General features: G+C 74.1%; 56 protein-coding genes (2 of these 56 cut by a window edge). 14 read left to right on the top strand and 42 right to left on the bottom strand.

The window, feature by feature from the left end:
* The 8 genes from hisI to DQ244_RS14425 all read right to left on the bottom strand — a co-directional run.
* Positions 1-47 carry the 5' end (the start) of a phosphoribosyl-AMP cyclohydrolase gene (gene hisI, locus DQ244_RS14460; protein WP_113812192.1) on the bottom strand. 331 nt of this gene lie to the left of the window's left edge, so only the first 47 of its 378 coding nucleotides appear in the window; the start codon lies at positions 45-47; its stop codon lies beyond the left edge, outside the window.
* Positions 48-73: 26 nt separating this feature from the next.
* Entirely contained in the window at positions 74-580 is a 507-nt protein-coding gene (locus tag DQ244_RS14455) for a hypothetical protein (protein ID WP_199580410.1), read from the bottom strand.
* 274 nt (positions 581-854) lie between these two features.
* Positions 855-2,522, bottom strand: a complete 1,668-nt coding sequence (locus DQ244_RS14450; protein ID WP_113812190.1) for an FAD-binding dehydrogenase — start codon at positions 2,520-2,522, stop codon at positions 855-857.
* Positions 2,523-2,532: 10 nt separating this feature from the next.
* Positions 2,533-3,015 carry a hypothetical protein gene (locus DQ244_RS14445; RefSeq protein ID WP_113812189.1) on the bottom strand — a complete coding sequence of 161 codons (483 nt, stop codon included), beginning with the start codon at positions 3,013-3,015 and terminating at the stop codon, positions 2,533-2,535.
* A gap of 9 nt (positions 3,016-3,024) precedes the next feature.
* A complete protein-coding gene (locus tag DQ244_RS14440) occupies positions 3,025-3,447 on the bottom strand; it encodes a hypothetical protein (RefSeq protein ID WP_147251534.1) in 423 nt (140 codons plus the stop codon).
* Positions 3,440-3,940, bottom strand: coding sequence for a hypothetical protein (locus DQ244_RS14435; protein WP_113812187.1), 501 nt, complete (start codon positions 3,938-3,940; stop codon positions 3,440-3,442). The genes DQ244_RS14440 and DQ244_RS14435 overlap by 8 nt, the downstream gene beginning before the upstream one ends.
* Positions 3,941-4,003: 63 nt before the next feature.
* Complete coding sequence (locus DQ244_RS14430; protein WP_233491460.1) at positions 4,004-5,827, bottom strand: ABC transporter ATP-binding protein; 1,824 nt, start codon at positions 5,825-5,827, stop codon at positions 4,004-4,006.
* Between the two features lie 8 nt (positions 5,828-5,835).
* Positions 5,836-7,611, bottom strand: coding sequence for an ABC transporter ATP-binding protein (locus DQ244_RS14425; RefSeq protein ID WP_233491458.1), 1,776 nt, complete (start codon positions 7,609-7,611; stop codon positions 5,836-5,838).
* Positions 7,612-7,765: 154 nt separating this feature from the next.
* Here DQ244_RS14425 and DQ244_RS14420 point away from each other — a divergent pair, with 154 nt between their 5' ends.
* From DQ244_RS14420 to DQ244_RS14410, 3 genes are all read left to right on the top strand, one after another.
* Positions 7,766-10,402 (top strand): LPXTG cell wall anchor domain-containing protein, encoded by a 2,637-nt coding sequence (locus tag DQ244_RS14420; RefSeq protein ID WP_113812185.1) that lies wholly within the window; start codon positions 7,766-7,768, stop codon positions 10,400-10,402.
* A 63-nt stretch (positions 10,403-10,465) separates the two neighbouring features.
* Positions 10,466-11,077 carry a TIGR03085 family metal-binding protein gene (locus tag DQ244_RS14415; RefSeq protein WP_113812408.1) on the top strand — a complete coding sequence of 204 codons (612 nt, stop codon included), beginning with the start codon at positions 10,466-10,468 and terminating at the stop codon, positions 11,075-11,077.
* 65 nt (positions 11,078-11,142) lie between these two features.
* Positions 11,143-11,625, top strand: a complete 483-nt coding sequence (locus DQ244_RS14410) for a hypothetical protein (RefSeq protein ID WP_147251533.1) — start codon at positions 11,143-11,145, stop codon at positions 11,623-11,625.
* Here the strand turns inward: DQ244_RS14410 and hisF are convergent.
* The 3 genes from hisF to priA are packed head-to-tail and all read right to left on the bottom strand — an operon-like array spanning position 11,618 to position 13,529.
* Positions 11,618-12,412, bottom strand: coding sequence for an imidazole glycerol phosphate synthase subunit HisF (hisF, locus tag DQ244_RS14405; RefSeq protein ID WP_113812183.1), 795 nt, complete (start codon positions 12,410-12,412; stop codon positions 11,618-11,620). The two genes, DQ244_RS14410 and hisF, sit on opposite strands and share 8 nt — an antisense overlap.
* Positions 12,409-12,801, bottom strand: a complete 393-nt coding sequence (locus DQ244_RS14400; RefSeq protein ID WP_113812182.1) for a RidA family protein — start codon at positions 12,799-12,801, stop codon at positions 12,409-12,411. The genes hisF and DQ244_RS14400 overlap by 4 nt, the downstream gene beginning before the upstream one ends.
* Positions 12,798-13,529 carry a bifunctional 1-(5-phosphoribosyl)-5-((5-phosphoribosylamino)methylideneamino)imidazole-4-carboxamide isomerase/phosphoribosylanthranilate isomerase PriA gene (gene priA / locus DQ244_RS14395; protein WP_113812407.1) on the bottom strand — a complete coding sequence of 244 codons (732 nt, stop codon included), beginning with the start codon at positions 13,527-13,529 and terminating at the stop codon, positions 12,798-12,800. Before priA ends, DQ244_RS14400 begins: the two co-directional genes overlap by 4 nt.
* 30 nt (positions 13,530-13,559) lie before the next feature.
* On the opposite strand from priA, the gene DQ244_RS14390 reads away from it, so the two are divergent.
* Positions 13,560-14,375, top strand: a complete 816-nt coding sequence (locus DQ244_RS14390; protein WP_233491455.1) for an alpha/beta hydrolase — start codon at positions 13,560-13,562, stop codon at positions 14,373-14,375.
* Positions 14,376-14,453: 78 nt separating this feature from the next.
* Positions 14,454-15,482 (top strand): lipase, encoded by a 1,029-nt coding sequence (locus DQ244_RS14385; protein WP_113812181.1) that lies wholly within the window; start codon positions 14,454-14,456, stop codon positions 15,480-15,482.
* Here DQ244_RS14385 and DQ244_RS14380 read toward each other — a convergent pair.
* Positions 15,464-16,303 (bottom strand): AraC family transcriptional regulator, encoded by an 840-nt coding sequence (locus DQ244_RS14380; RefSeq protein WP_113812180.1) that lies wholly within the window; start codon positions 16,301-16,303, stop codon positions 15,464-15,466. The genes DQ244_RS14385 and DQ244_RS14380 overlap by 19 nt on opposite strands.
* A 38-nt stretch (positions 16,304-16,341) precedes the next feature.
* Here DQ244_RS14380 and DQ244_RS14375 point away from each other — a divergent pair, with 38 nt between their 5' ends.
* The 4 genes from DQ244_RS14375 to DQ244_RS14360 all read left to right on the top strand — a co-directional run bounded on the left by DQ244_RS14375 (position 16,342) and on the right by DQ244_RS14360 (position 19,245).
* Complete coding sequence (locus DQ244_RS14375; protein ID WP_113812179.1) at positions 16,342-16,890, top strand: TIGR03086 family metal-binding protein; 549 nt, start codon at positions 16,342-16,344, stop codon at positions 16,888-16,890.
* A gap of 29 nt (positions 16,891-16,919) precedes the next feature.
* Entirely contained in the window at positions 16,920-17,519 is a 600-nt protein-coding gene (locus tag DQ244_RS14370) for a nitroreductase family protein (RefSeq protein ID WP_113812178.1), read from the top strand.
* 56 nt (positions 17,520-17,575) lie between these two features.
* On the top strand, positions 17,576-18,808 hold the full coding sequence (locus tag DQ244_RS14365) for an aminoglycoside phosphotransferase family protein (protein ID WP_147251532.1): 1,233 nt from the start codon (positions 17,576-17,578) through the stop codon (positions 18,806-18,808).
* Positions 18,809-18,900: 92 nt separating this feature from the next.
* Entirely contained in the window at positions 18,901-19,245 is a 345-nt protein-coding gene (locus DQ244_RS14360; protein ID WP_113812176.1) for a hypothetical protein, read from the top strand.
* Positions 19,246-19,299: 54 nt separating this feature from the next.
* Here DQ244_RS14360 and DQ244_RS14355 read toward each other — a convergent pair whose 3' ends face one another.
* From DQ244_RS14355 to hisH, 5 genes are all read right to left on the bottom strand, one after another.
* A complete protein-coding gene (locus tag DQ244_RS14355; protein ID WP_113812175.1) occupies positions 19,300-19,962 on the bottom strand; it encodes a response regulator transcription factor in 663 nt (220 codons plus the stop codon).
* Positions 19,959-21,431, bottom strand: coding sequence for a cell wall metabolism sensor histidine kinase WalK (locus tag DQ244_RS14350; RefSeq protein WP_233491452.1), 1,473 nt, complete (start codon positions 21,429-21,431; stop codon positions 19,959-19,961). Before DQ244_RS14350 ends, DQ244_RS14355 begins: the two co-directional genes overlap by 4 nt.
* Before the next feature lie 97 nt (positions 21,432-21,528).
* Positions 21,529-21,819 (bottom strand): hypothetical protein, encoded by a 291-nt coding sequence (locus DQ244_RS19450; protein ID WP_158544569.1) that lies wholly within the window; start codon positions 21,817-21,819, stop codon positions 21,529-21,531.
* 73 nt (positions 21,820-21,892) lie between these two features.
* Positions 21,893-24,226, bottom strand: a complete 2,334-nt coding sequence (locus DQ244_RS14340; RefSeq protein ID WP_113812172.1) for a M20/M25/M40 family metallo-hydrolase — start codon at positions 24,224-24,226, stop codon at positions 21,893-21,895.
* Between the two features lie 90 nt (positions 24,227-24,316).
* Complete coding sequence (gene hisH / locus DQ244_RS14335) at positions 24,317-24,955, bottom strand: imidazole glycerol phosphate synthase subunit HisH (RefSeq protein ID WP_113812171.1); 639 nt, start codon at positions 24,953-24,955, stop codon at positions 24,317-24,319.
* Between the two features lie 186 nt (positions 24,956-25,141).
* On the opposite strand from hisH, the gene DQ244_RS14330 reads away from it, so the two are divergent.
* Together DQ244_RS14330 and DQ244_RS20285 are read left to right on the top strand one after the other, a co-directional pair.
* Complete coding sequence (locus DQ244_RS14330; protein WP_369832117.1) at positions 25,142-26,113, top strand: DUF222 domain-containing protein; 972 nt, start codon at positions 25,142-25,144, stop codon at positions 26,111-26,113.
* Positions 26,110-26,385 carry an HNH endonuclease signature motif containing protein gene (locus DQ244_RS20285; RefSeq protein ID WP_369832116.1) on the top strand — a complete coding sequence of 92 codons (276 nt, stop codon included), beginning with the start codon at positions 26,110-26,112 and terminating at the stop codon, positions 26,383-26,385. The genes DQ244_RS14330 and DQ244_RS20285 overlap by 4 nt, the downstream gene beginning before the upstream one ends.
* A 99-nt stretch (positions 26,386-26,484) precedes the next feature.
* Here DQ244_RS20285 and DQ244_RS19690 read toward each other — a convergent pair whose 3' ends face one another.
* From DQ244_RS19690 to hisD, 4 genes are read right to left on the bottom strand one after another with little or no spacing between them, the layout of a single operon-like run.
* Positions 26,485-26,661: a hypothetical protein gene (locus DQ244_RS19690; protein ID WP_199580409.1), complete on the bottom strand. Its 177-nt coding sequence runs from the start codon at positions 26,659-26,661 to the stop codon at positions 26,485-26,487.
* Positions 26,662-26,664: 3 nt separating this feature from the next.
* Complete coding sequence (hisB, locus tag DQ244_RS14325) at positions 26,665-27,261, bottom strand: imidazoleglycerol-phosphate dehydratase HisB (protein ID WP_113812170.1); 597 nt, start codon at positions 27,259-27,261, stop codon at positions 26,665-26,667.
* Between the two features lie 5 nt (positions 27,262-27,266).
* Positions 27,267-28,379, bottom strand: coding sequence for a histidinol-phosphate transaminase (locus tag DQ244_RS14320; protein ID WP_113812169.1), 1,113 nt, complete (start codon positions 28,377-28,379; stop codon positions 27,267-27,269).
* Positions 28,379-29,683 (bottom strand): histidinol dehydrogenase, encoded by a 1,305-nt coding sequence (hisD, locus tag DQ244_RS14315; protein ID WP_113812168.1) that lies wholly within the window; start codon positions 29,681-29,683, stop codon positions 28,379-28,381. The genes DQ244_RS14320 and hisD overlap by 1 nt, the downstream gene beginning before the upstream one ends.
* Positions 29,684-29,811: 128 nt before the next feature.
* On the opposite strand from hisD, the gene DQ244_RS14310 reads away from it, so the two are divergent.
* Together DQ244_RS14310 and DQ244_RS14305 are read left to right on the top strand one after the other, a co-directional pair.
* On the top strand, positions 29,812-30,606 hold the full coding sequence (locus DQ244_RS14310) for an LON peptidase substrate-binding domain-containing protein (protein ID WP_113812167.1): 795 nt from the start codon (positions 29,812-29,814) through the stop codon (positions 30,604-30,606).
* Between the two features lie 36 nt (positions 30,607-30,642).
* A complete protein-coding gene (locus DQ244_RS14305) occupies positions 30,643-31,512 on the top strand; it encodes a hypothetical protein (RefSeq protein WP_147251530.1) in 870 nt (289 codons plus the stop codon).
* On the opposite strand, the gene DQ244_RS14300 is transcribed toward DQ244_RS14305, so the two are convergent.
* The 13 genes from DQ244_RS14300 to DQ244_RS14240 form a co-directional block, all read right to left on the bottom strand.
* Entirely contained in the window at positions 31,509-32,072 is a 564-nt protein-coding gene (locus DQ244_RS14300) for a hypothetical protein (RefSeq protein WP_147251529.1), read from the bottom strand. The two genes, DQ244_RS14305 and DQ244_RS14300, sit on opposite strands and share 4 nt — an antisense overlap.
* 98 nt (positions 32,073-32,170) lie before the next feature.
* Positions 32,171-35,731: a DNA polymerase III subunit alpha gene (gene dnaE, locus DQ244_RS14295; RefSeq protein WP_199580408.1), complete on the bottom strand. Its 3,561-nt coding sequence runs from the start codon at positions 35,729-35,731 to the stop codon at positions 32,171-32,173.
* A 199-nt stretch (positions 35,732-35,930) separates the two neighbouring features.
* Positions 35,931-36,365: a GNAT family N-acetyltransferase gene (locus DQ244_RS14290; protein ID WP_113812164.1), complete on the bottom strand. Its 435-nt coding sequence runs from the start codon at positions 36,363-36,365 to the stop codon at positions 35,931-35,933.
* On the bottom strand, positions 36,362-37,144 hold the full coding sequence (locus DQ244_RS14285) for a CPBP family intramembrane glutamic endopeptidase (protein WP_113812163.1): 783 nt from the start codon (positions 37,142-37,144) through the stop codon (positions 36,362-36,364). The genes DQ244_RS14290 and DQ244_RS14285 overlap by 4 nt, the downstream gene beginning before the upstream one ends.
* A gap of 10 nt (positions 37,145-37,154) precedes the next feature.
* Complete coding sequence (locus tag DQ244_RS14280; protein WP_113812162.1) at positions 37,155-38,102, bottom strand: RluA family pseudouridine synthase; 948 nt, start codon at positions 38,100-38,102, stop codon at positions 37,155-37,157.
* A gap of 38 nt (positions 38,103-38,140) precedes the next feature.
* Entirely contained in the window at positions 38,141-38,695 is a 555-nt protein-coding gene (lspA, locus tag DQ244_RS14275; protein WP_199580407.1) for a signal peptidase II, read from the bottom strand.
* A 104-nt stretch (positions 38,696-38,799) separates the two neighbouring features.
* On the bottom strand, positions 38,800-40,098 hold the full coding sequence (locus tag DQ244_RS14270) for an ABC transporter ATP-binding protein (protein ID WP_113812161.1): 1,299 nt from the start codon (positions 40,096-40,098) through the stop codon (positions 38,800-38,802).
* A gap of 60 nt (positions 40,099-40,158) precedes the next feature.
* Entirely contained in the window at positions 40,159-40,992 is an 834-nt protein-coding gene (locus tag DQ244_RS14265; RefSeq protein WP_113812160.1) for a carbohydrate ABC transporter permease, read from the bottom strand.
* Entirely contained in the window at positions 40,992-41,954 is a 963-nt protein-coding gene (locus DQ244_RS14260) for a carbohydrate ABC transporter permease (protein WP_113812159.1), read from the bottom strand. The genes DQ244_RS14265 and DQ244_RS14260 overlap by 1 nt, the downstream gene beginning before the upstream one ends.
* A gap of 13 nt (positions 41,955-41,967) precedes the next feature.
* The gene (locus DQ244_RS14255) at positions 41,968-43,323 is read right to left on the bottom strand and encodes an extracellular solute-binding protein (RefSeq protein WP_233491450.1); all 1,356 of its coding nucleotides are present in this window, start codon (positions 43,321-43,323) and stop codon (positions 41,968-41,970) included.
* A gap of 138 nt (positions 43,324-43,461) precedes the next feature.
* Positions 43,462-44,691 (bottom strand): DUF4032 domain-containing protein, encoded by a 1,230-nt coding sequence (locus tag DQ244_RS14250; RefSeq protein WP_113812157.1) that lies wholly within the window; start codon positions 44,689-44,691, stop codon positions 43,462-43,464.
* 209 nt (positions 44,692-44,900) lie between these two features.
* Positions 44,901-45,401, bottom strand: a complete 501-nt coding sequence (locus DQ244_RS14245; protein WP_113812156.1) for a hypothetical protein — start codon at positions 45,399-45,401, stop codon at positions 44,901-44,903.
* Between the two features lie 64 nt (positions 45,402-45,465).
* The gene (locus tag DQ244_RS14240) at positions 45,466-46,977 is read right to left on the bottom strand and encodes a potassium/proton antiporter (RefSeq protein ID WP_113812155.1); all 1,512 of its coding nucleotides are present in this window, start codon (positions 46,975-46,977) and stop codon (positions 45,466-45,468) included.
* A 95-nt stretch (positions 46,978-47,072) separates the two neighbouring features.
* On the opposite strand from DQ244_RS14240, the gene ileS reads away from it, so the two are divergent.
* On the top strand, positions 47,073-50,240 hold the full coding sequence (gene ileS, locus DQ244_RS14235; protein WP_113812154.1) for an isoleucine--tRNA ligase: 3,168 nt from the start codon (positions 47,073-47,075) through the stop codon (positions 50,238-50,240).
* Between the two features lie 18 nt (positions 50,241-50,258).
* On the opposite strand, the gene DQ244_RS14230 is transcribed toward ileS, so the two are convergent.
* The 8 genes from DQ244_RS14230 to DQ244_RS14195 form a co-directional block, all read right to left on the bottom strand.
* Positions 50,259-50,780 carry a DUF3784 domain-containing protein gene (locus tag DQ244_RS14230; RefSeq protein WP_113812153.1) on the bottom strand — a complete coding sequence of 174 codons (522 nt, stop codon included), beginning with the start codon at positions 50,778-50,780 and terminating at the stop codon, positions 50,259-50,261.
* A gap of 106 nt (positions 50,781-50,886) precedes the next feature.
* Positions 50,887-51,618, bottom strand: a complete 732-nt coding sequence (locus tag DQ244_RS14225; RefSeq protein WP_113812152.1) for a DivIVA domain-containing protein — start codon at positions 51,616-51,618, stop codon at positions 50,887-50,889.
* A gap of 96 nt (positions 51,619-51,714) precedes the next feature.
* Positions 51,715-52,011, bottom strand: coding sequence for a YggT family protein (locus DQ244_RS14220; RefSeq protein WP_113812151.1), 297 nt, complete (start codon positions 52,009-52,011; stop codon positions 51,715-51,717).
* Positions 52,012-52,074: 63 nt separating this feature from the next.
* On the bottom strand, positions 52,075-52,803 hold the full coding sequence (locus DQ244_RS20175) for a cell division protein SepF (protein ID WP_113812150.1): 729 nt from the start codon (positions 52,801-52,803) through the stop codon (positions 52,075-52,077).
* 25 nt (positions 52,804-52,828) lie between these two features.
* Positions 52,829-53,623, bottom strand: a complete 795-nt coding sequence (locus DQ244_RS14210; protein WP_113812149.1) for a YggS family pyridoxal phosphate-dependent enzyme — start codon at positions 53,621-53,623, stop codon at positions 52,829-52,831.
* A gap of 21 nt (positions 53,624-53,644) precedes the next feature.
* Entirely contained in the window at positions 53,645-54,385 is a 741-nt protein-coding gene (pgeF, locus tag DQ244_RS14205; protein ID WP_199580406.1) for a peptidoglycan editing factor PgeF, read from the bottom strand.
* 27 nt (positions 54,386-54,412) lie between these two features.
* Positions 54,413-55,711, bottom strand: a complete 1,299-nt coding sequence (gene ftsZ, locus DQ244_RS14200) for a cell division protein FtsZ (RefSeq protein ID WP_113812148.1) — start codon at positions 55,709-55,711, stop codon at positions 54,413-54,415.
* A 383-nt stretch (positions 55,712-56,094) separates the two neighbouring features.
* Positions 56,095-56,651, bottom strand: partial view of a cell division protein FtsQ/DivIB gene (locus DQ244_RS14195; protein ID WP_113812147.1) — the 3' portion only. Its footprint extends 238 nt past the window's final position; the window shows 557 of its 795 coding nt (coding positions 239-795); its start codon lies off the right edge, out of view; its stop codon occupies positions 56,095-56,097.

Raw genomic sequence — 56,651 nt, 5'->3', positions numbered from 1 at the left:
GCGACCTGCGGGTCGAGAGCGGGCACGGCGGGCGGGACGGCGGACATGCCCGCCAGTCTGCCGTGCCCGCCGCTCAGCCCTGCGGGGCGGTGAACCACCTGCGGCCCGGGCCGAACAGTGCGAGCCCTAGCGCGACCAGCGGGAAGGCGGCGAAGAACAGCGCGAAGACGGCGAGCACGCCCCCGAGCTCCTCCACGCGGCCGAGGATCTCCTGCAGCCGCACCGCCCAGTAGACGGTGAGCAGCAGCTGCACCGCGTGCGCGCCGACCAGCACCAGCCAGGACAGCCGGACCCGACGGGTGAGGGCGAGGATGCCACCGACGACCAGCAGGACCACGGAGAGGACCTGCACGATCGTGAGCGTGGTCCCCATCTCCGCGAGCTCGTAGGCCTGGGTCGGCGCCCCGGTGGGGTTCTCCTCGATCGCGATGCCGGCGATCGAGGCGAAGAACCACACGTAGAACGACGCGATGAGGACCAGCGCGCCCTGGACGAAGGCCAGCACGGCGGCGCCGACGACCTGCCCGGGGCGGCCGGGCGGGCGCAGCGGGCCGAAGGGCAGCTGTCCGTAGGGCGGCATGCCGTACGGCTGCGCCCCGTACGGAGGCATGCCGTACGGCGGCGCCCCGTACGGCGGTATGCCGTACGGACCGGCGTAGGGCGGCGGCTGCCCGTACCCGGGCGGCGGCCCGTACGGGACCGGAGGCCGCGCCGTGGGCGGCGGCCCGGCGTACCCCGGCTCGGACGAGCTCGAGGGATCGGCCCAGGGATCCGTCACGGTGTCACCAGTTCGCTCCCGCGGTGCGCTCCGCTCCTCGCTCGTCCCTCGCTGCGATGCTCACGCCCCTGTCCGCTCACAGGGCCTCCGCCAGGGCCCGACCCGCCACCCTCCCGCTGAACAGGCACCCACCGAGGAAGGTGCCCTCCAGCGAGCGGTAGCCGTGCACGCCGCCACCGCCGAAGCCGGCCACCTCGCCCGCGGCGTACAGCCCGGGGAACACCTCGCCGCCGGGACGCAGGACGCGGCCGGACAGGTCGGTCTCCAGCCCGCCGAGCGTCTTGCGCGTGATGATGTTCAGCCGGACGGCGATCAGCGGCCCGGCCGCCGGGTCGAGCAGCCGGTGCGGCTGCGCGACCCGGATCAGCTTGTCGCCCAGGTAGTTGCGGGCGCCGCGCATGGCGGTGAGCTGCAGGTCCTTGGTGAACGCGTTGCCGACCTCGCGGTCACGCGCCACGACCTCCCGCTCCACCTGCTCGAGGGTCAGCGCCGGGGAGCCGCCGGTGATCCGGTTCATGCCGGCCACGAGCTCGGGCAGCGTGGGGGCGACGACGAAGTCCTCGCCGCGGTCCAGGAAGGCCTGCACCGGCGCGGCGATCCCGGCCCGCGCGCGGTTGATCAGCAGCCGGACGTCCTTGCCGGTGAGGTCGGGGTTCTGCTCGGAGCCCGAGAGGGCGAACTCCTTCTCCACGATCTTCTTCGTCGCGACGAACCACGTGTGCTCGTGGCCGGTCTGCCCGATGTGGGCAAGCGTGCCGAGGGTGTCGAAGCCGGGGAACAGCGGCACGGGCAGCCGCTGCCCGGTCGCGTCGAGCCACAGGGACGACGGCCCGGGCAGGATCCGGATGCCGTGCTGGGCCCAGACCGGCGAGTGGTTGGTGATCCCCTCGGTGTAGTGCCACATGCGGTCGCTGTTGACCATGCTCGCGCCGGCCGCCACGGTCGCCTGCTGCATCTGCCCGTCCACGTGCGCCGGGACGCCGGAGAGCATCCGCTGCGGCGCGGGCCCGAGCCGGGCCGGCCAGTTCTGGCGGACCAGCTCGTGGTTGCCGCCGATGCCGCCGGAGGTGACGACGACGGCCTGCGCGGCGAACTCGAACTCGCCGACCTCGGTGCGCGAGCTGGCCTCACCACGCGCGACGTCGCTGGGCTCGAGCACGGCGCCGCGCACACCGGTGACCGCGCCGTCGGTGACGACCAGCTCGGAGACGCGGTGCCGGAAGCGCAGCTGCACCAGGCCGCGCTCGGCGGCGTCCCGCACCCGCCGGGCGAAGGGCGCCACGATGCCGGGGCCGGTGCCCCAGACGATGTGGAAGCGCGGCACGGAGTTGCCGTGGCCGGTGGCGGTGTACCCGCCGCGCTCGGCCCAGCCGACGATCGGGAACAGGCCGATGCCCTGCGACCTCAGCCAGGAGCGCTTCTCCCCCGCCGCGAACTGCAGGTAGGCCTCGGCCCACTGCCGCGGCCAGTGGTCGGTGTCGCGGTCGAAGCCCGCGGTGCCGAACCAGTCCTGCCGGGCGAGCTCGAGGGAGTCGCGGACCCGCAGCCGCCGCTGCTCGGGCGAGTCGACGAGGAAGAGACCGCCGAAGGACCACCACGCCTGCCCGCCGAGGGACTGCTCGGGCTCCTGGTCGACGAAGATCACGCGCTTGCCGGCGTCGGCCAGTTCGGCGGTGGCGACCAGTCCGGCCAGCCCCGCACCCACAACGACGACGTCGGCCTCGAAGGCGGTGTTCGCGCTCACACCGCCGACGCTAGCGGGCACGCCGCGCGGCGCGCGTCCCCCCTGCCGGGCGAGTTCCCCGGGACGGGGTGCACCAGGCGCGCACCGGCGCACGCAGCGCCAGGACCAGGCTGTTCAGCGGGGCGACCGCCAGCAGCAGCGCGAGCGCCATGTCCCCGCCGGCGCCCAGCGCGCCGAAGAGGAACGCGACGAACAGGATGCCCAGGAACGGGACCAGCGAGGCGACCGCGAGCAGCGCCCAGCCGCCGCGCACGCCGCGCCAGACCAGCCCGGCCCCCAGCAGCACCGCCAGCGCGACCCCGGCGGGGACGGCGAGCAGCGGGCCCGCCTCCGGGTCACCCCGGAGCAGGAGCCAGCCGAGGTACAGGACCACGCCGGCAGTGAGCACCCCGAAGACGACGGCGTAGGGCACCAGGTCGGGGCGGCCGGCCGGCTCCTCGGCGCGGGCGAGCGGCGCGGCTCGGGGCGACCTGCGGGCGGCGGACGAGGGCACGACCGGAGCCTAGGACGGGACCTGCTCCTCGGTCAGCCACCTGCGCACCGACGGCGCCATCGCGGCCAGCGGTGCCAGCGCGGGACCGGCCAGCACCAGGACCGGCCAGGTCGCCTCCCCGTGGACCAGGCCCCGGTAGGCGAGCCAGCCCACGTAGGCGGTGACCACCGACCCGCCGAGGACCAGCACCCACCGGTCGCGCCGGGACAGCAGCCGCACCGCTCCCAGGCCCAGCAGGCAGGGCAGCACCACGAAGACGACGGCGAACAGCGGGACGTGCAGCACGACCAGCGCCGTGTACCCGAGCGTCAGCGGGACGGAGAGCAGGAAGAGCACGCCCGGCAGGACGCCGATCGACGCCCCCACGCCGGCCAGCAGGGCCATCGCGGGCGGCCACTCGTCCGACCGGGGCGCGACGGCGGGCTCAGCCACGTCGCCCCGCCGGCGGCGCCGTGGCCAGCCAGCGCCCGACGGACGGCATCAGCGCGAAGATCGGGGGCAGGGCGAACGGGGCGAGCAGCACGAGGAGGAACCACGGCCCGGGCTCCGAGCCGGTGACCAGCGGGACGAGGACCAGGGCTCCCCACCCGGCGGTGACGGGGAGGCCGGAGGCGAGCAGCAGGCGGCGCCCTCGCCGCCGCAGCAGCCGGAGCGCGCCCACCAGCTGCAGGACCGGGAGCGCCACGACGAGGGCGGCCACGGCGGCGGCGCACGCCAGGACCAGCGGCATCGGGAGGACCGGGCGCAGCGGGTCCACCACGCTCCCGCCCGCGTACAGCGCCGCGACGGGCGACACGGCCAGCAGCACCGCGGCCACCGCGACGCCGATGTACCCGGCGGTCTCCGCCCAGCCGGGGCGCGGCTCGGCCACCGGTCCGCCGGGCGGGGCCGGCGGTGCGGGCGGCCAGGCCGGCGAGGCGGTCACGGTCCGGAGGCTAGTGCCGATCCCCTCCTCCGCGGTTCCCCCGGACGACGGACGTCGCGCAGGTCAGGCGACCGGTTCGGGCTCCCCGGCCGAGGACCGGCGCCACGAGGCGTGCAGCCGGGCGTAGGGACCCTCGGCGTCGACCAGCTCGGCGTGCGAGCCGCGCTGGACGACGTGGCCGGCGTCGACCACCAGCACCTCGTCGGCCCGCTCGGCGGTCGACAGCCGGTGGGCGATGGTGAGCGTGGTCCGCCCGGCGGTGAGGGTGTCCAGCGCGCGGGTGAGCCGCTGCTCGGTGGCCGGGTCGACGGCGCTGGTGGCCTCGTCGAGCACCAGCAGGTGCGGATCGGCGACGTAGGCGCGGGCGACGGCGACCAGCTGCCGCTCCCCCGCCGACAGCGACTCACCGCGCTGGCCCACGGGGGTCAGGACGCCGGCGTCGAGCCCGTCGAGCCAGGACCGCAGCCCGAGCTCGTCGAAGGCGGCGGTGACCTCGTCGTCGGTCATCCCCGGCCGGCCGTAGCGCACGTTCTCGGCGATCGAGGCGTCGAAGAGGAAGCCGTCCTGCGGGACCATCACGACCCGGGAGCGCAGCGACGAGAACGCGACGTCGGTCAGCGGCACCCAGCCGTCGGCGTCCGAGCCGAGCAGGACCCGTCCGCCGGTGGGGTCCATGAGCCGGGTGACCAGCTTGGCGAAGGTCGTCTTGCCCGAGCCGGTCTCGCCGACGATCGCGACGCGGCGGCGGGGCTCGAGGGTGAGGTCGACGGCGTCCAGCGCCGCCCGGGCGGTCGGCGAGTACCGGAAGGTGACGTGCTCGAAGCGCACACCCAGCGGGCCGTCGGGCAGCTGCCGCGACCGGTCGGGATCGGCGACGGCGGGATCGCGGACGTCGGGCTCGGTGTCGAGCACGTCGAGGACCCGGCGGAAACCGGCGACCGCGTTCTGCGCCTCGTTGAGCACCTCGCTCGCGGTCTGGACCGGCGCCACGAACAGCGTGACGAGGAAGAGGAAGGCCACGAGGGTGCCGGCGGTGATGTCGCCGGCCAGGCCCAGCAGGACGCCGACGACCACGACCGCGGCGTTGGCCAGCGCGGCGACGAACTCACCGCTGACGAACACCGCGGCGGTGACCTTCTGCGCGTCGACCTGCGACCGGTAGTGCTTCGCGATCGCCGCGTCGAGGCGGGCCGCGGTGCGGGCCCGGACGCCGTAGGCACGCACCGTGGGGGCGCCGACGACGGATTCGGCGACGGCGGCCAGCACGTCGCCCACCCGGGTGCGGACCACGCCGTAGACGACGACCAGCCGGCGCGCGAAGGCCCGGATGGCGATGACCAGCGGCACGAAGCAGAGCAGCACCAGCAGGGTCAGCTGCCAGGAGTAGACGGCCATGACGACGGTGGCGACGAGCAGCTGCCCGAGGCTGACCAGCCCCAGGACACCGCCCCACTGCATGAACACCGAGAGCTGGTCGACGTCGCTGGTGACCCGGGAGACCAGCGAGCCGCGCCGCTCCCCCTGCTGGTGCAGCACCGACAGGTCGTGCACGTGCCGGAAGGCCCGCACCCGGAGGTTGGCCAGCGCGGTCTCCGTCGTCCGGAACAGCCGCACGTTCATCCGGTACACCGCGACGGCGGTGACCAGGACGACGAGGGCGCAGAGCAGCACCAGGGTGCGGACCAGGTCGAGGTCGGCGCCGTCGGGACCGTTCAGCCCGCGGTCGATGACCTGCTGGACGGCGATCGGGACGACGACGCGGCCGGTGGTGGCCAGCAGCGCGAGGGCGAAGGTCACGGGCAGCCCGCGCCGGAACTCGGGCATCATCCGCAGCCCCCGGCGCAGCGTCGCCATGCTGCCCTCGGTGCGCCCAGCGGTGGCGCTCACGCCGCCGCTCACGCCGGCACCGCGGCCTGCTGGTAGGCCCGCACCAGGGCGGCGTAGCCGGGCACGCGCGCCAGGAGCTCGTCGTGGGTGCCGCGGTCGACGGCGCGGCCGTCCTCGAACCACACCACCTCGTCGGCGAGCGCGATCGTGGCCTGGCGGTAGGCCACGACCACGACCGTCGCCGGCGTCTCGCTGCCGCGCAGCGCGTCGAGGATCCGCGCCTCGACGGCCGGGTCGACGGCGCTGGTGGCGTCGTCCAGGACGAGCAGCCGGGGCCGCCGGACGACGGCGCGGGCGAGCGCCAGCCGCTGGCGCTGGCCGCCCGACAGCGAGGCGCCCCGCTCCCCCACGCGCGTGTCGAGCCCGTCGGGCAGCGCGGAGACGAAGCCGTCGGCGGCGGCCACCCGGAGCGCGGCCCACACGTCGTCGTCGGAGAACGGGCCGCCGAGGGTGACGTTGTCGCGCACGGTGTCGTCGAAGAGGAACGCGCTCTGGGCCACGAACGCGGCCTGGTCGCTGACCTGGCCCTCGCGCAGCCGGCGCAGGTCGATGCCGTCGAGCAGCACCGTGCCGTCGGAGGGGTCGACGAGGCGCACGAGGAGGCCGGCGAGCGTGGACTTGCCCGAGCCGGTGGGCCCGACGACGGCGACGGTCCGGCCGGCCGGCACCTCGAAGGTCACCTCGTGCAGGGTCGGCCGCGCGGCGCCGTCGAAGGCGAACCCGACGTCGCGCAGCGCGACCGCGGCGGCGCCGTCGGGCGTGGCCGCGGCGTCGGGGCCGTGCGGGGTCTCCCCGGTCGCCTCGAGCACGGGGGTGACCCGGTCGAAGCCGGCCAGCGCGCGCGGCAGGTCGGCCAGCACCCAGCCGATGGCGCGGATCGGCAGCGCCAGCAGGGTGAACAGGTAGGCCACCGAGACCAGCTCGCCGGCGCCGGTGGAGCCGTCGGCCACCCGGCCGGCACCGATGAGCAGCACGGCGAGCGTGCCCAGGTTGGGCAGCGCCTCCATCATCGGGTCGAACAGCCCGCGCACCCGGCCGACCGCGACCAGCCCGTCGCGCAGCTGCTCGGTGCGCACGGCGAAGCGCTCGGTCTCGCTGTCCTCGCGGCCCAGGGTCTTCACCACCAGACCGGCGTCGAAGCTCTCGTGGGCGATCTCGCTGACCTCGGCGCGCAGCTGCTGCGCCCGCTGCATGCGCGGGCTCATGACCTGCGAGTAGACGACGTTGACGGCGAAGACCAGCGGGAAGACGACCAGGCCGACCACCGCCAGCAACGGGTCGGTGAGCACCAGCGCGACCGTGGTGATCGCGATCATCACCAGCGCGCCGCAGGCGAAGGGCAGCGGCGCGACGAAGAACCAGGCGGCCTCGACGTCGGAGTTCGCGTTGGACAGCAGCTGCCCGGTGGGGTGGCGCTGGTGCCAGGACAGCGGCAGCCGCAGGTACTGGCCGGTGACCCGTCGGCGGTAGTCGGCCTGCAGCCGGTAGCTCATGACGCCGGCGAACAACCGCCGGCCGAGGATGCCGACGATCTTCAGCAGGGCGACGCCGAGGATGGCCAGCGCCGCCAGGGTCAGCGCCGACGCGGTCGTGACGCCGTCGTCGAAGGAGGGCAGGAGCACCCGGTCGGTGACCTCGCCGATCACGTACGCGCTGGCGACGGTCATCGCGCCGTAGAGGCTGCTGGCCAGGAGCGCCAGGGTGAACATCCCCGGCTGCTCGCGGACGGCCCGGCCGATGTGGCGGAGCCCGCGCCGCACGACGGCGTCTCTGCGGCCTGGCACGGGACTCCTCGGGCTCGGTGGTGCGACCAGCATGCCAGGTTCGTTAGGCCTGCTAACTGCGCCCAACAGCGGCCCACCCCCGGTTCTTCCCCCCGGCCGCGTGTCGGCGTGATGCAGATCGCAACTTCTCGCCGGAACGCTCGTTGGGGTCGTCATGAGCAGAGCGTCCCTGGCTGTCGGCTGCGCCGCGTTCCTCGCCCTGGGCGTGGTCGCCCCGACCGGGGCGTCCGCCACCGGGGACGGGCGCGACCCCGCGGCCGGCTCGCTGCCCGCCGTCCCCAGCGGTGCGCGGCCGGGCCCCGACGTCCTGTACGCACCGGCGCCGGCCGCACCGCAGCTGGAGAACCGGGACGCGCGGTTCCGCGCCCAGCCGCTGCTGGTCTCCGGGCAGGAGGCCTACGTCCAGGGCGAGTACCTCTACCAGGACCACCTCTTCGACGACTACGGCGCCGACACGAACGGCCAGGGCGGCTCGTCGCTGTCCGAGCGGGCCGGTGACGTCACCTACCCGACCGACGCAGCGCGGTACGGCGGCAACGCCGCCGACCTGGTCGAGTTCCGCATCGCGCCGGAGCGCGACCGGGTGTCCTACCGGTTCACCCTCAACACGCTGCTCCAGCCCGACTCGACGATCATCGCCCTCGCGTTCGACACCGACCGCGACACCGCCACCGGCACCGCGACCCTGCCCGGGGACCCGGGAGCGCCGTTCCCCGGCACCGACGAGGTGATCACGGTGTGGGGTACGGGCGCAGAGCACGCCTCCTTCGCCGCCGACGGCGGTGCCGGGGCGACGACGCCGGTGGAGGTGCGCACGGACCTCGAGGCCAACCAGCTGACGGTCACCGTGCCCCGCACCACCAGCGACCCGCAGGGCACCTGGCGGGCGACGCTGGCCACCGGTCTCCACGACCGCGCCACCGGCGGCTGGCTGCGCCCCCAGGCGGTGGCCGACGCCGACTCCCCCGGCGGCGCCGGTCCGACGGACCCCGCGCCGAACGGGATCTTCAACCTGGGCTTCCGCTTCGACGAGCCGGTCACCGGGGCGAACACCCCACCGGACACGGCGCAGGCCCCGGTGCTGACCCGCGACGAGCCCACCCGGTACGCGCGCGACATCGACTTCGCCGCGCTCGCCGATAAGCGGGACCGCACCACCGTGCCGGCGACCGGCACGACGATCCGGATCTTCCCGAGCCGGCTGGACCTCGGCGAGGGCCGCGACCTGGAGGCGACCTTCCCGCAGTACCGCGGGCAGCTGCAGCCCTACAGCCTCTACGTGCCCAGCAGCTACCGGCCCGGCACCCGCACCGGGTTCACCCTCGCCCTGCACTCCCTGGGACAGCAGCACTGGCAGTACAACGGCTCGACGGGCATCCAGCAGATCGGCGAGGCCCGCGGGAACATCGTGGCCACCTCGCTCTCCCGCGGTCCGGACGGCTGGTACCAGCACGAGGCCGAGTACGACGTCTTCGAGATGTGGAACGACGTCGCCCGGCACTTCACGCTCGACCCGGACCGGACGGCGATCAGCGGCTACTCGATGGGCGGCTACGCCACCTACCGCCTCGGGACGCTGTACCCCGACCTCTTCGGCCGGGCCTTCTCCACCGTCGGCCCGCCCGGGGACGGCATCTGGGTGCCCCCGGCGCCGCCCACCGGTGGCATCGAGACGCTGTCCAACCTGTGGCTGGAGAACGCCCGCAACGTGCCCTACCTGAACGTCGCCGCCGGCGCCGACCAGCTGGTGCCGATCGTCGGCCCGCGGGCGCAGAACCTCGGCGCCCCCGAGGTCGGCGTGCGCGGCTTCGAGCAGCTGGGCTACCGCTACCGGTTCGCCGTCGTCCCTGGTGCCGAGCACTTCACCATCGCCCTGCGCAGCTACGACGTCCCGATGGCGACGGAGTTCCTGGGCGAGTCCCGCGTCGACCGGAACCCCCACCACGTCTCCCTCGGCTACGTGCCGGCCGCCGACGACGCCGCGCTCGGGCTGGTGCACGACCACGCCTACTGGGTGTCCGGGGTGCGGCCCGGATCCACCGCGCCCGGTGCCGGGTCCTCGGGCACGCAGCCGGCCAAGGCGCTGGTCGACGCCTTCAGCCACGGCTTCGGCCGCGGGGACGCGCCCAGCTCCCCCGGTACCGGCGCCGGTGTCGTCGGCGGCGCGCTGCCCTACACGGAGGTCAACCGCTCCTGGGGGCCGGAGCCGGCCATCCCGGTCGCCAACCGGCTGGACCTGCGGCTGGCCAACGTCGCGGACGCCACCCTCGACCTCGCCCGGGCACGGCTCGACCCGGGACGACAGCTCACGGTGACGACGGACGCCGACCGCGACGGCACGGTGCTGCTCGCCGGACGCTTCCCCGCCGGGACCCGCGTCCTGCGCGACGGCGTCCCGGTGTCCGCGCAGGCCGACGGCGCGGGTCTGGTCCTCCCGGTCGCGGCCGGCCGGCACACCTACACGATCGACCCGGCGGGCGGGACCGCCCCGGGGACGGTGGGCGGCGGGACCCCGGGCGACGGAGCCACGCCGGGCGGACCGACGTCGCCGGGCACCGGAGACGGCGGGCAGAGCACACCGCACCCGGACGGGAGCGGCGACGGCCTCGCCCTCAGGTACGACCGGACCAGGGAACCCGTCACGAACGCCGGCACCCGCGGCACCAGGGCCGGCGACCTGGCCTCCACCGGTAGCGAGCCCGGACCCCTCCTCGCGCTGGCGGGCCTGGCGATCGGCGCCGGGGCGGTGGCACTCGTGGCCGGTCGCCGCCGGCGGAGCACCACCGACTGAGGTGCCCCCCGCACCGCTGGGGTGGTCCGGCGGGCGGACGCGCCCGCGGGTAGCTTCGCCGGCGTGACGTCGTCCACGCCGCCGCTGGCCGTCCGCGAACGAGCCGCCCTCGCCGACCTGCTGGACGAGGTCGGCCCCGACGCCCGCACCTGCTGCGAGGGGTGGACCACCGCCCACCTCGCCGCCCACCTCGTCGTCCGCGACCGGCGGCCGGACGCACTGCCCGGCTACGGGCTGGAGATGCTCCCCGGCGGCGAGCGCCTGGCCTGGTGGTCGCACCGGCTGGAGGAACGGCTGCGCACCCGGACCTCCTACGCCGAGGTGGTCCAGCAGGTGCGCACCGGGCCGCCGGCGTGGTCGCCGATGGCCCTGCCAGCCGCGGCGAAGGTCTTCAACGTGGCCGAGTTCGCCATCCACCACGAGGACGTCCGGCGTGCCCAGCCGGGATGGGAGCCGCGGCTGCTCCCGCGGGAGGAGCAGGACCAGCTGTGGTCGGGGCTGGGTCTGCACGCCCGCCGCGCCGCCGGCCGCCGCGGGCTCGTGCTGCGCCGCAGCGACGCCCCCGGGGTCGAGAAGCGGCTGGGGGACGGCGGGCGCACGGTGACCGGCGAGCCGCTGGAGCTGATGCTGTGGGTCTCCGGCCGCCGCGACGTCGCCCGGGTCGCCGTCAGCTGACCGCGCCGCGGGGCGGCACCCGGAAAGTGCTCGTCGGGCCGGGCCCGCGGCGCTACCGTGCGCCCATGTACGTCGCCGACCACCGGTCCCCCGCCGGCTCCACCGCTCCCGCCGCCCAGCGGGTCCCCGCGGCGACCCGGTCGTCCGTCGCACCGCAGTGGACCGCCCCGCCGCGGCGGCGCCCGTCGGGGACCGCCGGCAAGGTGCTCGCCGTGGTCTTCGCCGTCGCCTGGCTGACCTGCCCGATGGTGGAGCCGATGCCGGTGGGCGACGTGCACTACCCGCTGTGGCAGCTGCCCATCGACCTGGCCACGCTCGCGACGATCGTCGGGGCGGTGGCGACCCTGTGGCGCGGCAGCCCGCGCGCACCGCACCACGGCATCGCGGCCGGCGTCATGATGGCGGTGATGACGATGGTGTGCCCGCTCGCCGGCCACGGCCCGACCGGCTGGTGGACCTGGGTCCAGGCGGCCATGTCGCTGTTCGTCATCCTGACCAGCGTCGCGCTCGTCCGGATCTGGCCGACCCTGAGGCGCCCCGTCAGCTGAGCGGGGTGTCGGCCTCCCGGCGGACCGGGACGCCGGCCGCCGCGAGGCCGGCCTTGACGTCGCCGACCCGCAGCTGGCCGAAGTGGAAGACGCTCGCGGCCAGCACCGCGTCGGCGCCGGCCTCCACGGCGGGCGGGAAGTGCTCGACCGCGCCCGCTCCCCCGCTGGCGATCAGCGGCACGGCGACCTCCCGGCGCACGAGCCGGACCAGGTCGGTGTCGAAGCCGGTGCGGGTGCCGTCGGCGTCCATGGAGTTGAGCAGGATCTCGCCGACCCCGAGCTCCGCGGCCTGCACGCACCACTCGACGGCGTCGCGCCCGGTGCCCCGCCGTCCGCCGTGGGTGGTGATCTCGAAGCCCGAGTCGGTGACGGCGCCGTCGCGGGTGCGCCGGGCGTCCAGCGAGAGCACGAGCACCTGGTTGCCGAAGCGGTGCGCGATCTCGGCGATGAGCTCCGGCCGGGCGACGGCGGCGGTGTTCACCGCGACCTTGTCGGCGCCGGCGCGCAGCAGCTTGTCCACGTCGTCGGCGCTGCGCACGCCCCCGCCCACGGTGAGCGGGATGAACACGCTCTCCGCGGTCCGGCGGACGACGTCGTAGGTGGTCTCGCGGTCGCCGGAGCTGGCGGTGATGTCGAGGAAGGTGAGCTCGTCGGCGCCCTCGGCGTCGTAGACCCGGGCCATCTCGACCGGGTCGCCGGCGTCGCGCAGGTCGACGAAGTTGACGCCCTTCACCACGCGCCCGTTGTCGACGTCGAGGCACGGGATGACGCGCACGGCGAGGCTCATGCCCCGGCCGCCCGCACCGCGTCGGCCTCGATCTCCACCAGCATCGCGGAGTCGATCAGCGCGGCCACCTGCACCATCGTGGTCGCGGGGCGGATGTCGCCGAACACCTCGCCGTGCGCCCGGCCCACGTCCTCCCAGCGCGCGATGTCGGTGACGTAGATCCGCGTGCGCACGACGTCGTTCAGCGTGAACCCGGCGCGCTCGAGGGCGTGCTCGACGTTCGCCAGCGCCTGGCGGGTCTGCGCGGCCGGGTCCCCGGGGTGGGCGACCTCGCCGTCGACCAGCGACGTCGTGCCGCTCACCCACGCGGTGTCGCCGCGGACGACCACCCGGCTGTACCCGACGACCGCCTCCCACGGGCTGCCGGAGCCCAGGCGGATCACGCTCACGCGAGCTCCTCGGTCACCCGCAGCGCCTCCGGCAGGGTGAAGGCACCGGCGTACAGGGCCTTGCCGACGATCGAGCCCTCGACGCCGATCGCGGTCAGCCCGGCCAGGGCGCGGATGTCCTCGAGCGAGCTGACCCCGCCCGAGGCGATCACCGGGCGCGGCGTGGCGGCGCAGACCTCCCGCAGCAGCTCCAGGTTCGGGCCCTTGAGGGTGCCGTCCTTGGTGATGTCGGTGACGACGTAGCGGGCGCAGCCCTCGGCGTCCAGGCGGGCGAGGGTCTCGTAGAGCTCGCCGCCCTCCTGGGTCCAGCCCCGGGCGGCCAGCCGGGTGCCGCGCACGTCGAGGCCGACGGCGATCCGGTCGCCGTGCTCGGCGATGGCGCGGGCGCACCAGTCGGGCGACTCCAGCGCGGCGGTGCCCAGGTTCACCCGGCGGCAGCCGGTGGCGAGGGCCGCCTCCAGCGAGGCGTCGTCCCGGATGCCGCCGGAGAGCTCGACGTCGACGTCCAGCTCACCCACGACCCGGGCCAGCAGCTCGCGGTTGCTGCCTCGGCCGAACGCTGCGTCGAGGTCGACCAGGTGCACCCACTCGGCGCCGTCGCGCTGCCACTGCAGAGCGGCCTCGAGGGGGTCGCCGTAGGAGGTCTCGCTCCCGGCCTCCCCCTGCACGAGACGGACGGCCTGGCCGTCGGCGACGTCGACGGCGGGGAGCAGCTGCAGCTTCGGCACGACGACCAGCGTAGGGAGCACGATGTCGGGGTGCTGCGGCGGCTGCTCCGGACGGCGCTCGCGCTCGCCCTCGTGTGTGCTGTGCTGGTGGGCCTGCTGTGGGCGCTCCAGCGCCGGTTGATCTACCTCCCCGCAGGCGGGCCGGTCCCCTCGGCCGCCGACGTCCTCCCCGGCGGCCGCGACGTCGAGCTGACCACCTCCGACGGGCTGCGGCTGGGCGCCTGGTTCTTCCCCGGTCCCGACGCCGACGCGCCGGCCGTCCTGTTCGCGGCGGGCAACGGCGGCAACCGCGAGCACCGCGTGCCGCTGGCCCGCGCGCTGGCCGCGGAGGGGCTCGCCGTCCTGCTCTTCGACTACCGCGGCTACGGAGGCAACCCCGGGAGTCCCGACGCCGACGGGCTGGCGCTCGACGTGCGAGCGGCGCGGGACTGGCTGGTCACCGAGGCCGCCGTGCCGCAGGAGCGGCTGGTCTACCTCGGCGAGAGCCTCGGCTGCGCCGTCGTCACCGAGCTGGCCCTCGAGCACCCGCCCGCGGGGCTGGTGCTGCGCTCGCCGTTCGTCGACCTCGCGGCCGTGGGTGCGGAGCACTACCCGTTCCTGCCGGTGGGGCTGCTGCTGCGCGACCGCTTCCCCGTCGCCGAGCAGGTCGCCCGCGTGCAGGTGCCGACGACGGTGCTGCTCGGCACCGCCGACACCATCGTGCCGCCGGAGCAGAGCCGCCGGGTCGCCGCGGCCGCCGGGCGGCTGCACGCCCTCGTCGAGGTGCCGGACGCCGGGCACAACGACCTCGTGCTCCTGGACGGGCCGGAGCTGGTCCGGGCCGTCACCGGGCTCGCTCCCCGCTGACCGGCGCAACCTGACCGCCGCCGTCTCGTTGTCCCGGTCGGGTGCGCGCCGGTGCGCGCCCGGTGAGGAGGGACGCTCGTGCGCCTGCCCCGGTTCCGCCTGCTCGTCCTGCTGGTCGCAGCGCTCCTCGCCGCCGGCGTGGGCTCCGCCTCCGCCACCCCGCACTCCGCGCCGGGCACCGGCGAGTTCGCGCCGCTGGACCAGCGCGGTCCCCGGCTGAGCGTGCCGACGGCGCAGCTCGACGCGGCGCTGCGCTGCAACGGCTCGCTGAGGGAGCCGGCCGCGGACCCGGTGCTTCTCGTCCCGGGCACGACGCTCACGCCCGAGGTGAACTTCGACTGGAACTACCTGCGGGCCTTCGACCAGGACGGCCGCCGCTGGTGCACCGTCACGCTCCCGCAGGACGCCACCGGCGACGTCCAGGTGGCCGGCGAGTACGTCGTCCACGCGCTGCGCACGATGAGCAGGGCCGCGCACCGCGACGTCGACGTCGTCGGGTTCAGCCAGGGCGGGATGGTGCCGCGCTGGGCGCTGCGCTTCTGGCCCGACACCCGCGAGCTCGTCGACGACCTCATCGGCCTGAGCCCCTCCAACCACGGCACCGTGGCCGCCGACCTCGCCTGCCAGCGGCCCTGCAACCCCTCGTTCCACCAGCAGGCCTCGCGGTCGCAGTTCATGCGGGCGCTCAACAGCGGCGCCGAGACGTTCGCCGGCATCGACTACACGGTCGCCTACACGAGCACCGACGAGGTGGTCGTGCCCAACGCGGGCCCGGCGGCCAGCTCGCCGCTGCGCACCGGGAACGGCCGGATCGCGAACATCGCGCTGCAGGAGGTCTGCCCCGGGCACGTGGCCGACCACTTCCAGATCGGCAGCTCGGACGCCGTGGGCTACGCGCTCGTGGTCGACGCGCTGGACCACGAGGGTCCGGCGGACCGGTCGCGCATCGACCCGCTCGTGTGCGCGCAGCCGTTCCAGCCGGGCGTGGACCCGGCGACGGGGCTGCAGGACTTCGCGGCGATGGTCGCCTACGCCGGCAACCCGGAGGGCAACGCGCCCGACCAGCCGGCCGAGCCGCCGCTGAGGCCCTACGTCTTCCGGCGCTGACGGCCGGCGAACTCCCCCGGCGTCATGGCCGTGACCCGCGCGAAGTCGCGGGTGAAGTGCGCCTGGTCGGCGTAGCCCAGCACCGCCGCGACCTCGCCGAGCCCCTCCGGCCCGGTCCGCAGCCGCTCGGCCGCCTCCTGCAGCCGGCGCCGCTGGATCAGCCACTTCGGCGTCAGCCCGAGCCGGCGGTGCACCAGCCGCTGCAGCGCCCGCTCGGACAGGCCGAAGCGCTCGCACACCTGGGCCACGCGGGTCACCTCGCGGTCGCCCTCCACGAACGCGACGACCTCGTTGACCAGCCGCCCGTCGTCGTCGACCGGCAGGAACGGCCGCAGCGCGTCCTCCATCGCCGTCATGGCGGACGCGTGCGCCTCCGCTGCGTGCGGATCGGGCGCCATCGCGGCGCGCACCCGCGCGGTCAGCCGGTCCCCCGCCTCCCCGAGGACGTCGGCCACGTCCACGAACCGGTCGGTGAAGGCGCTCATCGGGCCGCCGGCGACCAGCGCCCCGGCCGCCGGCGCGCACATCACCCCGACCGCCCAGCCGTCCCCGCTCAGCGTCGTCGTCGACAGCCCGGGCACGACGCCGTAGAACCGGGCGTAGTCCGGCGCGACGACGACGAGCGAGACCGGGTACTGCAGGACCCGCTGCGGCGCCTCCTGACCCGGCGGCACCGACCACACCGGGATCCAGAAGCGCTGCAGCAGGCCGTCGAACTCCGGCGCGGCCGGATACCGGTACATGACGTGCGAGGCGTCGCCGGGATCCTTGAGGTGGGCCCGCTCGACGGGGTCCATCCGCTGGGGGCTGTCGGGTTTCATCAAGACCGAGCCTGCCGCACGTCCCTAGCTTCTCCCGCATGACCCGGACAGCCACGCAGTTCGCCGCAGCCGACCGCCCGCTCACCGAGATCCTGGACGCCGTCCCCCGGGCCGGCTGGTCCCGGCCCTCCCCCTGCGAGGTCTGGTCCGCGGCGGACGTCGTCGGCCACCTGATCAGCACCCAGCGGGACTTCCTCACCACCCACGGGGTGGACCTGGGCGAGGCCCCCGACGTCGCCGCGGACCCCGCCGCCGCCTGGCGGGAGCACGCCCGCCGGGTGGCCGCGGCGCTGGCCGACGACGCCGCGCCGGCCCGGCAGTTCGACGGCTTCTTCGGGCCGACGACGGTGGGCGCGGCCTTCGAGCAGTTCTACGTGTGGGACATGGTCGTGCACCGGTGGGACGTCGCCCGCGCGGTGGGAGCCGACGCGGGGCTGACCGCCGACGAGCTCGACCGCATCGAGGCCGGCGCGGACAGCTTCGGCGAGGCGCTCTACATGGACGGCATCTGCCGGCCGGCCCCCGACGTGCCCGAGGGCGCCGGCCGGGAGGTCCGCGCGCTGGCCCGGCTCGGGCGGGCCGGCTGACCCGACGGCGCGGGTGACAGGCTGACCGCGTGGAGTTCGCCGACGTCGTCCGCCGTCGCCGCATGGTGCGCGACTACGACCCCGACCGCCCGGTCCCGGCCGAGGTGCGCGAGCGGCTGCTCGAGCACGCGATCCGGGCCCCTTCGGCCGGGTTCAGCCAGGGCTGGGCGTTCCTCGTCCTGGAGAGCCCCGAGGAGCGCGACCGGTTCTGGGCCGCCACGACCGGTAGCGGCGCACCCGACGGCTGGCTGACCCGCATGCGCCGGGCGCCGCTGCTGGTCGTGCCGCTGTCGAACAAGCAGGCCTACCTCGACCGCTACGCCCAGCCGGACAAGGGCTGGACCGACCGCGACGAGGCCCGCTGGCCGGTGCCCTACTGGGACGTCGACGCCGGCATGGCGTCGCTGCTGATGCTGCTCACCGCGGTCGACGAGGGGCTGGGCGCCTGCTTCTTCGGGGTGCCCGCGGAGCGGGTCGAGCCCTTCCGGCAGGCGTTCGGCGTGCCCGCGGAGTACCGCCCGGTCGGCTGCGTCTCGGTCGGCTACCCGGGCGCCGACGACCGCCGGTCCCCCTCGCTCAGGCGCGGCCGGCGCGGTGTCGAGGAGGTCGTGCACCGCGGCTCGTGGTGAGAGCGCGCTCATCGGCGTCTCATCGGGCGTTCACCGCGGCCAGCGAGGGTGGATGGGTGGACTCCGCTCTCGCTCCGCCGTCGTGGCCGCCGTCGTTGCAGGTGCTCCTCGGGGAGCCCGCCGTGGAGCTGTGGACCGCCGTCCTCGACCCGCTCGGTGGACGGCTGCGGAGCCTCACCGCGACCTCGGCGCACCTGCGCCCGAGCGGTGCGGCCACCGTGCGGCACGCCGCCGTGGTCGACTGGGCCGACGGACGCACCACGCGGGAGCACCTCGCGGCGACGACGGGCAGCGCGATCCCGCCGGGGGCCACCGTCGTCGAGGGCGAGGCAGCAGGTGGCCCGGTCACCGTCGGGTTGTGGCGCTGGCCGCTGGACCCCGGACTGCCCGCACTGGCCTGGGCGACCTCCGCGGCGGCCACTGCCCAGCGGCTGGGAGCACTCGGCCTCGACGCCGCGAGCGCCCGTCTGCGGCTGCGGGCCTACCGGCCCGGGCGACGCGCCGTGGTCGAGGTGCGGTCCCCCGCCGGCCGGTGGTTCCTCAAGGTGGTGCGGCCGTCGGCGGTGGCCCGGCTCGTGACCCGGCACGAGGCGCTGGCGTCGGTCGTCCCCGTGCCCCCGGCGCTGGCCTCCACCGACGACGGCGTCGTCGTGCTGCCCGGCCTGCCCGGCACCCCGATGCGGGCAGCCCTGGCCGGGGACCCCGCGCAGCTGCCGGACCCGGTTGCCCTCGAGGCGCTGCTCGACTCGCTGCCGCAGGTGGGCGCCGCCGAACCGCGGCGCCACCCGGGTGACCCCCTGCCCTCGGTGCGCACCCACGCGTCGGTGACCGCCGCGGTCTGCCCGTCGCTGGCCCCCCGGCTGGACCGGCTCGTCGAGGTGGTCGGCGCGGCCGCGGGGAGGCACCCCGTCGTCGCGGTGCACGGCGACTTCTACGAGGCGCAGCTGCTCGTGGACGCGGGCGCCGTGGTCGGGCTGCTGGACGTCGACACCGCCGGCCCCGGGGCGCGGATCGACGACTGGGCGACCCTCGTGGGGCACCTGGCCCTGCTCGAGCGGCTGGTCGACGACCCGGGCCCGGTCGCCCGGTACCGCGCCCGGGTGCAGGAGCTGCTCGCCGGGCGCTGGGCGGCCGGCGAGCTGGAGGCGCGGGTGGCGGGCGTGCTGGTCGGGCTGGCCACGGGGCCGTTCCGGGTGCAGCAGGCGGACTGGGTCACGGCGACGGAGGCGCGCGTGGCCCTCGCCGAGGAGTGGGCCACGGCTGCGATGAGGCCGGACTCATCCGCATGAGAGGGAGCTCATCGCCGTCTCCCGGAGGCCTCACCGGGCGTGGGGAGAGTGGATCTCGACAGCGCACCACCACCGTTCGAGGAGGAACTCCCATGACCCGCACCCCCGCCACCTGGAAGGTCGTCACCTTCGGCACCGCGCTCGCCGGGCTGGGCGCAGTCGGCGTCGGCGTGGCCACCGCCGACGACGGCGCGTCGACCTCCGCGCCGGCCGCCGTCTCCGTCGCTGCTCAGGACGCGCCGGGCAGCTCGCCCGACGTCGCCGCCGACGCCTCCCCGGAGAGCGCCGACAGCCCGGCCGAGAGCGCCGTCGACAGCCCCGACGCCTCGCCGGACACGGCCACCCCTGACGACGCGACCCCTGACGACGCCACCCCTGACGACGCCACCCCGGACGACGTCACCCCGGACACGGCCGACAGCCCCGGCGACGACTGAGCTCCCGGCCGCGACGGCCCCGGTCCCCTCGCGGGGCCGGGGCCGTCGCGGCGTTCAGGCGGCGATCAGCCGGTAGCCCATGCCGCGCACGGTCTCGATGCGGGACGCCCCGAGCTTCTTGCGCAGGTAGCGGACGTAGACGTCGACGACGTTGGAGCCTGGGTCGAAGTCGTAGCCCCACACCTGGCTGAGCAGCTGCTCGCGCGCCAGGACCTGCCCCGGATGGCGCAGGAAGGTCTCGGCGAGGGCGAACTCGCGGGCGGAGAGGTCGACGACCCGCCCGTCGACGCCGGCCCGCCGGGTGCGCAGGTCCAGGGACAGCCCTCCGGCGGTGAGCACCGTGACCTCCCCCGCGCGCGCGCCGGACAGTCGCAGCCGCACCCGCGCCAGCAGCTCCTCGAACCGGAACGGCTTGGCCATGTAGTCGTCCGCGCCGCCCTCGAGACCTGCCACGGTGTCCTGGACGCTGTCGCGCGCGGTCAGCACGATCACCGGCACGGGAACGCGCTCCGCGCGCAGGGCGCGCAGGACGGCGAACCCGTCGAGGACCGGCAGGCCGATGTCGAGGACCACGAGGTCGAACGCGCCGCTGCGGGCCCGGTCCAGCGCGGCCAGCCCGTCGTCCACGACGGTGGTCGTGAACCCGTTGGCCCTCAGGCCCTTCTCGACGAACGCAGCGATGCGCGGTTCGTCCTCGGCGATCAGCACCCGGCTCACCGGGGTCCTCCCTCGGTCGGTACGGGACGGGGGTCCAGCGGCGGGGTGGCGAGCGCCTCGTCCACGGTGCCGTCGACGCCGGCGGTCAGGTCCTCGGGGTAGGCGTTCCGCGGCGGCGCCGGGCGGGCCGGCAGGACGAGGGTGAACGTCGCGCCCTCCCCCGGCCTGCTGTGCAGCTCGACGGAGCCGCCGTGACCCGCGGCGATGGCCTGCACGATGGACAGCCCGAGCCCGGCGCCGTCGCTGCGCCGGGCGCCGGAGCTGCCCCGGGCGAAGCGCTCGAAGATCCGGTCCTGGTCGGCCGGCGCGATCCCCGGACCGGCGTCGTCCACCCAGACCAGCAGCCGGTCGCCGGACAGCCGGCTGCCGAGGGTGATCCGGTCGCCCGGCCGGGTGTGCTGGACGGCGTTGTCGGCGAGGGCGACGACGGCCTGCGCGAGCCGCTGCGGATCCAGCAGCAGGTCGGCACGGGCCACGCCGCCCAGCTGCCAGTCGCGCTCACCGAGCCGGCGCACGTTGCCGAAGACCTCCCGGGTGAGCGCCGCGACGTCGGCCGGTTGGACCCGCACGAACTCCGGCTGCTCGGCGCGGGCGAGCAGGAGCAGCTCGGAGACCATGCGGTTCATCCGCTCGAGCTCGTCGTCGACGAGGGCGACGGTCTGCCGGACGTCGCCGGGGTCCGCGGGGTCGAGCACCTCGAGGTGGCCGCGCACGATCGTGATGGGGGTGCGCAGCTCGTGGCCGGCGTCGTCGAGGAACCGGCGCTGGGCGGCCACACCGTTCTCCACGCGGTCGAGCATCGCGTTGACCGCCCGGGCGAGGTCGGTCAGCTCGTCGGCGGGGCGGCCCTCGACCGGGATGCGGCCGGAGAGGTCGGTCTCGGTGATGCCCTGCGCGGTGGTCGCCACCGCGCGGACCGGCGCGAGAACGCGACCGGCGACGACCCACGCACCCCCGGCCGCCAGGAGCGCGGTGACCGCCCCGACCCCGAGCATCAGCTGGGCGGTGTCGTCGGCAGCCTGGCGTTCCTGGTCGGCGAAGTAGGCGACGACGGCCACCCCGCGAGCGGGGTCTCCTTCGAGGTCCACCGGGACGGCGAGGTAGCGGACCTCACCGGCTCCGCTGGCGTACCGGCCGGCGGTGGGCTCGGAGGCCGACCCGACCAGCTCGGCGAAGTCGGCGTCCTCGCTGAGCAGCACCGGTGCCTCGATCCGGCTCTGGAAGCGGTACTCGCCGTCGACGTAGCCGAGGAACTTCTCGTTCGGCCTGGCGAGGTTGTAGGTGATCATCGTCTGCAGCACGTCGGAGACCGACTCGAACGGCCGGCCGGTGGCCGGATCGACGGTGCCCGCCACGATCCGCCGGAACTCCTCGACCTCGGCCTCCAGCGCCACGTCCATGCGCTCGTCGGTGGCCCGGACCAGCAGCCGCCAGGTGACCAGCGTGACCAACGCCAGTGCGAGCAGCACCAGGAGCAGGACCCAGCCGATGATCCGCGTCCGGGCGGCTCGGGGCGCCAGCCGGCTCCGCAGACGTCTCCGCGCTCCGGGCCTTGCCGTTCCCGGTTCAGTCGTCATCGTCGGCGTCGTCCTCGTCGTCGTCCTCGTCATCGTCGTCGTCGTCCAGCGGTGGTGGAGCGACGACGTCGGTGGCCGGTGCCGACGGCGGCGGCGTGGGTGCGCTCGTCGGCTCCGGGGGTGCCGGGTCGCTGGCGGTGGCGGGCACCGGGACCTCGATCGGCGGTGGCACCGACACCCCGCTCTCCGCGGAGGGGCGCAGCAGTGCCCACACGGTCCCGCCGGCGAGCAGGACGACGGCGAGCCCGGCCAGCAGGACGAGCACGAGACGGGGGCGCACGGCGCCCAGCCTGCACCGTCGCGGTGTCGGGGCGGTGAGAGCCGGATGAGAACTCTCTCATCCGGGTGGGCGGTCAGCCCACGTCGGTGACGGCGGTGACCAGCAGCAGGTCCGCGCCGTGGGTGCCGGCGACGTCGACGCCCTCGGGTCGCGGCTCGAAGCCGGGGAGCCCGGCCAGGCCGTCGCTGGCGTCGGTGGCGCGCAGCCGCACCGGCCCGTCGCCCTCGACGGTGAAGCCGGCCTGCAACCCGTCGGCCGGGGGCGCGTGGAAGGTGACCCGCAGCCGGTCCTCCCCCACCGCGTCCTCGGGCACCGCCCGGCCGCCGATGCGCCCGCGCACGACGGTTCCGGCGTCGACGGTGAGCTCGAGGTCGACGAGCCGGACGTCGTCGCGCCGCGGCGTGATCCGCACGGTGATCTCCCGGCGTCCTCCGACGACGTCGTCGGAGACGACCGTGACCTCCGGGGCGCTGAGCTCCGCGGCCTCGGCGGGCCCGGTCTGCACCTCGCGGCCGGCCAGGTAGGGGAAGTCCGCGCCCAGGCTGCCGGGTCCGTCGACGAAGCGGGCGGTCCACTCCCCCGGCGTCGTCTCGGTGCTCACCCACCGGGCCTCGCCGCGGTCGGTGTCGAGCACGTAGGCCAGCCGGCTGGGCACCGGGTGGGCGGCGTCGAAGCGGTCCACCGCGAGCCCCGTCAGCGCGCAGAAGGCGGCGACGACGAGCGCGGTGGCCGGTACCGCCGTGGCGGCGAGCCGGCTCCGCTGGTCGGGGTCGGGGAAGAGCAGCTCCGCGGCGGGCAGCAGGGCCAGGGCCGCGAGGACGACGACGACCGACGGCGCGAGCGCCTGGGAGAGCCCCAGCGCCGGGAAGAACAGCGCGGCGGTGGGCGCGAGCACGAGGACGGCGGCCGCACCGGTGAGCAGCGCCGCCAGGACGCGCACCGGCCCCGAGGGCGCCAGCGCGGCGACGAGGCCGGTGAGCGCACCGACCAGCGCCGGCCACGCCACGAGGTAGGAGCCGCCGGGCGCCACGGCGGCGAGCACCGCGGCTCCCGCGGCGAGCCAGACCAGCGCGCCCGCAGCCAGCGGCGCCGGGCCGATCCGGCGGCGCAGCAGCGCGTACCAGAGCAGCACCACGGCCAGGACGACGGCGACCGCGGCCAGCCGGAACCAGCCGGGCCGCCACGGGTCCAGCATCGTGGCGTAGCCCGGCCGCACGGCGACGAGCAGCGCCCACAGCCCCTGCGCGGCCAGCGGCGCCACGACCAGCGGCACGAGGGCGAGCAGCGCACCCGAGGCGGTGCGGCGCAGCGAGCTGGTGCCGCGTGCCCGGAGGGCGAGCACCAGGCCCGCGACGGCGACCAGCGCCGCGCCGGCGAGCGGCCACACCCAGGCGCCCGGGTACTGGACGAGCCGCCCGGGCAGCGGGAAGTAGGTGGCGTCCTCGCCGCCGGGCTCGGCCAGGGTGGCGAGGTCGCGGTCGCCCAGCGCGCGGGTCAGGGCCAGCGCGTTGTCGCCGAGGGCCTGCAGCGTGGCGCGGCTGAGCCGGTCGGGGGTGTCCTGCGGCGAGTGGTAGCCGGCGGCACCGTCGATGAAGGCGGTGTTCATGCCGGTGAAGTCGCCGTCGTCGAGCAGCACGCTGAAGTCGGTGTCGTTGGGCAGCGCGCGGTAGACCTCGACGGCGAAGCTGCTCGCCACGGGGTGCTCCGCGGCCGCCGCGAACGCATCGGCGAGACCGGCGTTGCCCCGCGACGTCTCAAACATGATCGGCGGGCCGCTCGTGCCGCGGGCCTCGAAGTTCAGCACCACCCCGCCGCCGGCCAGCGGGTGCGAGGCCGCGAAGGCCTCCGCGCCGCACAGGCAGGCCTCCTCGGCGTCGGTGAGCACGACGACGACGTCGTTGCGCGGCGCCGGCCCCGCCGTCAGCGCCCGGACGGACTCCAGCAGCGCGGCGACACCCGCGGCGTCGTCGGCCGCGCCCGGCCCGGCCTCGGCGGAGTCGTGGTGCGCCATCAGGTAGAGCCGGCCGGTGGGGTCGGTGCCGGGCAGGACGCCGACCACGTTCTGCACCCGCGCCATGCGGGTCTCCCCCGCGCCGCCCGCCCGGGCACCGACGGCCGTCTGCACCCGGGTGTCCAGGCCGAGCTCCGTCAGCGTGCCGACCAGCCCGTCGACGACGTCGGCGCTCTCCGGGCTGCCGGCGACGTGGACGCCGGCGGCGATCCGCTCGACGTGCGCGAACGCGCGCTCGGCGCTGAACTCACCGGCCGGGGCGTCGGCCGACCGCGGGTCCGGCGGCTGCAGCCCGAGCACGGTCCAGGCGGCCAGCGCCAGCAGGAGGACGACGGTGAGCAGGCCGGCCAGACGGCCCGGCCGGCGCCCGGTGCGGGCGGGACGCGGAGCGGGCACGCCGACCTCCAGGGCTGCGCCGGGACAGGACGCGGGAACCCTAGGTGAGCGGAGCCGTGGAGGCGGGGAGGCAGGCGCGCCCCCCCGGTGTCAGTCGAGCGTGCCCAGCCAGTTCGTGAGCAGCTGCGCGCCGGCGTCGCCGCTCTTCTCCGGGTGGAACTGGGTCGCCGAGAGGGCGGCGTTCTCCACGCCGGCGACGAACCGGTCGCCGTGCTCGGCCCAGGTCACCTTGGGCGGTGCGAGCGGACCGGTGGCGCCGTCCTCGGCGAGCGGGAACTCGCGGACGCCGTAGGAGTGCACGAAGTAGAAGCGCTCGTCCTCGAGGCCGGCGAACAGGGCGCTGCCCGGGGCGGCCTGGACGGTGTTCCAGCCCATGTGCGGCAGCACCGGGGCCTTGAGCTCCTCGACGACGCCGGGCCACTCGCCGCAGCCCTCGGCGTCCACGCCGTGCTCCACGCCGCGCTCGAAGAGGATCTGCATGCCGACGCAGATGCCGAGCACCGGCCGGCCGCCGGCGAGCCGTCGGCCGATGATCCGGCGGCCCTGGACGGCGTCCAGCCCGGTCATGCAGGCCGCGAAGGCACCGACGCCGGGCACGACGAGACCGTCGGCCGCCAGGGCGGTGTCCGCGTCGGAGGTCACCGTGACGTCGGCCCCGACCCGCTGCAGGGCCCGCTCCGCGGACCGCAGGTTGCCCGAGCCGTAGTCGAGGACTGCCACCTTCTTCACGCCTGCCACGCTACCGACCAGCGCGCGACGCCTGCGGCCTGTTCCCCCCGGGGCCGTGACGTGCACGACGGCAGCGATGCGCGATCGACCGGGTTGAAGCCGTCAGGCGTGCGCCACAAGTGTGGGCAGGCTGCTGACCTGAGGATTTGTGCTGCGAATGTCAGTTCACTCCGCTAGTATTCGTACATGCGTTCGACTGGTTCGGCGGCTCTGGAGGCGGCTCTCGACGAGCTGTCGTCCGAGCGGCTGGACGGTCTGTTCGGACCGGCACTCCTCGAGCGGGAGGCGCAGCTGATCGTCGCGGCGAACCGGCTGGCGGCCGAGCTGGCGAGGACGACGCGGCAGTGCGAGCTGGCCGGGGCGGCGGAGGTCGACGGCCAGGCCTCGATGAAGGCCTGGCTGCGAGGGCATGCGCGGTTCTCCGCCTCGGCGGCCAACGCGCTCGTCACCAACGGCCGAGCACTGCAGCACCTGCCGGTGCTGGCCGCGGCGGCCGGCGCCGGTGAGGTGAGCGCCGAAGCGGTCGCGGCGATCGCACCGGTGGCGGCGACCGGGAACCTGGAGGCGGCGGCCGAGCTGGGCGTTGACCTGGCCGAGATCGACCAGCTCCTCACCGACGTCGCACGCACCCAGTTCCACCCCGTCCTCCGCAAGGCTGTCGCCCACTACCTGGACCGGCTGGACCCCGACGGCACGGAGCCCGATCCCACCGAGCAGCGCTCCTTCACCCTGGTCAAGCACGCCGACGGCTCGTCCACCGGCCACTTCGAGCTCGACGCCGTGGGAACCGAGAAGGCGCAGGCGGCGATCGAGTCGATCGTGCAGGCCTCGCGGCCCGCCGGAGACACCCGCACCCGCGCCCAGCAGCAGGCGGACGCGTTCGTGCAGCTGTGCGACAACCAGCTGTCCGCCGGCACCCTCCCCACGCTGCGGACCATCAAGCCGCACGTCGTCGTGACGATCCCGCTGGAGGACCTCGTCGGCTCCGACACGAGCCCGGCGACCGCCGACCTCGGCTTCGGAGCCACGATCTCCGCCGCCGCGCCCGCTGGCTGGCCTGCGACGGCACCGTCACCCGCATCGTCGTCGGCCCCGAAGGCCAGCCCCTCGACCTCGGCCGAAGCCACCGCGTCGTCCCGCACCCGCTGCGCCGCGTGATCGAGCACCGCGACCACCACTGCGTCTTCGCCGGCTGCGACGCCCCCAGTCACTGGTGCGACGTCCACCACCTCATCCACTGGGCGCACGGCGGGGAAACCGAACCGGACAACCTCGCCTTGTTGTGCGAGCGCCACCACACCAAGGTCCACCACGGGTTCCGGATCGAACGACAACCCGACGGCCGATGGCGCACCTACCGGCCCGACGACACCGAGATCCTGGTTCTCCCCCGCATTCCCGACGAGACGGTGAGGACACGCGCCGGCTGAGCGGCTACCTGGGATCGGAGAGCGGATGCGCGATCCAGGACCGCCCGCACCGTCGGGTCGGCCGTCAGATCGCGAGGAAGCGCTGGTCCTCGGCCGCGCTCACACCATGCGGAGGACGCCCGAGGCGCTGGCCAGCAGCGCGGCGACCAGCAGGACCACGGCGAAGACCACCTGCGGGCCGGTCCGCCCCTTCGTGTCGGAGTCGGCGCGCCAGATGCTCCACGCGCCGCCCAGCAGGAACCCGCCCAGCACGAGCAGGACCAGTCCGAAGTCCACCGGTTACAGCGCGCCCTTGGTGGAGGGCACGTCGGTGACCCGCGGGTCGAGGGCGACGGCGACCCGCAGCGCGCGGGCCAGCGCCTTGAACTGCGCCTCCACGATGTGGTGGGCGTCCCGGCCCGCGTAGAGCACCCGTACGTGCAGGCTGATCCGCGCGTTGAACGCGAAGGACTCGAGCACGTGCTTGGTCAGGCTCGTCGGGTAGTCCGGCCCGATCATCGGCGTCATGTTCTCGGGCTCGGCGTGCACGAAGTACGGCCGGCCGGAGAGGTCCACGGCGGCCTGCGCCAGCACCTCGTCCATCGGGATGGTGGCGTCGCCGTAGCGGGTGATGCCCCGCTTGTCGCCCAGCGCCTCGGCGAACGCCTGCCCGAGGGCGATGGCGACGTCCTCCACGGTGTGGTGGGCGTCGATGTGCAGGTCGCCGTCGGCCCGGACCGACAGGTCGATGCCGCTGTGCTTGGACAGCGCCGTCAGCATGTGGTCGTAGAAGCCCACGCCGGTGCTGATGGAGCTGGTGCCGGTGCCGTCGAGGTCGAGCTCGACGACCAGCTTCGTCTCGCTGGTCTGTCGCTCGACGCGTGCGGTGCGGGTCATGGACGTCAGTCTCCCAGAGTCGTGCGGTGGTCCGGCGCGATCTCACCCAGCGCGGTGAGGAAGGCATCGGTCTCCGCAGGCGTCCCCGCGGTCACCCGGAGCCAGCCGGGCAGCCCGACGTCGCGCACGAGCACGCCCCGCTCCAGCAGCGCCCGCCAGGCGGAGGGCGCGTCGGCGAAGTGCCCGAAGAGCACGAAGTTGGCGTCGCTCGGCACGCTGCTCAGGCCCATGCCCGGCAGCGCGGCGACGATGCGGTCCCGCTGCTCCATGACCGCGGCCACGGTCGCGAGCAGCGCGTCGGTGTGCGCGAGCGCCGCCCGCGCCGCCGCCTGGGTGAGCGAGCTCAGGTGGTAGGGCAGCCGGACCAGCTGGATGGCGTCGACGACGGCGGGATCGGCGGCGAGGTAGCCCAGCCGCAGGCCGGCCATCCCGAACGCCTTGCTCATGGTGCGGCTGACGATCAGCCGGGGCCGGCCCGGCAGGAGGGTCAAGGCCGACGGCGTACCGGGGCGGGCGAACTCGGCGTAGGCCTCGTCGACGACGAGCACGCCGGACGTCGCCTCGTAGAGCGCCGCGACGGTGTCGAGGTCGACCGCGGTGCCGGTCGGGTTGTTCGGGCTGGTCACGAAGACGACGTCGGGCCGCACCTCGCGCACCTGGGCCACGGCGGCCGCGGTGTCGATGGTGAAGTCGGCGGCGCGGTGCCCGTCGACCCAGCCGCTGCCGGTGCCAGCCGAGATGATCGGGTGCATCGAGTACGAGGGCGTGAACCCCAGCGCGGTGCGCCCGGCACCGCCGAACGCCTGCAGGATCTGCTGCAGCACCTCGTTGGAGCCGTTGGCCGCCCACACCTGCGCGGGCTCGATCGGCTCCCCGCTGGTGCGGGTCAGGTACGCGGCGAGGTCCGCCCGCAGCTCCACGGCGTCCCGGTCGGGGTACCGGTTGAGCTCCAGCGCCGCGTGCCCGAGCGCCGCGCCGAGGTCGGCGAGCAGCTCGGTCGGCAGCGGGTGCGGGTTCTCGTTGGTGTTGAGCCGGTGGGTGGCGGGCAGCTGCGGGGCGCCGTAGGGCGTGCGGCCCCGCAGCTCCGGCCGCAGCGGGAGCTCGTCGAGCGAGGCCATCAGCCGCGCTGCCGGATCCGCACGGCAGCGGCGTGCGCGGGCAGGTCCTCGGCCCCGGCCAGGGCGTCGATGTGCGGTGCGACCTCGGCGAGGGCCCGCTCGTCGTACTCGACGACGTGGATGCCGCGCAGGAACGACTGCACGGACAGCCCGCTCTGGTGCCGTGCGCAGCCACCGGTGGGCAGCACGTGGTTGGAGCCGGCCGCGTAGTCGCCCAGCGACACCGGCGACCACGCGCCGACGAAGATCGCGCCGGCGTTGCGGACCCGCATCGCCACCTCGCGCGGGTTCCGCGTCTGGATCTCCAGGTGCTCGGCGGCGTAGGCGTCGACCACCCGCAGCCCCGCCTCGAGGTCGTCGACCAGCACGACGCCGGACTGGGAGCCGTCGAGCGCGGTGCTGATCCGGTCGGAGTGCTTGGTCGCCGCCACCTGGCCCGGCACCAGCGCGAGGACGGCGTCGGCGAGCTCCTCGCTCGTCGTCACCAGCACCGCGCCGGCCAGCGGGTCGTGCTCGGCCTGGCTGATCAGGTCGGCCGCGACGTGCGCGGGGTCGGCCGTCTCGTCGGCGAGGATCGCGACCTCGGTCGGGCCGGCCTCGGAGTCGATGCCGATCATCCCGCGCAGCAGCCGCTTGGCGGCGGTGACGTAGACGTTGCCGGGCCCGGTCACCATGTCGACCGGCTCGCAGGAGCCCGCGCCGTAGCCGAAGACGGCGACGGCCTGCGCCCCACCGACGGCGTACACCTCCGTGACGCCGAGCAGCGCGCACGCGGCCAGGACGCCGGGGTCGGGCAGGCCGCCGTTGTCGCGCTGCGGCGGCGAGGCCACGGCGATGGACTCGACGCCGGCGATCTGCGCGGGCACCACGTTCATGATCACGCTGGACAGCAGTGGCGCCAAACCACCGGGCACGTAGAGCCCGACGCGGCGGACCGGCAGCCAGCGCTCCATGACGGTGCCGCCGGGGACGACCTGCGTGGTGACGTCGGTGCGCCGCTGGTCGGCGTGCACGGTGCGGACCCGGGCGGTGGCCTCCTCCAGCGCCGCCCGCAGCGTCGGGTCGCACTCGGCCAGCGCCCGGTCCAGCGCCTCCTGCGGCACGGCGAAGTCCTCGGCGTCCACGCCGTCGATGCGGGCGGTGATCTCGCGCACCGCCTGGGCGCCGCGGACCCGCACGTCCTCGCACAGCGGGCGGACGGTGGCCAGCACCGAGTCGATGTCGGTGGCGGCCCGCGGCAGCAGCGAGGCGAGCTCGCGGACGCCGGGCAGGGCGTCTCCGCGCAGGTCGATGCGTGCGAGCACGGGGTGCCTCCGAGGTCTGGGCAGGGTGGTGCCGGGAGTTCTCAGGGTAGCCAGCGCTCCGGGGCCGATCCCGGCGCACCCGGGGCGGGCGCCCGGCCGGGGTGGTCGCGGGTCGTACGCTTGCCCGGATGGGTGAGCTGATCCCGCTGTTCCCGCTGGGGCGGCCACTGTTCCCCGGCGTGGTGCTGCCGCTGCAGATCTTCGAGCCCCGCTACCGCCGGTTGATGCGCGATCTGATGAGCCTGCCCGAGCACGGCGACCGCCGGTTCTTCGGCGTCGTCGCCATCCGGCAGGGCTGGGAGGTCGAGCGGGTGGCGCCGGCCGCGGCGCTCTACGACATCGGCTGCACCGCCCGGCTCCAGCGCGTCCAGCCGCAGCCCGACGGCGGGTTCCGCATCGTGACCGTCGGCGGGGAGCGCTTCCGGCTGCTCGACGTCGTCGTCGGCGACGACCCGCCCTACCTGCAGGCCGAGGTCGAGTGGCTCGCCGAGGAGGAGGCCGCCGAGGAGGCGGCCGGCGACGCCGAATCGGTGGCGGACGGCCCGACCCTCGGCCTGCCCGACGAGGTCGCCTCGTCGGTGGCGCGAGGCTCGCTGGACCTGCTCGCGCGGGGCGTCGGCGACCTGTTCACCCGGTACGTCGCGGAGGTCGCCATGCTCGGCGCGGGCACCCACGGCGACGGCGTGGAGGCGGCGGTGCGCCTGGCCGCCGCGTCCGACGACCCCGGTGCCTTGTCGTGGGTGGTCGCGTCGTCGGCCCTGCTCACCACCGAGGACCGGCAGGCGCTGCTCGCCGAGTCGGCGACCCGGCGGCGGCTCGCGGCGGAGTCCCGGTTGCTGCGCCGGGAGCTGACGCTGCTGCAGGAGCTCGGCGCCGTGCCGGCGCCGCTGGAGCAGTTCACGACCCCGATGACGGTGAACTGAGGAGTAGCCGTCGCAGGTTCGAGACATGCTGTGCCGATGGTCCCCGCCGTGGCGTCGTCGTCCGACCTGGTGGCTCGCTACGAGGCGGATGACGCCGAGGGCGTCCTGGCTGCCCTGCCCTCCTTGAGCGACGCCGTGCGAGCGGAGGCGTGGGAGCTCCTGCGCCGCCCGCTCTGCGCGGTTCCGGGACCCGAGGTCCTGCGCGGTGTCACCGAGGAGGCGTGGACGCGGCACGCGCGCACGCTCGCGGTGGTGGCGCTGGCCATCGGCCCCGCGGATGTCGTGCGCCGGGTGGGTTCCCGGGTCCTCGCCCCGGACTTCGAGTCCGACGTGGATCGTGTGCTCGCCTCGCGATCACACGGCTGGCGGGACGAGTTCACGGCCGCGACGCTGCGCTCCTTCGCGTCCGAGACCGAGGTGGCGCTGATGGGTCCGTTCTGGTCGCTGTGGTGGCAGCAGGTGCGTCAGCGGGAGCGCCGCGGTGTCCTGCACCCGGACCCGACCTCTGCCGACTACCTCGTGGTCATGGTCCGGGGGCTGCTGTTCACCGGCTCCGTCGTCGACGCCGTGACCGCCGACCCGGAGCTGGCCGAGCAGCGGATCTGGTCGCTGTTCGAGCCGGCGCCTGGCGTGCAGCGGGCGCTGCTCGGCGCCGAGAGGTTCTGGGACCAGGGCAACACGTGGCGGGTCGCCCTGGTGAGGCTGGCTCTGGCAGGAGTGCTCGATGCCACGCGGCTGCTCGACGCCGCCGCGTCGGCAGCGGCCGACGAGCGCATGGGCCGGGGGCACCGTGCCTGGTACCGGAAGATCCCGGGCCTCCTGGCCGATCCGGCCGCACTCCCAGCCCCTGCTGAGGGCGGCGGACCGCCGCTGGGCAACCAGCTGCACCGCTCCGCTGCGGACTAGCGACGGCCGAGCCCGTCGTCGGCGACGACCATCACGCAGATCAGGTAGCCCAGCAGGGCCGCGAACGACGTCGCGGCGAGCACCGGCAGCGACCCGAGCACCAGGCCGGTGGTGACCGTGCTGCCGACGTCGGTGATCTCGGCCTCGGTCGGCGGGCGCCGCAGCAGCTCGCCGAACTGCCAGGCGACCGCCGAGGCCAGGCAGCCACCGACGGAGAGCACCACGAGGGTCCCCACCCCGCGCCGGCTGCGGAGCAGCCAGGCACCGAACCCCACGACGAGGCCCAGCCCGAGCAGCACCAGCACCAGCACGGCGTCGGTGCCCGCCTGGACCTCGCCCACCCGCGCGCCCACGGGGACCGGTCCGTCGTCGGTGATGCGGTAGACGGCCTGCGGAGCCAGCAGCCACCAGAGCAGCCCTGCCGGGATGCCGGTCAGCGCGAAAGCCACCAGCAGCCCGATCCCGCCGCGCAGGTCCTGCACGACCTCGGGCCAGCCACGCCAGAAGGCGTGCGCGGACGGCGCCGGCAGCGGCGGGGCCTCCAACGGCGGCGTGCTCACCACCCCAGTGAACCCCGAGTTCCCGTCACCCGCCGTCAGCGGCCCCCTGCAGGGACCCGCGCCGAGCTGGCGAGGCCTGGGGGGCAGGGGGTCCTTCTTCAGAGCAGCGCCACGCTGGTCGGGCCGAGCAGGGCCTTGATGTCACCCATCAGCGCGGTGCTGGGGCGCACTCGCAGGCCCTGGTCCAGGCGCAGCACGGTCTCGCGGCTGCCGTTGACCAGCTTGAGCTGGACCTCCGTGGTGCCCGGGTGGCTGCCCAGCACCTCGCGGAGCCGCTCCACGACCGGCGGGGTGCACCGGGCGGCAGCCATCGACACCAGCACCGGACCGCGCGGGCCCTCGGTGAGCTCGGGCACGGTGACCTCGGAGCCGAACAGCGAGGGCTGGTCGTCGCGGCGGCTGATCCGCCCCTTGACCACCACGATCTGGTCGCGGACGACCTTCTCCGAGACCTCGACCCACGTCTTGGGGAAGAAGAGCACCTCGATGCCGGACTCGAGGTCCTCCACCGTGGCGATCGCCCAGGGCGCGCCCTGCTTGTTGGTGCGGGGCGAGACCGAGGTGAGGATGCCGGCGATGGTGACGTTGGCGCCGTCCTCCACTCCCCCGGCGTTGATCTCGGCGATCGGGGTGTCGGCGTGCGAGGTGAGCACGTGCTCGACGCCGTGCAGCGGGTGGTCGGAGACGTAGAGGCCGAGCATGTCGCGCTCGAACATCAGCCGCTCGCTCTTGGACCAGTCGGCGGTCGGGATGACGATGTTCAGCGCCCCGCCGAACGGGTCGTCGTCGCCGCCGTCGTCCCCGAAGCTGCCGAAGAGGTCGAACTGCCCCTCGGCCTCCTTGCGCTTGAGGCTCATCGCGGAGTCGACGGCCTGCGCGTGGATGGCGGCGATGCCCTGGCGGGAGTGGCCGAGGGAGTCGAAGGCGCCGGCCTTGGCGAGGGACTCGATGACCTTCTTGTTGCAGGCCACCGTGTCGATCTTGCGCATGAAGTCGGCGAAGTCCTTGAACGCGCCCTTCTCCTCGCGCGCCTTGACGATCGACTCCACGACGTTGGTGCCCACGTTGCGCACCGACGCCAGGCCGAAGCGGATGTCGGTGCCGACGGCCGTGAAGTCCCAGGAGGACTCGTTGACGTCCGGCGGGAGCACCTTGATGCCCATGCGGCGGCACTCGGCCAGGTAGATCGGCCGGCGGTCCTTGTCGTCCTGGACGCTGGTGAGCAGCCCGGCCATGTACTCGGCCGGGTAGTTCGCCTTGAGGTAGGCCGTCCAGTACGAGACCAGCCCGTAGGCGGCGGAGTGCGCCTTGTTGAACGCGTAGTCGGCGAACGGGACGAGGATGTCCCACAGCGTCTTGATGGCCGCGCCGGAGAAGCCGTTGGCCTTCATGCCGGCCTCGAAGCCGACGAACTCGGCGTCCAGGACCGACTTCTTCTTCTTGCCCATCGCGCGGCGCAGCAGGTCGGCCTTGCCGAGGGAGTACCCGGCGACCTTCTGCGCGATCGCCATGACCTGCTCCTGGTACACGATCAGGCCGTAGGTCTGGCCGAGGATCTCCTCGAGCGGCTCGGCGAGCTCGGGGTGGATCGGCGTGATCTCCTGCTGGCCGTTCTTGCGCAGCGCGTAGTTGGTGTGCGAGTTCGCACCCATCGGGCCGGGCCGGTAGAGCGCGCCGACGGCCGAGATGTCCTCGAAGTTGTCGGGGCGCATGAGGCGCAGCAGCGACCGCATCGGGCCGCCGTCGAACTGGAACACGCCCAGGGTGTCGCCGCGGGACAGCAGGGCGTAGGTGTTCGGGTCGGTGAGGTCCTTGCTGATCTCGTCCAGATCGACCGGCGGCTTGCCGTTGATCACGATGTTGCGCAGCGCGTCGTCGATCACCGTGAGGTTGCGCAGGCCCAGGAAGTCCATTTTCAGCAGGCCGAGCGTCTCGCAGGTCGGGTAGTCGAACTGCGTGATGATCGCGCCGTCGGCCTCGCGCCGCATGATCGGGATGCTGTCGATCAGCGGGTAGCGGCCGATGATGACGCCGGCGGCGTGCACGCCCCACTGCCGCTTCAGGCCCTCGAGCTTGCGCGCCTGGTCGACGACCTCGGCCGCGCCGGGGTCGGACTCGTAGCGGGCGCGGAACTCCGTGGCCTCCTTGTAGCGCGGGTGGGCCGGGTCGAAGACCCCCGACAGCGGGATGCCCTTGCCCATGACGTCCGGCGGCATGAGCTTGGTCAGCTCGTCGCCGATGGAGTAGGGCCGGTCGAGCACCCGGGCGGCGTCCTTGATCGCGGCCTTGGCCTTGATCGTGCCGTAGGTGACGATCTGGCTGACCCGCTCCTCGCCGTACTTCTGCGAGACGTACTGGATGACCTCGCCACGGCGGCGGTCGTCGAAGTCGATGTCGACATCGGGCATCGAGACGCGCTCGGGGTTGAGGAAGCGCTCGAAGATCAGGCCGTGCTGCAGCGGGTCGAGGTCGGTGATGCCCATGGCGAAGGCGGCCAGCGAACCGGCGGCCGAACCACGGCCCGGGCCGACGCGGATGCCGTTGTCCTTGGCCCAGTTGATGAAGTCGGCGACCACGAGGAAGTACCCCGGGAAGCCCATCTGGCAGATGATCCCGGTCTCGTAGTCGGCCTGCTTGCGGACGTGGTCCGGGATGCCGTTCGGGTAGCGCTTGTGCAGCCCGCGCTCGACCTCCTTGATGAACCAGGAGGTCTCGTCCTCCCCCGGCGGCAGGGGGAAGCGCGGCATGAGGTCGGCGCCCTCGGTGAACGTGACCTCGCACTGCTCGGCGACGAGCAGGGTGTTGTCGCAGGCCTCGCGGAGGTCACCGGTGAACAGCGCGCGCATCTCGGCGGCGGACTTCAGGTAGTAGCCGTCACCGTTGAAGCGGAAGCGGTTGGTCTCGTTCAGGCGTGAGCCGGTCTGGATGCACAGCAGGGCGTCGTGGGCGTCGGCGTCCTCCTTGTGCGTGTAGTGCAGGTCGTTCGTGGCCAGCAGCGGGATGCCGAGGTCCTTGGCGATGGACAGCAGCGCCGGGCGGGTCTTCTTCTCGATGGACAGCCCGTGGTCCATCAGCTCGGCGTAGAAGTTCTCGCGCCCGAAGATGTCCTGGAAGTCCGCGGCGGCCTGGCGCGCCTTGTCCTCCTTGCCGGCGCGCAGCCACATGTTCACCTCGCCCGAGGGGCAGCCGGTGGTGGCGATGAGGCCCTTGCCGTAGCGCTCCAGCAGGTCGCGGTCGAAGCGGGGCTTGCGGTACTGCCCCTCGAGGCTGGCCAGCGAGGAGATGCGGAAGAGGTTGTGCATGCCCTCCGTGGTGCGGGCGAGCAGCGTCATGTGGGTGTAGGCCGCCTTGCCCCGGTTGGAGCCGCCGTCACCCTCCTCGTCGATGAGGTTGTCGCCGAAGTCGAACGGCGCCCGGTCGAAACGCGAACCCGGGGTGTAGTAGCCCTCCATGCCGATGATCGGCTTCACGCCGGCGGCCCGGGCGTGCTTGTAGAAGTCGTAGGCGCCGAAGACGTTGCCGTGGTCGGTCATCGCCAGCGCCGGCATCCCCTGCTCGGCCGCGGCCTTGGTGACCTCGGGCAGCTTCGCGGCGCCGTCGAGCATCGAGTACTCGGTGTGCACGTGCAGGTGCACGAACGAGTCGGACGGGCTGCTCACAGTGGGTCTGTGCTCCTCACGGGTCGTGCGTGCCCGGCCGGCGTCACGCGGCGGGCGACCGGCGGGGAAGACCGGCGGTGCATGCGGGGGCGGCAGGCACCGGCGGGCCGGTGCGTCGATCCTCGCACTGGATGAGTTCTACGCCGAGGGTCCGACACGACGGATCTGCTCACACCCGGACCGCTCCGTCACAGCAGGCTCAGGGGAGCGCTCGCCGCATGGTGACGTGCGCGATGCCGGCCTCCTCGTAGACCTCGCCGACGGCGGTGTAGCCCTCGCGCTCGTAGAAGCGGCGGGCCGGCAGCTGGGCGTGCAGCTCCACCCCCGTGGCCCCGCGGGCGACGGCCTGGCGGTGCAGCTCGGCGAGCACCGCCGCGCCGTGCCCGCGGCCGCGCACCCCGGCGTCGGCGGCCATGCGGCCGATCCGGGCGACGGGTCCGTCCAGCAGCAGGCGTCCGGTGGCCACCACCCGCCCGGAGTCGTCGCGGCTGAGCACGTGGACGGCGGTGGCGTCGGCGTCGTCCTGCTCGATCTCGGGCGGCACGCCCTGCTCCTCGACGAACACCCGGGTGCGCAGCGCGGCGACCTCGGGCCGGTCCTGGGCGGTGGCGACGGCGGCGGTCGGGCGGGTCACGCGGTCTCCTCGGTGGGCAGGGCGCTGGCGGGGACGAGCAGGAAGCGCAGGTCGATCAGGGCGTGCAGCAGGACCGGCAGCAGCAGGGAGCCGGTGTCGAGGTACAGCAGCGCCATCACCCCACCCAGCACGCCGGTCGTCACGATGCCCGCGCGCCCCTGGTAGGCGTGCGCCAGCCCGAAGGCGACGCCGGCGACGAGCACCAGCACGGACGACGGCGCTCCCCCGACGACCGCCGTCACCACCGCGAGGAAGAACCCGCGGTAGAGCCACTCCTCGCACACCCCGGCGGTGATGCCGACGACGGTGAACAGCCGCCGCTCGTCGTCCGTCCTCGGCAGGAGCGCGAGCGTCGAGAGCCCGGGCGGCTCGGCGTGCCGCCCCTCCCCCGGCCGTCGCGCCGGGCGGGCCATCTCCAGCAGCGCCCCGGCGCGCAGCTGCCGGGTGGAGGCGACGACGAGCAGCAGCACGACGACCACCAGCGCCGAGGTGAACCAGCCCGGCCACCCCTGCGGCCAGCGCAGCCCGACCGCCCCGGCGGAGACGTCGGTGGCGAACAGCCAGACGATGAGGGCGAGCACCGCCAGACCCCACTCGAGCACCAGCAGCCGCCGGTAGAACGAGCGACGGGCGCCGGCGTCGGTGCGCAGCCGGCCCTCGAAGCGCCGGTGCAGGACGTGCCCGGCGACCGGCTCCCCCACGACCAGGTAGGCCGCGACCACGACCGCCGCCAGGGCCGCGGGCCCGAAGTCGGCGAGGGAGGCCGGCAGACCGGTCACCGGTGGTGGGTCAGGTCTCGGCGCGCAGGACTGCCAGCGCGCCGGCGAGGTCGGGCGGGTACTCGCTGGTGAACTCGACCCACTGCCCGTCGGCCGGGTGGGAGAAGCCGAGGCGCACCGCGTGCAGCCACTGGCGCGAGACGCCGAGGCGGGCGGCCAGGGTCGGGTCGGCGCCGTAGGTCATGTCGCCGACGCACGGGTGCCGCATGGCGGAGAAGTGCACCCGGATCTGGTGGGTGCGGCCGGTCTCCAGCTTGATGTCGACGAGGCTGGCGGCGGCGAATGCCTCCATCACCTCGTAGTGCGTCACCGACGGGCGGCCGCCCTGGACGACCGCGAACCGCCAGTCGTGCTTCGGGTGCCGGTCGATCGGTGCGTCGATGGTGCCGCGCGAGGGGTCGGGGTGGCCCTGGACGAGGGCGTTGTAGCCCTTCTCGACCGTGCGCTCCTTGAAGGCGGCCTTGAGCGCGGTGTACGCGCGCTCGCTCTTGGCGACCACCATGACCCCGGTCGTCGCGGCGTCCAGCCGGTGCACCACGCCCTGGCGCTCGGCCGCACCGGAGGTCGATACCCGGTAGCCGGCTGCGGCCAGACCACCGATCACGGTCGGCCCGTCCCAGCCGGGGCTCGGGTGCGCCGCGACGCCGACGGGCTTGTCCACGACCACGAGGTCGTCGTCGTCGTGCAGGATCGTCATGCCCTCGACCGGCTTGGGCGCCGCGGGCTCGCCCGGCGGGGGCGGCAGCTCGACCTCGAGCCAGCTGCCACCGGACAGCCGGTCGCCCTTGCCGCGCACCCGGCCGTCGACGACGACGAGCCCGGCGTCGGCCACCTCGGCGGCGGCGCTGCGGGTCAGGCCGAAGAGGCGGGAGAGCGCCTGGTCCACCCGCTGCCCCTCGAGGCCGTCGGGCACCGGAAGGGCCCGGTGCAGGCCAGGAGTGCTGATCACGGCACCCATTGTGCGGGTCGGGCGGGACCGGACGTCGCAGCCGTGCGTTACGCGGCGTCGTCCTCGCTGCTCCGCGTGCCGTCGAACTCGATGCCGCGCAGGGCCAGCAGCACGCCCAGGATGCCGCCGCAGACGATCGCGGAGTCGGCGATGTTGAAGACCGGCCACACCGAGCCGTCGGGTCCGAAGACCGACAGGAAGTCGACGACGCCGCCGCGCAGGAAGCCCGGGTCGCGGAAGATCCGGTCGACCAGGTTGCCCAGCGCCCCGCCGAGGACCAGCCCGAGCGCGACGGCCCAGCCGGTCGAGAACAGCCGCCGGGCGACGCGCACGATCACCACGGAGACGGCCACCGCGATCAGGGTGAGCACGACCGTGAACCCCTCGGCCAGCGAGAAGGCGGCCCCGGTGTTGCGCAGGTGGGTGAGGTACAGCGCCCCGCCGAGGGTGCGGATGTCCTCCCCCGGCGCGATCGTCGCGACGACGACCAGCTTGGTCACGAGGTCGGCGAGCAGCACGCCGGCGGCCAGCGCGAGCAGGAGCCGCGTGCGCGGACGACGCGGGTGCTCGACGGCGGCGGACGCGCCGGGAGAGCCGTCCACCGGTTCGGCGTGCTCGGTCAGGTCGGCTCCTCGGACGTCGCGGCACCGGTGGCGGGCGCACCGCCGGTGCCGACGACGATAGCCGCGGCCGCTGCCCGGCCGCGTTACGCGGCGCCGACGGCGGTCGCCCCGCCGCGCGAGCCGCTCTGACCGTCCTGCGCCCCGTCCTGCCGGCCGCGTGCGGCCTCGAGGTGCTCGAGCCGGTCCTCGGTGGCCTGCCGGGTCAGCTCCGCGCCGGCCTCGGCGTCCCGGGTGAGGTTCTCGCCCGAGTGCGGGTCGAAGACGTGGATCTTGCGGGTGTCCAGCCAGAACTCGGCCTCGCGCCCCTCCCGGATCCGGCTGGTCGAGTCGATGGAGACGATCGCCTGGGTGCGCAGCTCCTCGGAGTCCAGCTCGCGGGACAGCTCGCGCAGCTGCGCGGTGATCGACTCGGGCGCCTCGTAGGGGATGTAGGCGTACTGCGAGTCGCCCAGCCACTCGGTGACGTCGACCCTGGCCCGGAACACCGAGCCCACCGGCCGCTTGGCCTCGTCGACGAGCGAGGCGTCCTCGAAGTACTCCGGCCGGATGCCCACCAGCAGCAGGTCGCGGCCGGCGACCTTCGCGGCCCGCGCCTCGTCGAGCTCGATCGGCCCGAACGGCGTCATGAGGTTGTTGCCCTCGACGGTGGCCGGGAGGAAGTTCATCGGCGGCGAGCCGATGAACCCCGCGACGAACAGGTTGACCGGCTGCTCGTAGAGCTCCCGCGGCGAGGCGACCTGCTGGATCTTGCCCTTGCGCAGGACGCAGACCCGGTCGCCGAGGGTCATGGCCTCGGTCTGGTCGTGGGTGACGTAGACCGTGGTGATGCCCAGGCGCCGCTGCAGCCGCGAGATCTCCGTGCGCATCTGGCCGCGCAGCTTGGCGTCGAGGTTGGACAGCGGCTCGTCGAAGAGGAACGCCTCCGCCTGGCGCACGATCGCCCGGCCCATGGCGACGCGCTGGCGCTGACCACCGGAGAGGTTGGCGGGCTTGCGGTCGAGGTGGTCCTTGAGCTCGAGGACGTCGGAGGCCTCGATGACGCGGCGGCGCACCTCGTCGTCGGCCATCTTGCCCAGCCGCAGCGGGAAGGCGATGTTCTCGAACACCGTCATGTGCGGGTAGAGCGCGTAGTTCTGGAAGACCATCGACAGGTTCCGGTCGCGGGGCGCCTTGTCGTTGACCCGGGTGCCGCCGATGACCATGTCGCCGCTGGTGATGTCCTCCAGCCCGACGATCATCCGCAGCAGGGTCGACTTCCCGCAGCCGGAGGGGCCGACGAGGATCATGAACTCGCCGTCGGCGATGTCGAGGCTGACGTCGTTCACGGCCGGGTAGCCGTCGCCGTACTGCTTGACGATGTTCTTCATCTCGATGGAGGCCATCAGGAGTCGTCCCCTCGGAAGGTCGGAGCGGTGCTGAGTCGGGTGCCGGCGCTCATCGGGTCAGCCCTTGACCGCGCCGTTGGTGAGACCGGCGACGATGCGCCGCTGGAAGAGCAGGACCAGGACGACGACCGGGATCGTGACGATCACCGCGGCGGCGGCGATGGCCCCGGTCGGGTCCTCGAACTGCGAGGCGCCGGAGAACAGACCCAGCGCGGCGGGCACCGGCCGGGCGTTCTCCGTCGAGGTCAGCGAGATCCCGTAGACGAAGTCGTTCCAGGCGATGAAGAACGCGATGATCGCGGTGGTGAAGACGCCGGGAGCGGCCAGCGGCACGATCACCTTGCGGAACGCCTGCCAGGTGGTGGCGCCGTCGACCTGGGCGGCCTGCTCCATCTCCCAGGGGATCTCCCGGAAGAACGCCGACATCGTCCAGATCGAGATCGGGAGGGTCAGCGAGAGGTACGGGATGATCAGCCCCGGCCAGGTGTCGTACAGGCCGATCTGCCGCCACACGTTGAACAGCGGCGTCACGATCGAGATCACCGGGAAGATCGCCACCACCAGCGCGGTGGAGAGGACCAGCTTCTTGCCGGGGAAGTCGAGCCGGGCGATCGCGTAGGCGGCGAACATCGACAGCAGGCAGGAGATCGCGGTGGCGATCAGGCAGATCCCGAAGCTGTTGACCAGCGCCGGGAGGAACAGGTCGCTGGCATTCCCGGTCAGGATCAAGCTGTAGTTGTCCAGCACCGCCCCGTTGGGGAGGAAGTCGCCGGAGTTCAGGTCACCGGCGGACTTGAACGACAGCGCGACGATCCAGCCGATCGGGAACAGGCAGTAGACGACGATCGCCACGCCGCCGATCCACCACCAGATCTTCTCCTTGCGCGACATCAGCGCTCACCTCTCGCGGAAGCCAGGTCGACCTTGAAGCCCTTGATGAAGAGGGCGGCGATGAGCACGACGCTCAGGAAGAGCAGCACCGAGACCGCGGAGCCGAGGCCGATCTCCAGCCGCGAGATGGTCTGCCGGTAGGCCAGGAACGACACCGACTCGGTGTTGTTGGCCCCGCCGGTCATCACGAAGATGCTGTCGAAGACGCGGAAGGCGTCGAGCGTGCGGAACAGCAGGGCCACCATGATCGCGGCCTTCATGTTCGGCAGCGTCACCTTCGTCATCCGCTGCCACCAGGTGGCGCCGTCGACCTTCGCCGCCTCCTGCAGCACCTCCGGCACCTGGGCGAGGCCTGCGAGCAGCAGCAGCGAGATGAACGGCGTCGTCTTCCAGATCTCGGCCAGGCAGATCACCAGCAGCGACGTGCCGGTCTCGCCGAACCAGTCGGTGTCGGCCGAGACCCCCGGTATCCAGGCGAACCAGGAGTTCACGAACCCGGTGTTGATGTCGAAGGCGAACTGCCAGGCGAACGCCGAGACGACGGTGATGACGGCGTACGGGATGAGGATCGCCGCGCGCACCACCGGCCGGATGGACTTCAGCGCCTTGGACATGACCAGCGCCAGGCCGAAGCCGAGCACCAGCTCGACCGCCACGGTGATCACCGTGATCAGCAGCGTCACGCCGAGCGCCTGCCACCACAGCGTGTCGCTGAGGATGACGAGGTAGTTGTTCAGCCCGACGAACTCCCGGTTGGCGGGGTCGGTGAGCCGGTAGGAGAACAGCGACTCGTAGGTCGCCTGGAGGATCGGGTAGGCGGTCACCCCGAGCATCACCAGGAAGGCCGGGCCGGCGAGCAGCCAGCCGAGCTTGCGCTCGGACTTCGACCGGTCGCTGATCTTCCCGTGGGGCGCGGAGACCGGCTGGGTCTTCTCGACCGGGGGCAGCGTCGTCTGGGTCATCGGTCCGTCTCCCTCACAGCAGCTGGTCCCCTCGGAGCACCGCGCTGATCAGCTCGGCTGCGGCCTCGCCGGTGTTCTCGTCCACCGAGGCCGGCGGGTGGTACACCCGCTGGATGCCGCCGGAGACCTCGCTGTAGTACGGGGTCTGCGGTCGCGGCTTCGCCAGCTCCAGGGACTCCCGGATCACCGGCGCCTGCGGGAAGGACTCGAGCACCTCCGGGTCGTCGAAGACCTCCGCCTTCGACGCCGGGTTGCCGTCGTTCACGAAGTAGAACGCCTGGTTCTCCGCCGACGTGATGCACTCGGCGGCCTCGAGCGCGAGGTCGACGTCCGGGCTGAAGGCGCTGATGCCCAGGCTGATGCCGCCCAGCGGCGGAGCGGCCGGCTCGTCCGGGTCGACCCGCGGGTAGACCGCGGCGCCGTAGTCCTCCGGCACCGAGGCCTCCAGCGACCCCGCCTCGACGGCGCCCAGCGCGCGGGCGTAGACGAACGGGTAGTTGACCTGGAAGCCGCCGTTCTCGCTCTCGAACCCGGTGGCCGAGGCGTCCTCGTTCTCGGTGGAGAAGGCGGGGCTCGCCGCGTCGGAGGAGGCGACCAGGTTCATGACCTCGGCCGCGCGCGTCGCGGCGTCGGAGGTGAGACCCAGCTCGATGTCGGCCGGGTCCTCGGCGTTCTCCTCGATGATGGAGCCGCCGGCGGACTCGATGAGCGCGTTGAGCCACACGGTGAGCGACTCGGCCCGGGCGCCCTGGGCGCCGACGAGCTTCCCCTGCTCCTCGGCGGCCTGGACGATCTGCTCCCAGGTGACCGGCTCCTCCATGTCGAGGCCGGCCGCCTCGGCGACCGACTTGCGGTACCAGAGCACCTGCGTGTTCGCCCAGAACGGGACCGCGACGAGCTCGTCGTCCCAGGTGGCCCCTTCGATGGCTCCCTGGACGACACCCTCGGTCACCCGTTCGGCGACGTCCTCGGGGATCTCGGCGAGGAAGCCGGCCGCCGCGAACTCCGGGATGAAGGGCGGGTCGAGGCTCATGATGTCGATCGAGGTGTCGCTCGCGGCGAGGCGGCGGACCAGCTGCTCGCGCTGCCCGGCCGCGTCGCGCGGGAGCACCGCGGTGGAGATCCGGTAGCGGCCCTCGGCGGCGTCGGTGCAGCGCGCGGCCAGCTCGGCCTGCCCGCCGGAGTCGGGGTTGGTGTACCAGGTGAGCGTCGGCACCCCCCCGCTACCGCCGCCTCCGCAGGCCGCGAGGGTGGAGGCCAGGACGACGCCGGCCGCGGCGCCCGCGAGGCGCCGTGGCGCCCGGGATCGCGCGGGGCGGGCAGCCGTCGCCCGCCGCTCCGGCGGGTGCTGGCCAGGGATCTCAGTCACACGCATCGCCTCCGTTGGCGTCCGGTGAGCCGCATGATCTCGGCGTTCTCGGAGCGTGGTACCGCCGTCATTCGGTGTCAAACGGAAGGCCACGCGGCCGTGACCTCGTCGTCACCAACGCCGGCGTCAGGGGCCCCGTCAGCTGCGGCCGGCGATGACCGAGGGGGTGGTCAGCTCCTCGGGGGTGCCCGGCAGGACGGTGTCGAAGTAGGAGCGCGCGGCCTTCGTCGTCCCCACGTCCCGGCCGGCCTTCTCCGAGAGGAACCAGCGGTGCTCGAGCACCTCGTGGAAGACCTCGGCCGGCTCCAGCCGGCCGCGGAGCTCCTCGGGGACCGCGTCGACGACGGGCTGGTAGACCTCCGCCAGCCAGCGGTGACCGGCGATCGTCTCGGGCACCGGGTGCCCGGCCTTCTGCTCCAGGTACGCGCGGAAGGCGCGGACGTCGTTGAGCAGCCGCTGCGCCTGCCGTTCCTGGGCCTCCAGGCCGGTGAGCCGGAACAGCTCGCGCCGGTTGTGCCCGGGCTCGGCGACCCGGGTCTCCACCCGCAGCCGGGTGCCGCCGTCGGTGGTCTTCAGCTCCACCTCGCCGACGTCGAAGCCCAGCTCGTTGAGCCGCTGCAGCCGCTCGGCGACGCGGTAGCGCTGCTCGTCGCTGCGGAAGACCTCCTCCCGCGTCACCTCGTCCCACAGCGACTCGTAGCGCCGCGGCAGGCTGTCGGCCACCTCGATGGGGTCGATGTCCTCGGGCAGCAGACCACCGAACTGCAGGTCCATCAGCTCGGCACCGACGCGCTCGCGGGCCAGGTCGACGTCGTAGTTCCGCTGGCCGGGTGACAGCGACGGGTACCGCTCGGCGGTCTCCGCGTCGACCAGGTAGGCGGCGAAGGTGCCGGCGTCGAGGCGGAAGAGGGTGTTGGACAGCGAGCAGTCACCCCAGAAGACGCCGGCCAGGTGCAGGCGTACGAGCAGCACGACCATGGTGTCGAGCAGCTGGTCGGGCGACTGGTGCCCGCGCGGCCGGGAGAACAGCCAGCGGTAGGACATCGAGTACTCGAGGTAGCGGGTCACCAGGATCGCCGACTGGTCGTCGGGCCGGTCCACGCAGATGCCGAGCACCGAGACCGACGGCAGCCCCTCCCCCTCGAACTGGGCCAGCAGGGCGTACTCGTGCCGGGCCAGGCGCTCGTCGATCTCCTTGAGCGCGTAGACCCGGCCCTCGACGGCGACGAAGCGGACGACGTGCCGGGAGATGCCGCGCGAGGGGACGTCGAGCAGCAGCTCGTGGTCCCACTCCTCGAGCGGCTGGTCCCACGGCAGCGTCAGCAGGCCCGTCGCGTCCGCGGCCGGTGGCCGGAAGAGGTAGCGCATGGCGTTGCTCCGTGGGTCCCGGCACGGCGACCGCCGCCCGGTGCCGGTGCGATCACGATGCCACGCGTCGGTGCCGCTCGCCTGCAGACGCGTCGCGGTCAGAACCAGCTGCATGCGTTCCGGCCGGACCCTCGGCACGGGCCGGGGCGAGGGAGTGGATCGGCCATCGCCTCCCGCGTGTCCGCCACCTTTCTGCGGACCGGCCGAGGCTAGGGACTCCCGGCGGCATGCCTCTCGAGCTGCTCGTCCAGCAGCTTCTGGACGGCGTCGACATCGGTGGACCGCACGATCAGGATGCTCGGGCTGCTCACGCGGCTCCCGTCGCGACGGACGATCTGGAGCTGCGCGAACCCGGCCCAGGTGTTCCACTCCGGCCAGCGGTCCCCCGGCTCGACGTGCGCGCTCTCGACGTCCACCCACGCGTGCCTGCGGAAGATCCTCCCGAACCGCCGGAGCTGCAGACCGTCGTCCGCGAGGACGACGCAGACGGATCCCGGGATCAGTCGCCAGACGAGGGTTCTCGCTGCCGCGAAGAGCACGATGGTCACCCCCACGAAGAGACCGACTCCGAGCCCGTCCGGCTCTCCCGCTGCCGTGGCGATCGCCCCGCACGACACGGCGAGCACCGCCATGGGGCCGAAGACGTAGAACGGCCTCCACACCTCGCGCAGCTCCGGCGCGATGCGCAGCTCGTCGCGCCGGGCAGCCATCCCGCACCCTCCTCGCTCCCGGCACCAGGCGGGCGTCGTCGAGCCGTCCCGCGCTCGGCGGAACCTAGTCCGTCTCGTCGGGGCGGCCGGTCTCGCCGCGCCACATGGCCAGGCGGCCGGCGCGGCTGACCGCCCGCAGCCGGCGCTCGGCCTCGGCCCGCGAGCGCCGTGCCGACACCAGCAGCGCCTGGTCCCCGCGCATGAGCCGGGTGTTCTCGTCGGGCACGAACGACCGCCCCTGCCGCACGATCAGCACGACGGCGGCGTCCTCGGGCAGGCGCAGCTCGGGCAGGTACACGCCGTGCAGCCGCGATCCGGCCGGCACGGTCATCTGCATGAGCTCGGCGTCCAGCTCCTCCAGCGGCGCGGCCTCCACCTGGATCTCCCGCGGCGCCACGGGGGCGGCGATGCCCAGGCGCCGGGCCACCCAGGGCAGCGACCAGCCCTGCACCAGGGTGAAGACGACGACCAGCACGAACACGGTGTCGAAGACCCGCGTCGCTCCCGGCACCTGCGCGGTCAGCGGGAAGGTGGCGACGACGATCGGCACGGCGCCGCGCAGCCCCGCCCACGCGATGAACGCCTGCTGCCGGGCCGGGAAGCGGAACCACACGAGGCTGGCCAGCACCGACAGCGGCCGGGCGAGCAGCAGCAGCGCCCCGCCCACGACCAGCGCCGGGCCCACGGCCTCGGGCAGCCGCGAGGGCGACACCAGCAGCCCGAGCATGACGAACAGCCCGATCTGCGCGAGCGAGGCCATGCCCTCGGCGAAGCCGATGCTGGCCGAGCGGTGCGGCAGCGTGGCGTTGCCGAGGACGAGCCCGCAGAGGTAGACGGCGACGAAGCCCGAGGTGTGCAGCAACGAGGCGCCGGCGAAGGCGAGCACGCACAGCGCCAGCGTGGCCAGCGGGTAGAAGCCGGACAGCGGCAGGGCGACCCGGCGCAGCAGCTCCGCCCCGCCGAACCCGACCGCCAGCCCGAGCACCGCGCCGCCGACCAGCTCGGCCACGACCACGACCGGCACCGTCCACCAGGGGCCCGAGGCGCCCCCGATCAGCACGTCGGACAGGACGACGACGAGCAGGATCACCGGTGCGTCGTTGAGGCCGCTCTCGGTCTCCAGGGACGCGGCCAGCCGCCGGGGCAGCGGGAGCCGGCGCAGCGTGGCGAAGACGGCGGCGGCGTCGGTGGAGCTGATGACCGCAGCCACCAGCAGCGCGAAGGTCCACCCCCAGCCGAGCAGCCACACCGTCACGGCGGCGGTGACGCCGATGCTCACCACCACCCCGACCGTGGCCAGGCTCAGGCCCGGCCCGATGGCGCGGCGCACGTCGGCCCACCGGGTGGTCAGCCCACCCTCGGCGAGGATGACCAGCAGCGCGGCGACGCCGAGGGTCTGGGCCAGCGGGTAGTCCTCGAACTGCACGCCCAGGCCGCTCTCCCCCAGCGCCACGCCGAAGGCCAGGTAGAGCAGCAGGCTGGGGAGACCGAGCCGGTCGGCCAGGCGCAGCGCGACCGCCGCGAGCAGCACGACGACTGCGCCGACGGCGAGGGCCACCGTGACCGTCGTGTTCACCGAGCCCCCGCCATGGGGGCAGTCTCCCGTACCGGGTCGCACGCCGACGGGGACGCACCGGCGAACCCGTTTGCCGGTTCGGGGAGAATGGGCCCGTGAGCGCTCCCACCGGTCCCTTCGCCGCGCTGCCCCCGCAGGTCGACCTCCCCGCCCTCGAGCACCGCATCCTCGATCGGTGGGAGAGCGAGAAGGTCTTCGACCGGTCGCTGGAGGCCTCGCAGGGCCGGCCCCAGTGGAACGTGTACGAGGGCCCGCCGACCGCCAACGGCCGTCCCGGCACCCACCACATCGAGGCGCGCGCCTTCAAGGACGTCTTCCCCCGCTTCAAGACGATGCAGGGCTGGCACGTGCCCCGGCGCGGCGGCTGGGACTGCCACGGCCTGCCGGTGGAGATCGCCGTCGAGCAGCAGCTGGGCTTCGCGGGCAAGCCCGACATCGAGCGCTACGGCATCGCCGAGTTCAACGCCCGGTGCCGCGAGTCGGTGGAGAAGCACGTCGCGGACTTCGCCGACCTCACCCGCCGGATGGGCTACTGGGTCGACTTCTCCCAGGCCTACTGGACGATGGACCCCAGCTACATCGAGAGCGTCTGGTGGTCGCTCAAGCAGGTCCACGAGAAGGGCCTGCTGGTCGAGGACCACCGCGTGGCGCCCTACTGCCCGCGCTGCGGGACCGGGCTCTCCGACCACGAGGTCGCCCAGGGGTACGAGACGCTCACCGACCCGTCGGTGTACGTCCGCCTGCCGATCGTCGACGGCGCGTGGGCCGGCCGGGCCGACCTGCTGGTCTGGACGACGACGCCGTGGACCCTGCCGAGCAACACCGCCGTCGCCGTGAACCCCGAGGTCACCTACGTCGTCGCGCGCCCCGCCGGCACCGACGACGTGCCCGTGGTCGTCGCCGAGCCGCTGCTGGCCGCCGTCCTCGGTGAGGACGTCGAGGTGCTGGGTCGCGCCCTCGGCCGCGACTGGGAGCGCACCCACTACCAGCGGCCTTTCGAGCTGGTCGACTTCCCGGCCGGCGAGGACGCCCACTTCGTCGTCCTGGCCGAGTACGTCACCACCGACGACGGCACCGGGCTGGTGCACCAGTCCCCCGCGTTCGGCGCCGACGACCTCGCCGTGTGCCGCGGCTACGGCCTGCCGGTGGTCAACCCGATCGACACGACCGGCCACTTCCTGGCCGACGTCCCGCTGGTCGGCGGGCACTTCTTCAAGGCCGCCGACGCCGCGCTGGTCGAGGACCTGAAGGCGCGCGGGGTGCTGTTCCGCGAGATCCGGTACGAGCACAGCTACCCGCACTGCTGGCGCTGCCACACGCCGCTCATGTACTACGCGCTGCCGTCCTGGTACATCCGGACCAGCGCCATCAAGGGCCGGCTGCTCGCCGAGAACGAGAAGACCAACTGGTACCCGGAGAACATCAAGACCGGGCGCTACGGCGACTGGCTGAACAACAACGTCGACTGGGCGCTGTCCCGCGATCGGTACTGGGGCACCCCGCTGCCGGTCTGGCGCAACGAGGACGACCCGGCCCGCATGGTCGTCGTCGGCTCGCTGGCCGAGCTCTCGGAGCTGACCGGCCGCGACCTGTCCGACCTCGACCCGCACCGGCCGTTCATCGACGAGGTCACCTTCACGCTGCCCGGCGAGGCGGGGACCTACCGGCGCGTGCCGCAGGTGATCGACGCCTGGTACGACTCGGGCTCCATGCCCTTCGCCCAGTGGGGCGCGCCGTACCGCAACCAGGAGCAGTTCGAGGCCGCCTACCCGGCGCACTTCATCGCCGAGGCGATCGACCAGACCCGTGGCTGGTTCTACTCGCTCATGGCCGTCGGCACCCTGGTGTTCGAGCAGAGCTCCTACGAGAACGTGCTGTGCCTGGGCCACATCCTGGCCGAGGACGGCCGCAAGATGAGCAAGCACCTGGGCAACATCCTCGAGCCAATCCCGCTCATGGACCGGCACGGTGCCGACGCCGTCCGCTGGTTCATGCTGGCCGGCGGTTCGCCGTGGTCGGCCCGCCGGGTGGGCCACGAGACGCTGTCCGAGGTCGTCCGCAAGGTGCTGCTCACCTACTGGAACACCGCGAGCTTCTTCACCCTCTACGCCGAGACGAACGGCTGGGACCCGGCGTCGGCCCCCGCCCCGGCGCGCGCCGAGCGCCCGCTGCTGGACCGCTGGGCGCTGGCCGAGCTCGCCGCCGTCACCCGCGACGTCACCGCCGCCCTGGAGGAGTTCGACACCCAGGGCGCCGGGCGGATGCTCGCGCAGTTCGTCGACGACTTGTCCAACTGGTACGTCCGCCGCTCCCGCCGCCGCTTCTGGGACGGCGACCCCGCAGCCCTCGGCACGCTGCACGAGGTGCTCGACGGCCTCACCCGGCTCATGGCGCCGTTCACGCCGTTCGTCACCGACGAGGTGTGGGTCCGCGCCGTGGTCCCGGGCCGGGCCGGGGCGGGCGGGTCGGAGGTGCCGGACTCCGTGCACCTGGCCTCGTGGCCGGAGGTGGACACCGACGCGCTGGACGACACGCTGGTCGCGCAGATGACGCTGGTGCGCCGCCTGGTGGAGCTGGGCCGGTCGGCCCGCACCTCCGCCAAGGTGCGCACCCGCCAGCCGCTGGCCCGCGCCGTCGTGGCCGCGCCGTCGTGGTCGGCTCTCCCCCGCGACCTGGTCGCCGAGGTGGCCGACGAGCTCAACGTCACCGAGATCCTCGAGCTGGCCGCCGTCGGCGGTGACCTGGTCGACGTCAGCGTGAAGATCGACTTCCGGGCCGTCGGCCGCCGACTCGGCAAGCAGGTGCAGGCGGTCGCGCAGGCGGTCGCCGCCACCGACGCCGCGGCCCTGGTCGCCGACTACCGCGCGGGCACCGCGACCGTCGACGTCGACGGCACCCCGGTGGCGCTGGAGGACGGCGACCTGATCGTCACCGAGACGCCTCGCGAGGGCTGGACGGTGGCCAGCACCGGTGGGCTCACCGTGGCCCTGGACCTCACGCTCACCCCCGAGCTGGAGCGGGCCGGGCTGGTGCGCGAGGTGGTCCGCCTGGTGCAGGAGGCGCGGAAGAACTCCGGCCTCGAGGTCAGCGACCGGATCGAGCTCCGCTGGACCGCCGAGGGCGCGCTCGCCCAGGCGCTCGAGGAGCACGGCGAGCAGCTGGCCGGAGAGGTGCTGGCCGTCGCGGTGCACGCGGGCACGGCGGGCGACGGCGACGGCGTCGAGGGGCCCGAGGGCTCGCGGTTCTGGGTGACGAAGGCCTAGGGCCGGAGGCCCCTGGCGTCAGCGCCCGTTGCGGCTCGCGCGGGCCCGGCCGGCGATCGTCCGGTCGGGCCGGCACGCGGCGCATGGCGTGAAGCCGTCGGTGCGCGCCTCGTCCAGCGGCAGCGGGATGGTGGCCCGCGAGCCGACCCAGGAGCAGCCGGCCACGTGGTAGCGCGGGTGCTCGTCGACCACGAGCACCTCGTCCTTCAGGTCCACGATCATCAGCAGGTCGGTGACCTCGACCTCCTCGACCGGCGGGTCCACGACCGGGAGCGGCGGCTCGGGCTCCACCGCCACGGGTGCGGCCGGCTCCGGCGTGCTCGGGGCGCTGCCCGCGGCGACCGGCACCTGGGCCGGCTGGGCCGCCGCCTTCTGCGCCTTCGCCCGCGCCGCGATGTTCCGCCAGGCCACGACGAGGAGCCCAGCGGCGATGACGCAGGCCGCGACGCATCCCCAGAACAGCGCGTTCGCGCCGGTCGACAGCCCGGCCACGAACAGCGCGAGGCCCACCAGCACGAGGACTCCGGCAGCCAGGATCACGCCGCCACCTTAGGGGCGCACCGGGCAGGACCGCCTGTTCGACCGCCCGGAACGACGAGAGGGCCCCCGGAAGAGTTCGTCCGGGGGCCCTCTCGTGCGTGCGGTGTCAGGCGGGGGCGTGCTGGTTCTGCCGGCCCACCGTGGCGGGCTCCGCCGAGCTGCGGCTGTCCAGGTCGCGCAGGTGCGACTCGAGGAAGGACCGCAGACGCGTGCGGTACTCGCGCTCCATGGTGCGGAGCTCCTCGATCTTGCGCTCCAGGCTCGAGCGCTTCTCCTCGAGGGAGCCCATGGCCTCGACGTGCCGGCGCTCCGCGTCCTGCTCCAGGGCGGCGGCCTTCGCGCGCGCCTCGCGCTCCATGGTCTCGGAGCGGGTGCGGGCGTCGCCGATCATCGAGTCCGCGCGGTGCTTGGCCTCGGTGACCATCTGCTCGCTCTTGGCGCGCGCCTCGGTCATGAGCCGCTCGCTGTTGGTCTTGGCGCTGCCGAGCATCTGCTCGGCCTGCGTCTTGGCCTCGTTGACGTACCGGTCGGCCGTCTCGGTGGCCAGGGCCAGCATGCGGGAGGCGCGGGCGCTGTCGTCCTCGCGGGTCTGCTGCACCGGCGGTGCGGCGACGACCGGGGCGGGCGCGGGAGCCGGGGGCTCCGGCCGCTCCTCGGCGCGCGGAGCGGCGCCGCGGCCGGCCCCGGCGCGCAGCTCGTTGTTCTCCTCGATCAAGCGGGCCAGTTCGGCCTCGACGACGTCGAGGAAGGCGTCCACCTCGTCCTCGTCGTAGCCCCGCTTGCCGATGGGCGGCTTCTTGAAGACGACGTTGTGCACGTCGGCAGGCGTGAGTGGCATCTCAGGTCACCTCAGGTCGGACGGCGGGCACAGGGACGTTCTCTGACGAGCGGGACTGGAATCGCCCCGCGTCCCTACCCCGGAAGTACGGAGCGGTCACGCGGTGTTCGCCAGCCCGAGCGTGATGCTCCGGAGGATCACCACGGCGATCAGCAGCACCATAAACCCGAGGTCCAGTCGGATGGACCCCAGGTTCAGCGGCGGGATGACCTTGCGCAACGCCTTGAGCGGCGGGTCGGTGGTGGAGTAGACGACCTCGAGCCCGGCCGCGACCAGGCCGGACGGACGCCAGCTGCGCGCGAGCACCATCACCCAGTCCACGACGAACCGCGCGAAGAGCAGCACGAGGAAGACGAGCAGCACCGATGAGACGATCGACCAGAAGAGAGCCACAGTCCTCGTTCGTTCAGGGCACCTCCGGTGCCGCCTCCAGCGGTGTCACCGCTCCGCCACCGGTCAGGACTTGTCGCCGAACCCGCCTTCGCGGATCTTGGCCTTGTCCTCAGGGGTGACGGCGACGTCCTGCGGGCTGAGCAGGAACACCTTCGCCGTGACGCGCTCGATACTACCGCGCAGGCCGAAGCTCAGACCCGCGGCGAAGTCGACGAGCCGCTTCGCGTCGGCGTCGTCCATCTCCGTGAGGTTCATGATGACCGGCATGCCGTCGCGGAAGCGCTCGCCGATGGTGCGCGCCTCGTTGTACGTGCGCGGGTGCAGCGTGGTGATCCGGTAGGACTTCGCGGCCGCGGGCGTGGGCGCGGGGGCCGGCTCCGGCTCCGGGGCCACGACGGGCTCGCGGACGAGGGCCGCGGCGGCGCTCACCGGACCGGAGCTGTGCACCGGGGCGGAGCCGTGCGAGGCACCACCCAGGCGGGCGGCCGACGAACCGGAGGCCGTCGGGGCCAGGCCCAGCGTGCGGGGCGCGACCCGGCGCACCCCGATCGGCTCGGGGTCGCGGACGGGGGTCTCGGCCAGGGCCGGCTCCTCGTCGTACCCGGCGCGGGCGTAGTCGTCGGCGTACGCCGGGTCGGCGTAGTCGTCGTCGTAGCGGTCCTCGCCGTACCGGCCGTACCGGCCGTGGTCGAGATCGTCCGCGGACCGGGCGTCGTACCGGCCGTAGGCCCGGGTGTCGTCGTCCTCGACGAGCCCCAGGTAGATCCCCATCCTCCGCATGGCTCCAGCCATCGGACCTCCCCCTCTGCTGGTGTCCTCAGCGTCGCGTCTGCACGGTCGTCACATCGTTCCCAGGCGTTCGGGTCGCCTGCGGCCCGTGTGACTGCTGTGACTCGCGTGGCTGGTGTTCCTCGAACTCACCGCAGGGTAGGGCGCGCGCGCCGAACAACGCGGTACCGACACGCACGAGCGTGGCGCCGGCCGCGACCGCCGCCTCGAGGTCCCCGCTCATGCCGGCCGACAGCTCGCCGGCCTGCGGGTGGTCGTCGCGGACCCGCGCCGCGAGCGCTGCCAGCCGGTCGAAGGCGGCGGCCGGGTCGCCCTCGCGGGGAGCCACCGCCATCAGCCCGCGCAGCCGCAGGCCCGGCAGCCCGGCCACCGCGTCGCAGAGGGCCGGGACGTCGTCGGGCGCGGCGCCGCCGCGCGCCGCGGCCTCCCCCTCGGGGCCGCCCAGGTCGACCTGGACGAACACCTCGACGGGACCGTCCAGCTCCTGGCCGGCCCGGTCCAGGGTCGCGGCCAGCGCCTCGCGGTCGACCGAGTGGACGACCGCACCGGTCCGGGCCACCGCCGCCGCCTTGTTGCGCTGCAGCTGTCCGACGAAGTGCCACCGCAGGTCGACGCCGGACAGGTCCCGCGCCTTGCCCAGGAGTTCCTGCACGCGGTTCTCGCCGAAGTCGTGCTGGCCCGCGGCGGCGAGGGCGCGGACGTCGTCGGCGGGCCAGGTCTTGCTCACCGCGAGCAGCGCGACCCCGGCCGGATCACGACCGGCCGCCCGCGCGGCGGCGTCGATCCGGGCACGGACCGCGCGCAGGTTCTCCGCGAGGGTCATGGCGGCCATCCTGCCAAGGGCCTAGGGCCGCGCGTCCAGCCAGACGAGCCCGGCCTGGCGGCCGGTGACGCCCTCGCGGCGGTGCGAGTAGAGGGTGGGGTCCTCGGCGGTGCAGCGCGGGTCCTGGACGACCTCGGGGATGCCGGCCCTGCGGAGGATCTCGGCGATCCCGGCGCGCAGGTCCAGGCCCGGCGTGCCGGCCCGGGTGCGCACCGCCGCGGCGGGGGCGACGCGGGCGACGTCGGTCTGCATCTCCTCGGGCACCTCGTAGCACTCGCCGCAGACCGCGGGACCCAGGAGCGCGGTCACGTGCCGCGCCTTCGCGCCGAGGCTGGCCATCGCCGACAGCGTCGCCGGGACGACGCCCTTCCGCACGCCCTCGCGGCCGGCGTGCACGGCAGCGACGACGCCGGTGTCGTGGTCGGCCAGCAGCACCGGCACGCAGTCGGCGGCCAGCACGCCGAGCACCAGGCCCGGGGTGGCGGTGACCAGCGCGTCGGTGTCGGGCAGCGGACCGTCCTGCGGGCCGTCCACGATCGCGACGCCGGTGCCGTGCACCTGGGACATCCAGACCAGCCGGTCCTCCCCCACGCCCAGCTCCCGGGCCACGCGGGCCCGGTTCGCCGCCACGTCGGCCGGGTCGTCGCCGACGTGGTCGCCCAGGTTGAAGGAGTCGTACGGGGAACGAGAGCGGCCGCCCCGCCGGTCGGTGACGACCCTGCGGGGTCGCACCGCCGACGAGGCGGCCGTGTCGGTGCTCATGTAGGCGAAGCCTACGAGGTGACGCGCTCAGCCTTTGAGGAACTCCGGGATGTCCAGCTCTTCCTCGAAGTCCTCGTTCGACAGCGGGCGGCGGCCGTTGGCGGCCGGACCCGGGATCGGCGGGAGCGGCGGCACGGTGATGCCACCACCACCGGGACGCCCCGGCGTGCCCGACCCGCTGGTGGGGGCCGGCGCGAGCCGCTCCCCCGCCGGCGGGACCGACGACTGGGTCGCCTGCGGAGCCGCGGCGGGCACGGGTGCCGGCGGCGGCGTGGTCGCCACCGGCGGAGCCGCGACCGAACGGCGGTGCGTCGCGAACGGCGAGGCCGCCCCCGACGACGGCGCGGTGCTCGTCGCGCCGTCCTTGCGGGTGTTCGGCCGCCCGCCGTCGAAGCCGGCGGCGATGACCGTCACCCGCACCTCGTCACCCAGGGCGTCGTCGATGACGGCGCCGAAGATGATGTTGGCGTCCGGGTGCGCGGCGTCCGACACCAGCGAGGCGGCCTCGTTGATCTCGAACAGACCGAGGTCCGACCCACCGGAGATCGACAGCAGGACGCCGTGGGCGCCCTCCATCGAGGCCTCCAGCAGCGGGCTCGCGATGGCCTGCTCGGCGGCCAGCAGCGCACGGTTGTCACCGCGCGCGCTGCCGATGCCCATCAGGGCCGAGCCCGCACCGGACATGACCGACTTGACGTCGGCGAAGTCCAGGTTGATCAGACCCGGCGTGGTGATCAGGTCGGTGATGCCCTGGACGCCGGACAGCAGCACCTGGTCGGCGGTGCGGAAGGCGTCCATGACGCTCACGTTCCGGTCGCCCAGCTGCAGCAGCCGGTCGTTCGGGATCACGATCAGCGTGTCGCACTCGTTGCGCAGCTCGTCGATGCCCGACTCGGCCTGCACCGCGCGCCGCTTGCCCTCGAAGGCGAACGGGCGGGTGACGACGCCGATGGTCAGCGCTCCCAGCTTGCGAGCGATCGAGGCCACGACGGGGGCGCCACCGGTACCGGTGCCACCACCCTCGCCCGCGGTCACGAAGACCATGTCGGCCCCCTTGAGGACCTCCTCGATCTCCTCGCGGTGGTCCTCGGCGGCCTGGCGCCCCACGTCGGGCTGCGCGCCCGCACCGAGGCCCCGGGTCAGCTCGCGGCCGACGTCGAGCTTCACGTCGGCGTCGCTCATGAGCAGCGCCTGGGCGTCGGTGTTGATCGCGATGAACTCGACCCCCTTGAGGCCGACTTCGATCATGCGGTTGACCGCGTTCACCCCGCCGCCGCCGATGCCGACGACCTTGATGACCGCTAGATAGTTGTGCGGAGGTGTCATGCGGCGCTCCCCAACTGGACCCTCATCCTCAAGTTCAGCCTTACAGTTATGTCAACTCGTTGACGTGGAGAAAGCTAGGTGGGGTCACGGAGCGGTCACAAGCACCCCGTCCGGCTCGGCGTGTCGGTAGGCCCGGATCGCACCAGGCGCTCGCGACACGGTGGTCACATCTGCCTCACGAACCGTGACGACTCGCCCCCCGAACGTCTCATGCCGGGGTTCAGGGACGGCGGACGCGGGAGACGAGAAACATCCGTGAACAGATCGCGTGTCGGGCGTGTCGCGGGGACGGGCGTGTCGGTCGACGTGCTGGTCACGACCGCTGCGGAGGCGCGCGGCGACGCTGTGCCACCGGGCGCTGCGACACCCTCCGCCGCGGACCGCTAGCGGAGGACGACGGCGTCGGGCGCGCTGACGTCGATGACGGCGGCCGGGTCCAGCTCGCCGTCGCCGATCCGGTCGAGCAGCGCCACGACCACGCGGCCCTTGGTCGCGGAGTCCTCGGCGTCGCCCCAGCGGACGACCGTGCCGTCGCGCATCGTCAGCTCGATCGCGCGCGCATCGGGCACGGCCACCTGGGCGACGTCCTCGCGCAGGTCGCGGGGCAGCGTGCGGATGGCCGCGATGCCGGCCTGGGTGGCTGGGTCGTCGGTACCGGGCTCGGCCACCTCGAGGGGGACGACGCCGCGCGGCGGGTCCCCGGTCACGGTGTCGAAGAGGACGCCGTCGGCGTCCACGAGCGACCGCCGGCCGGGTTCCCCCACCACCGCCACGGGGACGCGCTCGGCGACGGTGATCACGATGCGGTCGGGCCAGCCCCGCGCCGCCTGCACCGATCGGATCTGGGGCAGCTGCGCCACGCGGTCCTCCACGGCGGCCACGTCGACGCGCAGCAGCGGCACGCCGTCGGGCACCCGCGCCACCTCGCGGACCTCCTCGG

The organism is Blastococcus sp. TBT05-19 (genome assembly GCF_003319095.1).
Taxonomy (GTDB): domain Bacteria; phylum Actinomycetota; class Actinomycetes; order Mycobacteriales; family Geodermatophilaceae; genus Blastococcus.
The sequence above is the reverse complement of the archived record's forward strand: the minus strand, read 5'-3'. Positions and strand labels throughout refer to the sequence as shown.

What these genes read in the sequence shown, in the direction of transcription:
- DQ244_RS14455 (WP_199580410.1), bottom strand. Translation starts at nt 580, where the DNA reads ATGCCGCCCTACGGACAGCTGCCCTTCGGCCCGCTGCGCCCGCCCGGC.
- DQ244_RS14420 (WP_113812185.1), top strand. Translation starts at nt 7,766, where the DNA reads ATGAGCAGAGCGTCCCTGGCTGTCGGCTGCGCCGCGTTCCTCGCCCTG.
- DQ244_RS14410 (WP_147251533.1), top strand. Translation starts at nt 11,143, where the DNA reads ATGTACGTCGCCGACCACCGGTCCCCCGCCGGCTCCACCGCTCCCGCC.
- hisF (WP_113812183.1), bottom strand. Translation starts at nt 12,412, where the DNA reads ATGAGCCTCGCCGTGCGCGTCATCCCGTGCCTCGACGTCGACAACGGG.
- DQ244_RS14380 (WP_113812180.1), bottom strand. Translation starts at nt 16,303, where the DNA reads ATGAAACCCGACAGCCCCCAGCGGATGGACCCCGTCGAGCGGGCCCAC.
- DQ244_RS14375 (WP_113812179.1), top strand. Translation starts at nt 16,342, where the DNA reads ATGACCCGGACAGCCACGCAGTTCGCCGCAGCCGACCGCCCGCTCACC.
- DQ244_RS14360 (WP_113812176.1), top strand. Translation starts at nt 18,901, where the DNA reads ATGACCCGCACCCCCGCCACCTGGAAGGTCGTCACCTTCGGCACCGCG.
- DQ244_RS14330 (WP_369832117.1), top strand. Translation starts at nt 25,142, where the DNA reads ATGCGTTCGACTGGTTCGGCGGCTCTGGAGGCGGCTCTCGACGAGCTG.
- hisB (WP_113812170.1), bottom strand. Translation starts at nt 27,261, where the DNA reads ATGACCCGCACCGCACGCGTCGAGCGACAGACCAGCGAGACGAAGCTG.
- DQ244_RS14320 (WP_113812169.1), bottom strand. Translation starts at nt 28,379, where the DNA reads ATGGCCTCGCTCGACGAGCTCCCGCTGCGGCCGGAGCTGCGGGGCCGC.
- DQ244_RS14310 (WP_113812167.1), top strand. Translation starts at nt 29,812, where the DNA reads ATGGGTGAGCTGATCCCGCTGTTCCCGCTGGGGCGGCCACTGTTCCCC.
- DQ244_RS14305 (WP_147251530.1), top strand. Translation starts at nt 30,643, where the DNA reads ATGGTCCCCGCCGTGGCGTCGTCGTCCGACCTGGTGGCTCGCTACGAG.
- DQ244_RS14280 (WP_113812162.1), bottom strand. Translation starts at nt 38,102, where the DNA reads ATGGGTGCCGTGATCAGCACTCCTGGCCTGCACCGGGCCCTTCCGGTG.
- DQ244_RS14270 (WP_113812161.1), bottom strand. Translation starts at nt 40,098, where the DNA reads ATGGCCTCCATCGAGATGAAGAACATCGTCAAGCAGTACGGCGACGGC.
- DQ244_RS14265 (WP_113812160.1), bottom strand. Translation starts at nt 40,992, where the DNA reads ATGTCGCGCAAGGAGAAGATCTGGTGGTGGATCGGCGGCGTGGCGATC.
- DQ244_RS14260 (WP_113812159.1), bottom strand. Translation starts at nt 41,954, where the DNA reads ATGACCCAGACGACGCTGCCCCCGGTCGAGAAGACCCAGCCGGTCTCC.
- DQ244_RS14250 (WP_113812157.1), bottom strand. Translation starts at nt 44,691, where the DNA reads ATGCGCTACCTCTTCCGGCCACCGGCCGCGGACGCGACGGGCCTGCTG.
- DQ244_RS14245 (WP_113812156.1), bottom strand. Translation starts at nt 45,401, where the DNA reads ATGGCTGCCCGGCGCGACGAGCTGCGCATCGCGCCGGAGCTGCGCGAG.
- DQ244_RS14225 (WP_113812152.1), bottom strand. Translation starts at nt 51,618, where the DNA reads ATGCCACTCACGCCTGCCGACGTGCACAACGTCGTCTTCAAGAAGCCG.
- DQ244_RS20175 (WP_113812150.1), bottom strand. Translation starts at nt 52,803, where the DNA reads ATGGCTGGAGCCATGCGGAGGATGGGGATCTACCTGGGGCTCGTCGAG.
- DQ244_RS14210 (WP_113812149.1), bottom strand. Translation starts at nt 53,623, where the DNA reads ATGACCCTCGCGGAGAACCTGCGCGCGGTCCGTGCCCGGATCGACGCC.
- pgeF (WP_199580406.1), bottom strand. Translation starts at nt 54,385, where the DNA reads ATGAGCACCGACACGGCCGCCTCGTCGGCGGTGCGACCCCGCAGGGTC.
- ftsZ (WP_113812148.1), bottom strand. Translation starts at nt 55,711, where the DNA reads ATGACACCTCCGCACAACTATCTAGCGGTCATCAAGGTCGTCGGCATC.